Annotated in this window: 33 protein-coding genes; 27 read left to right on the top strand and 6 right to left on the bottom strand. The window is 66.8% G+C overall.

The window, feature by feature from the left end; translation table 11 throughout:
- The 14 genes from ACYDAT_RS09015 to ACYDAT_RS08950 all read left to right on the top strand — a co-directional run.
- Nucleotides 1-548: RES family NAD+ phosphorylase (locus tag ACYDAT_RS09015; RefSeq protein WP_461449700.1), on the top strand; the 548-nt coding region annotated here is incomplete at its 5' end.
- Nucleotides 545-1,000, top strand: coding sequence for a hypothetical protein (locus tag ACYDAT_RS09010; RefSeq protein ID WP_461449698.1), 456 nt, complete (start codon nucleotides 545-547; stop codon nucleotides 998-1,000). The genes ACYDAT_RS09015 and ACYDAT_RS09010, both read left to right, overlap by 4 nt.
- A gap of 184 nt (nucleotides 1,001-1,184) precedes the next feature.
- Entirely contained in the window at nucleotides 1,185-1,679 is a 495-nt protein-coding gene (locus tag ACYDAT_RS09005; protein ID WP_461449696.1) for a hypothetical protein, read from the top strand.
- 1 nt (nucleotide 1,680) lies between these two features.
- Nucleotides 1,681-1,944 (top strand): hypothetical protein, encoded by a 264-nt coding sequence (locus tag ACYDAT_RS09000; RefSeq protein ID WP_461449694.1) that lies wholly within the window; start codon nucleotides 1,681-1,683, stop codon nucleotides 1,942-1,944.
- 44 nt (nucleotides 1,945-1,988) lie between these two features.
- The gene (locus ACYDAT_RS08995; protein WP_461449692.1) at nucleotides 1,989-2,123 is read left to right on the top strand and encodes a hypothetical protein; all 135 of its coding nucleotides are present in this window, start codon (nucleotides 1,989-1,991) and stop codon (nucleotides 2,121-2,123) included.
- A 37-nt stretch (nucleotides 2,124-2,160) separates the two neighbouring features.
- A complete protein-coding gene (locus ACYDAT_RS08990) occupies nucleotides 2,161-3,081 on the top strand; it encodes a LysM peptidoglycan-binding domain-containing protein (RefSeq protein ID WP_461449690.1) in 921 nt (306 codons plus the stop codon).
- Between the two features lie 138 nt (nucleotides 3,082-3,219).
- Nucleotides 3,220-4,146: an ABC transporter ATP-binding protein gene (locus tag ACYDAT_RS08985; protein WP_461449688.1), complete on the top strand. Its 927-nt coding sequence runs from the start codon at nucleotides 3,220-3,222 to the stop codon at nucleotides 4,144-4,146.
- A complete protein-coding gene (locus tag ACYDAT_RS08980; protein WP_461449686.1) occupies nucleotides 4,146-4,907 on the top strand; it encodes an ABC transporter permease in 762 nt (253 codons plus the stop codon). The genes ACYDAT_RS08985 and ACYDAT_RS08980 overlap by 1 nt, the downstream gene beginning before the upstream one ends.
- A 52-nt stretch (nucleotides 4,908-4,959) precedes the next feature.
- On the top strand, nucleotides 4,960-6,489 hold the full coding sequence (locus ACYDAT_RS08975; protein WP_461449684.1) for a histidine kinase: 1,530 nt from the start codon (nucleotides 4,960-4,962) through the stop codon (nucleotides 6,487-6,489).
- On the top strand, nucleotides 6,486-7,088 hold the full coding sequence (locus ACYDAT_RS08970) for a response regulator transcription factor (RefSeq protein WP_461449682.1): 603 nt from the start codon (nucleotides 6,486-6,488) through the stop codon (nucleotides 7,086-7,088). Before ACYDAT_RS08975 ends, ACYDAT_RS08970 begins: the two co-directional genes overlap by 4 nt.
- Nucleotides 7,089-7,564: 476 nt before the next feature.
- Complete coding sequence (locus ACYDAT_RS08965; protein ID WP_461439506.1) at nucleotides 7,565-8,818, top strand: efflux RND transporter periplasmic adaptor subunit; 1,254 nt, start codon at nucleotides 7,565-7,567, stop codon at nucleotides 8,816-8,818.
- A 4-nt stretch (nucleotides 8,819-8,822) separates the two neighbouring features.
- The gene (locus ACYDAT_RS08960; protein WP_461449680.1) at nucleotides 8,823-9,542 is read left to right on the top strand and encodes an ABC transporter ATP-binding protein; all 720 of its coding nucleotides are present in this window, start codon (nucleotides 8,823-8,825) and stop codon (nucleotides 9,540-9,542) included.
- A gap of 11 nt (nucleotides 9,543-9,553) precedes the next feature.
- Nucleotides 9,554-10,714 (top strand): ABC transporter permease, encoded by a 1,161-nt coding sequence (locus tag ACYDAT_RS08955; RefSeq protein ID WP_461439508.1) that lies wholly within the window; start codon nucleotides 9,554-9,556, stop codon nucleotides 10,712-10,714.
- A 10-nt stretch (nucleotides 10,715-10,724) separates the two neighbouring features.
- Nucleotides 10,725-12,029 carry an ABC transporter permease gene (locus tag ACYDAT_RS08950; RefSeq protein WP_461449678.1) on the top strand — a complete coding sequence of 435 codons (1,305 nt, stop codon included), beginning with the start codon at nucleotides 10,725-10,727 and terminating at the stop codon, nucleotides 12,027-12,029.
- 30 nt (nucleotides 12,030-12,059) lie between these two features.
- Here ACYDAT_RS08950 and ACYDAT_RS08945 read toward each other — a convergent pair whose 3' ends face one another.
- The 5 genes from ACYDAT_RS08945 to ACYDAT_RS08925 all read right to left on the bottom strand — a co-directional run bounded on the left by ACYDAT_RS08945 (nucleotide 12,060) and on the right by ACYDAT_RS08925 (nucleotide 17,697).
- A complete protein-coding gene (locus ACYDAT_RS08945) occupies nucleotides 12,060-12,677 on the bottom strand; it encodes a glutathione S-transferase family protein (RefSeq protein ID WP_461449676.1) in 618 nt (205 codons plus the stop codon).
- Between the two features lie 63 nt (nucleotides 12,678-12,740).
- On the bottom strand, nucleotides 12,741-13,190 hold the full coding sequence (locus ACYDAT_RS08940; protein ID WP_461440881.1) for a protein tyrosine phosphatase family protein: 450 nt from the start codon (nucleotides 13,188-13,190) through the stop codon (nucleotides 12,741-12,743).
- Nucleotides 13,191-13,207: 17 nt separating this feature from the next.
- Nucleotides 13,208-14,401, bottom strand: coding sequence for an ATP-binding protein (locus ACYDAT_RS08935; RefSeq protein WP_461439512.1), 1,194 nt, complete (start codon nucleotides 14,399-14,401; stop codon nucleotides 13,208-13,210).
- 99 nt (nucleotides 14,402-14,500) lie between these two features.
- Complete coding sequence (locus tag ACYDAT_RS08930; protein ID WP_461449674.1) at nucleotides 14,501-17,092, bottom strand: glycosyltransferase; 2,592 nt, start codon at nucleotides 17,090-17,092, stop codon at nucleotides 14,501-14,503.
- 137 nt (nucleotides 17,093-17,229) lie between these two features.
- Nucleotides 17,230-17,697 (bottom strand): Dps family protein, encoded by a 468-nt coding sequence (locus ACYDAT_RS08925; protein ID WP_461439514.1) that lies wholly within the window; start codon nucleotides 17,695-17,697, stop codon nucleotides 17,230-17,232.
- A gap of 115 nt (nucleotides 17,698-17,812) precedes the next feature.
- Between ACYDAT_RS08925 and hrpA the strand changes: the two genes are divergently transcribed.
- On the top strand, nucleotides 17,813-21,826 hold the full coding sequence (gene hrpA / locus ACYDAT_RS08920) for an ATP-dependent RNA helicase HrpA (protein WP_461449672.1): 4,014 nt from the start codon (nucleotides 17,813-17,815) through the stop codon (nucleotides 21,824-21,826).
- Between the two features lie 1,298 nt (nucleotides 21,827-23,124).
- On the opposite strand, the gene ACYDAT_RS08915 is transcribed toward hrpA, so the two are convergent.
- On the bottom strand, nucleotides 23,125-23,619 hold the full coding sequence (locus tag ACYDAT_RS08915; RefSeq protein ID WP_461439056.1) for a hypothetical protein: 495 nt from the start codon (nucleotides 23,617-23,619) through the stop codon (nucleotides 23,125-23,127).
- 67 nt (nucleotides 23,620-23,686) lie between these two features.
- On the opposite strand from ACYDAT_RS08915, the gene ACYDAT_RS08910 reads away from it, so the two are divergent.
- The 12 genes from ACYDAT_RS08910 (at nucleotide 23,687) to ACYDAT_RS08855 (ending at nucleotide 42,529) form a co-directional block, all read left to right on the top strand.
- Complete coding sequence (locus ACYDAT_RS08910) at nucleotides 23,687-25,813, top strand: RelA/SpoT family protein (protein ID WP_461449670.1); 2,127 nt, start codon at nucleotides 23,687-23,689, stop codon at nucleotides 25,811-25,813.
- Nucleotides 25,814-25,885: 72 nt separating this feature from the next.
- Nucleotides 25,886-27,571, top strand: coding sequence for a hypothetical protein (locus tag ACYDAT_RS08905; RefSeq protein ID WP_461439058.1), 1,686 nt, complete (start codon nucleotides 25,886-25,888; stop codon nucleotides 27,569-27,571).
- Nucleotides 27,572-27,658: 87 nt separating this feature from the next.
- A complete protein-coding gene (locus ACYDAT_RS08900) occupies nucleotides 27,659-28,495 on the top strand; it encodes an NAD-dependent epimerase/dehydratase family protein (RefSeq protein WP_461449668.1) in 837 nt (278 codons plus the stop codon).
- Between the two features lie 75 nt (nucleotides 28,496-28,570).
- Entirely contained in the window at nucleotides 28,571-30,865 is a 2,295-nt protein-coding gene (gene mrcB / locus ACYDAT_RS08895; RefSeq protein ID WP_461449666.1) for a penicillin-binding protein 1B, read from the top strand.
- Nucleotides 30,805-31,371 carry a tetratricopeptide repeat protein gene (locus tag ACYDAT_RS08890; RefSeq protein WP_461440876.1) on the top strand — a complete coding sequence of 189 codons (567 nt, stop codon included), beginning with the start codon at nucleotides 30,805-30,807 and terminating at the stop codon, nucleotides 31,369-31,371. The genes mrcB and ACYDAT_RS08890 overlap by 61 nt, the downstream gene beginning before the upstream one ends.
- A 355-nt stretch (nucleotides 31,372-31,726) precedes the next feature.
- Complete coding sequence (locus ACYDAT_RS08885) at nucleotides 31,727-32,836, top strand: LacI family DNA-binding transcriptional regulator (protein ID WP_461440875.1); 1,110 nt, start codon at nucleotides 31,727-31,729, stop codon at nucleotides 32,834-32,836.
- A gap of 89 nt (nucleotides 32,837-32,925) precedes the next feature.
- The gene (locus ACYDAT_RS08880; RefSeq protein ID WP_461449664.1) at nucleotides 32,926-35,952 is read left to right on the top strand and encodes a TonB-dependent receptor; all 3,027 of its coding nucleotides are present in this window, start codon (nucleotides 32,926-32,928) and stop codon (nucleotides 35,950-35,952) included.
- Between the two features lie 116 nt (nucleotides 35,953-36,068).
- Complete coding sequence (locus ACYDAT_RS08875; RefSeq protein WP_461449662.1) at nucleotides 36,069-37,598, top strand: tryptophan halogenase family protein; 1,530 nt, start codon at nucleotides 36,069-36,071, stop codon at nucleotides 37,596-37,598.
- A 450-nt stretch (nucleotides 37,599-38,048) separates the two neighbouring features.
- Nucleotides 38,049-39,521, top strand: coding sequence for a glucoamylase family protein (locus tag ACYDAT_RS08870; RefSeq protein ID WP_461449660.1), 1,473 nt, complete (start codon nucleotides 38,049-38,051; stop codon nucleotides 39,519-39,521).
- A 7-nt stretch (nucleotides 39,522-39,528) separates the two neighbouring features.
- The gene (locus ACYDAT_RS08865; protein WP_461439066.1) at nucleotides 39,529-40,827 is read left to right on the top strand and encodes a sugar ABC transporter substrate-binding protein; all 1,299 of its coding nucleotides are present in this window, start codon (nucleotides 39,529-39,531) and stop codon (nucleotides 40,825-40,827) included.
- Nucleotides 40,824-41,708, top strand: a complete 885-nt coding sequence (locus ACYDAT_RS08860) for a carbohydrate ABC transporter permease (RefSeq protein WP_461439067.1) — start codon at nucleotides 40,824-40,826, stop codon at nucleotides 41,706-41,708. The genes ACYDAT_RS08865 and ACYDAT_RS08860 overlap by 4 nt, the downstream gene beginning before the upstream one ends.
- Nucleotides 41,705-42,529: a carbohydrate ABC transporter permease gene (locus ACYDAT_RS08855; RefSeq protein WP_461439068.1), complete on the top strand. Its 825-nt coding sequence runs from the start codon at nucleotides 41,705-41,707 to the stop codon at nucleotides 42,527-42,529. Before ACYDAT_RS08860 ends, ACYDAT_RS08855 begins: the two co-directional genes overlap by 4 nt.
- Nucleotides 42,530-42,681 lie beyond the last annotated feature (152 nt).

The raw sequence follows: 42,681 nt of genomic DNA, 5'->3' as shown, positions 1-42,681 counted from the left end.
AGTCGTTCGCGACCGCGCTGGGTATCGCGGCGCCGATCGAAAGTGCGGGCAGCTCGCTGTTTGAGGTTCCAAACGCGGGAGCCGCTGATGCAGCGGCTTCTTCCGGCAATTCATTGGCGCCGAATGTCTATCACGTCACTGCGAATCCCTATGCCGCATCAAGCATTCTCGATAACGGTATTGATCCAGCTTTCTTGAACCCCAATGCCCGTTTTGGCTCGGCCTTCTATGTGGCAGAACAACCGAATACGGCGCTGGCCGAACTCGCCAATTACAACGCTGAGCCGTTTATGGCCATCAACTTCTCTACGAACAGTGGGGCAGCAAATGTGTTGGACTTGACCAATCCAGACATTGCTTCAGCATGGGGATACCAAGGCGGTCCGATCACACCCGCCACACAATCGATAGGTAGTCAGGCCAGTGCACAGGGTTACAACGTCATCCAGTATTACTCGGTTCGTGCTCCTGGCGCGGTCAACTACGCAGTCTTGAACAACTACAACGACATTCTGACCCCTGTTGCGATATCGCCGGCGAAGCCATGAGACTCCAAATTTTTGAATATCAGTGTGAAGCGTCAGGTCATAGTTTTCGCGCACCCGAACTCCCGATCGATGTGTACGGAGAATTTCTTCTTCGTAACGAGACTGATGCCGCGATGGTGTACTTGAATGCGATTGCCGATCCTACTTACAAAGAAGTGGATATGCTTTTGCAGCGTCATCCCAGTTTGGCTGGTGTGCCACCTAATAGACGTGCGGATATCTTGCGGCGGATCTACGGTGCAGTTGCATGTGATCTTGATTCTGAGGGAAGGCCATTTCGTATTGGGCAGCATCCAAAATGCCCGGTGTGTTCATCGGCTAACGTGAGGTCGTGGCAGGAGGTTCAGCCTGTGGAATTTGTCGACCTTGATATCCCCGCTGCTACGCACTCGATTTGGACGGCGCTTACTGAAGATCAAAAGGCAGATCGAGTTAATAGCGCCTTGTCATAGGGTCGACATCCGGATAAGGGGACGGAAATTAAATTGCCGCGCAGCCCACAGCCCCCCCCCAATAAGGGCCCCCCAATAAGGGGACGGAGGGAATTAAATCATTTGCCGAGCCTGTACGGAGGCATGAGATTCACGTTAAAGGTCGTTTAATTGCCTCCGTCCCCTTAATCGACCTTAATCGAACTTGCTGCTACAGTCGTTCGCGACCACGCTGGGTATCGCGGCGCCGATCGAAAGCGCGGGTAGCTCGCTGTTTGAGGTTCCAAGCACGACAGTCGATGCGGCGGCGTCAGATGTTCACCCTGACATCCTTGCTGCTCAGCAGGATCAGATTAATTCTGGTTACAATCCAGATAACTGGACCATGACGACGCTTCCGAAGGGAAGCCTTGTATATGGAGGCCTGCTAGGACAGTCCGCTTACTACACTACGGAGCAGACACTCTTGGATGGAAACTTTGATAGTGCGACCGTGTTTGACAGTCTTCAGGTGGCTCCGAATCATGAATTCGGTTACCGGCCGGAAATGGGCGTCTATCAAGTACCAGAAGACACACAGGTACCAACAGGGCAGGCTCTAGCAAACCCGAATATTGGTTCGGGTGGAGCACAGCAATTCTTCTTCGGCAATTACGGGCAGCAATTGCAACTTATCAATCGGATCGCGTTGGGGCACTGAAATGAATATTCAATCAGTTTCTATTGCGAGTGCTGTTCAAATTGCGATTGAAGAAGGGAATGCCGTAGAGGAAATTTCCACAGGGTGGACAAAGGTGAATCAGGTGGTCCACATGACGGATAGAATGTCTCCTGTCGTGCGGCAGAAGATTGAGCGTGAAGTGCCGACACTTCGCTATTGGGAATCGGTTGCAACGCCGCAGAATCCAGCGACTGAAGGCTTCATATCTGACCAGGATAAAGTTGGGCTTTCCTTTCCTAGATAGCAGTGCTTGCAGCGGCAACGGAAGGCCCGCTTGGTGACGCGTTTATGAACAAGGCGCGCGTGGTCGAGCTGAAGCGACTGCTGGAGGTCAAGGGTGCCAAGGTGACGTTGATGGATTGCAAAGTTACTGGTCGATCCTTTCCAAAGTACGCTTGCGCCAATGGTAAGCCGCCGCCGTGAGGCGGTGATCGATACGGATAAGGGGACGGAAATTAAATTGCCGCGCAGCCCACAGCCTGTTTCCACCATCCCGCGGCGTCGGCGGCGATCCGCCGGCGCACTGCGCGCACGTGCCTTCTTCGGCCAGCTCAGCCTGGCCAGTGCGACGACGAATCAGAGCTACGATGCCGAGGGCAACCTGACCGGCTACAGCTACACGGTGCCGGGCCAGTTCACGGCCACCTACACGGTCAGCTACCTCAAGCGCGATGGCTATCTGGAGCAGGCCACCGCGGGCAGCAGTTCGACCACGGGTTACACCCCGGCGACCGACACCTCGCTGTACGACACGCTGGGCCAGCGCATTGCGGTGCAGCAGACCGAGCAGTTGTCCAGCGGGACGGTGTCCGCGACCACGCGCGTGTACAGCTATGACGGCGACGGCCAGATCCTCGGCCGCACCGACGGCACGGTCAGCGGCACGGGCAGCAGCGCCACCTTCACCGCGCTGGCCGGAGCGACCACGGCCAACCCGGATGCGCTGGCGCCACAGCACTACGTGTATGCCGAGGGCCACAGCATCGCCACCCTGGGTGCGAACGGCACGATCCAGCTCAGCGACGGGCTGAGCGCGCCGGCCGCCACGGCCAGCAGCAACGAATACACCGTGCAGGCCGGGGACACGCTGCAGAGCATCGCGCAGACCGTCTACGGCAACGCCACGCTGTGGTACGTGATCGCCGATGCCAACGCGCTCAGCGTGGACAGCAGCGGCAACGCGATCAACCTCATCGCCGGCACCACGCTGAAGCTGCCGGCGGTGAGCAACGAGCAGAACAGCAGCCAGACGTTCGATCCGTACAACCCGCTCAAACTGATCGGCTCCACCACGCCGGCGCTGGCCTACATCCCGCCGCCGCCGCAGCAGCACTGCAACGACCTGACCACCCTGATCGTGGTCGCGGCGACGATGATCTGAAGCCGCTCCCCGAAAACCGAGATCGACACACGCGGCCTGCGCGGTCCTGGGTGACGGCTGTCAATGACGATCGCTGACGCGCGCGACTGTCGGCGCGTGCGCGGCGCCGCGAGACTGGCATCGACACTGGAGCCTGGCATGACACCCATCGAACCCGCGCCCACCGCTGCCGCATCCGCCGGGCTTCCGCTGGCCGCGTTGCGCAACGTGCACAAGGCCTATGGCGCGCAGCGCGCGCTGGATGGGGTCGATCTGACCTTGGCGCACGGCCAGTTGCTGGCCCTGCTTGGTCCCAACGGCGCCGGCAAGACCACGGCGATCGCGCTGCTGCTGGGTTTGATCCGCGCCGATGCCGGCATGGTCGAACTGTTCGGCGCCGATCCGCAAACCCTCGCGCCGCGGCGGCGCATCGGGGTGATGCTGCAAAGCGGCGCCTTGCCGGAAACGCTGCGCGTCGGCGAGTTGCTGCGCATGACCGCGAACTACTACCCGCGGCCGCGCGCGCTGGCCGAATGCGCCGAGCTGGCTGGCGTTGGCGATGTGCTGCAGCGTCCCTACGGCAAGCTGTCGGGTGGTCAGCAGCGCCGCGTGCAGTTCGCGCTGGCCTTGTGCGGACGCCCCGAATTGCTGTTTCTCGACGAGCCCACGGTGGGCATGGACAGCGCCGCGCGCGAGCGCCTGTGGACCACCATGCGCACGCTGGTCGGCGAAGGTTGCGCGATCCTGCTGACCACGCATTATCTGGAAGAAGCCGAGGTGCTGGCCGATCGCGTCGTGGTGCTGGCGCGGGGGCGCGTGCTGGCCGAGGGCAGTGTCGAGGCGATGCGTGCACGCAGCGAGCGCACGCGCATTTGCTGCCGCAGCGCGCTCAGCGCTGAAGCCTTGCGCACCTGGCCGGGTGTGCAGGAGTGCCGCCTCGATGCGGGCCTGCTGACGCTGACCGTGCAGCAACCCGAGCTGGTGTTGCGCCGCCTGCTGGCCGAGGACGCCACCCTCAGCGCGCTGGAAGTGCGCCGCGCCGGTCTCAGCGAGGCTTTCACCGAACTCACCCGCGAGGCCGCCTGATGAACGCCGTTCAAGCCATGCCACCGCCACGCCTCGCGCGCATCTACGCCCTGGATGCGTGGTTCGAGTTCCTGCGCGTGCTGCGCATGCCCGGCGCGGCGCTGCCGATGCTGGTGTTCCCGGCGATGTTCTACCTGCTGTTCGGCGTGGTCTTCGCCGGCAAGAACCCGCAGCAGGCGGTGTACGTGCTGGGCAGCATGGCCGCGTTCGGGGTGATGTCGCCGGGGCTGTTCGGCTTCGGCATCGGCGTGGCGGTGGATCGCGAGCGCGGCCTGCTGATGCTGAAGCGCGCGCTGCCGGCGCCGCCGGGTGCGTATCTCGCCGCCAAGATGGCGATGGCGCTGCTGTTCGCGTTGCTGATCTTCGTGATCCTGGCCGCGCTGGCGGTTACGGTCGGCGGCGTGCGCCTGGCGCCGCTGCAATGGCTGGGTCTGCTCGGCGCGATGCTGCTGGGCGTGCTGCCGTTTTGCGCCATCGGTCTGCTGATCGGCAGCCGCGCCAGCGCGCAGGCGGCGCCGGCGATCGCCAATCTCATCTACCTGCCGATGTCGTTCCTGTCCGGGCTGTGGGTGCCGCTGGCGGCGATGCCGCATGTGCTGCAGCAACTGGCGCCGCTGTGGCCGGCCTGGTATCTGGGCCAGCTCAGCCTGCGCGCGGTGGGCATGGCGCACGCGCCGCTGGGGCCGCCGATCGCGGCGTTGCTGCTGTTCACGGCGGTGTTTTTTGCGCTGGCGGTGCGGCGTTTGCGGCGCGCCGGGTGAGCGTCCGCGGCGCCGCGCTTATGATGACCGTGGTTTGACCGAGGAGAGTGCCATGCGCCTGGGCTTCGACATTGCGCCTGATTCTTGCCTCAACTACGCGCGCGGTTCCGGCGATCCGCGCAAGGCTTGGCGCTGGGCTGCGATCAACCTGACCTGGAGTTTCTGGATCATCGCCGCGCCGGCGTTGTCGAGCCTGTCGTGGCGTGTCTGGCTGGCGCCGACGCTGCTGTCATACGTGGTGTTCCTGTGGTTGTACTTTCGCGCCTATGCGGTATCAGTCAGGCATCTGATTGGCTATGTGCTGGCCATTGGCGCGCTGGGTTTTCTGCTGTCGCCGCTGAGCTGGGGCGGCATGACCTACGTGATCTATGCCTGCGTGTTCGCCGCGTTCGCGTTCCGCAGTCCGCGCACCAGCCTGCTGGCCATGCTGGTCATCCTGGCTGCCTACGTGGCCGAAACCGTTTGGCTGGGCTGGTCGTGGTCGAACATCCTCAGCGTGGTGCTGTGGGCGCTGGCGGTCGGCGGCATGAACCTGATGTACCGCGCCAAGGGCCGGGCGGATGCGCAATTGCGCCTGAGTCATGACGAGGTGCGCCGCCTCGCCGCCAGCGCCGAACGCGAGCGCATCGGTCGCGACCTGCATGATCTGCTCGGCCACACGCTGTCGCTGGTGGCGCTGAAGAGCGAGCTGGCGGCACGCCTGGTCGAGCGCGATGCCGCGGCGGCGGGGCGCGAGATGCGCGAGGTCGAGCGCGTGGCGCGCGCAGCGCTGGCCGAGGTACGCACCGCGGTCAGCGGCCTGCGTGCGCCCAGGCTGATGGCCGAGTTGGCCGCCGCGCGCTTGTTGCTGGAGACCGCCGGCGTGCACGTGGACAACCGCATCGGCGCCACCAATCTGCCCGAGGCGCAGGATGCCGCGCTAGCGCTGGTGTTGCGCGAGGCCGGCACCAATATCCTGCGCCACGCCGATGCACACGCGGTGGTGATCCATCTGGAGCAGGAGCGCACACGCGTGCGCCTATGCATTGAGGACGACGGTTGCGGTGGCGTGTTGCGTGAAGGCAACGGTCTGAACGGGATGCGCGAGCGCCTGCACGCGCTGGGCGGAGCGCTGCGCATCGAAGCGCCGGGTGAGCGCGGCACGCGCCTGTGTGCCGAGCTGCCGTTGTCGCCGGTCGCGTACCCCATCCATGCTGTCATCCCGGGCAGCGCGCAATCTTTCAAGGGCGTCATCGCGGACGGCGCGCAGCGCCGATCCGGGATCCAGCGCGGAGCTGCGCAAGTCTGTCTGGATCCCCGCCTGCGCGGGGATGACGACAAAGAAAGTCTGCGCGGGGATGGCGATATGGAAGGTCGGCGCGGGGATGGCAACAAGCTGGGCATGCGCGGGGATGGCGATATGGAAGGTCGGCGCGGGGATGGCAACAAGCTGGGCATGCGCGGGGATGGCGATATGGAAGGTCGGCGCGGGGATGGCGACAAGCTGGGCATGCGCGGGGATGGCGACAAAGAAAGCCTGCGCGGGGGTGACTTCATTGACCTCGACACCGCGACCGGTGCGCTACCGGACAGCGCCCCATGATCCGCGTGCTGCTGGCCGAGGATCAGGCCATGGTACGCGGCGCGCTGGCGGCGCTGCTGGCGCTGGAATCCGACATCGAGGTGCTGGGCAGCGCCGCCGACGGCGAAGCCGCGTGGCGCGAGCTGCAGCGCCTCAAGCCCGACGCGCTGGTGACCGACATCGAAATGCCCGGTTTGACCGGGCTGGAACTGGCGCAGCGCGTGCAGCGTTACGCGCTGCCGATCAAGGTGGTGATCGTGACCACCTTCGCTCGCGCGGGTTTTTTGCGCCGCGCGCTGGATGCCGGCGTGGCGGGCTATCTGCTCAAGGACGCACCCGCCGAGAAGCTCGCCGAGGCGCTGCGCATTGTGCAGCGCGGCGGTCGCGCGATCGACCCGCAACTGGCGCTGGAAGCGTGGACCGATGCCGATCCGCTCAATGACCGCGAGCGCCAGGTGCTGCGCCTCGCCGGCGAGGGCGTGGCCGCCACCGAGATCGCGCAGCGCCTGAATCTGACTCACGGCACCGTGCGCAATTACCTGTCGGAGATCATCGGCAAGCTCGGCGTGAGCAATCGCATCGAAGCCTACCGGCTGGCGCGGCAGAAGGGCTGGCTGTGAGGTGGAGCTGGTAGCGGGGAATCGGTAGCGGGTAGCGGGTAGCGGGTAGCGGGGAGCAGGGAGCGGGGAGCGGGGAGTAGGGGGCGATCGCGCCCTGCTTTCGTTGTCATCCTTATCTCTTGGTTTTTTGCCAAGGTAAGCGTCGAGAGCCGGCGTGGGCGATCGTGTCATCCTGAGCGCAGCGAAGGATCTCGCGCGTGGATGCGCGCGGCACGATGGCAATTGCCCGGATGCTTCGCTGCGCTCGGCATGACAGCGCAGGGAATCGCACGACCAGCCTTTCTCCACTTCCCACTCTCCCCTCCCTACTCTCGGCTACCGGCCCCATCTCCCCGACTCACCGGTGACGCACACTGCTGACAGCTGTCAATCGCGATGGTTGACCGCGGCGCCTTTCCAATACGGTGCGATCACGTCAAGCTGCGCACCGTCATTGCCGCCCCCTCCATCGCGCGTTCGTCATGAGCCAGGCCCCGATGAGCCAAGCCCCAATGAACCAAGCCCCGCAGGATTTGTTGCAGCAGTTGCGCATCGAGCGCAGTGATCGCGATCTGCCGGCGCCGCGGCGGCGCTGGCCGTGGATCGTGGGCGCGCTGGTCGTGCTGCTGGCGCTGCTTGCCGGCGCGTTGATCTGGCACGCCACGCGCGCGCCGCTGGTGCGGGTGGCCATGGTGCAGGCGCCGGCCAGCGCGGCGGGCTCGGGATCGGTGCTGCAGGCCACCGGCTACGTCACCGCGCGGCGCGCGGCCACGGTGTCGGCGCAGATCACCGGGCGCTTGACCGAGGTGCACGTGGAGGAGGGCGAGCGCGTGCAGGCCGGGCAACTGCTGGCGCGGCTCGATGACGGCCAGGCCAAGGCGCAACTGGCGCTGGCGCGCGCCAACGAGGCCGCCGCGCGCGCGGCGCTGGGCCAATACCAGGCCAACGCCACGCTGGCACGGATCACGCTGCGCCGCGAGCGCACGCTGGTGGACCAGGGTCTGGCGCCCAGGCAATCGCTGGATCAGGCCGTGGCCAGCGCCGCGTCGGCCGAGGCCACGCTGGCCAATGCGCGCGACCAGATCGCGGTGGCCGTGGCGCAGCGCCAGGCGGCACAGGTCAACTACGACTACACCTTCGTGCGCGCGCCGTTCGCCGGCGTGATCACCGACAAAGCCGCGCAGGTGGGCGAGATCGTCTCGCCGCTGTCGGCCGGCGGCGGCTTCACCCGCACCGGCGTGGCCACCATCGTCGACATGAACTCGCTGGAGGTCGACGTCGACGTTAACGAGTCGTACATCCACCGCGTGCATGCCGGCCAGCCCGCCGAGGCGGTGCTGGACGCCTATCCCGACTGGCGCATCCCGGCGCGCGTGATCGCCATCGTGCCCACCGCCGACAAGGCCAAGGCCACGGTCAAGGTGCGCGTGGCGTTGCTGCAAAAGAGCCCGCGCATCCTGCCCGACATGGGCGTGCGGGTGAATTTTCTGGAGCGCGCGGCGACGTCCAGCGCGGCGCCCAAGGGCGTGCTGATCCCCGCCGCCGCGCTGATCGACGTCGCCGCCGGCAAAGCCGTGTGGCGTGTGCGCGAAGGCCGCCTTGCGCGTGTGCCGGTGCAGGTGCTGGCGAGCTTCGGCGATCTGCGTCAGGTCACGGGCACGCTGGTGGCGGGCGAGCACGTGGTGATCAAGCCCGGCGCGCATCTGCGCGCCGGCATGACGGTACGCGTCGCCAATCCGGCGCAGGAGTGAAACGATGAACGCAACGCAGACGACCAGCGAGAACCTGATCGAGATCCGCGACCTGGGCAAGACCTACCGCCGCGGCAAGCAGCAGATCCCGGTGCTGCAGGGCGTGAATCTGGATGTGGCCGCGGGCGATTTCTTCGCGCTGATGGGCCCCTCGGGTTCGGGCAAGACCACACTGCTGAACCTGATCGGCGGGCTGGATACGCCCAGCGCCGGCAGCATCGTCATCGGCGGCCAGCGCGTCGACCGACTGGGCGGCGCCGCGCTGGCGCGCTGGCGCGCGGCGCACGTCGGCTTCGTGTTCCAGTTCTACAACCTGCTGCCGATGCTCAGCGCGCAAAAAAACGTGGAGCTGCCACTGCTGCTGACCAAATTGTCGGCCAGCGAGCGGCGCAAGCGCGCGGCCATCGCATTGCAGTTGGTGGGCCTGGCCGATCGCGCCAGCCACAAGCCGAGTGAACTCTCCGGCGGCCAGCAGCAGCGCGTGGCCATCGCCCGCGCCTTCGTCACCGATCCGACCCTGCTGGTGTGCGACGAGCCTACCGGCGATCTCGATCGCGCCTCGGCCGAGGAGGTGCTGGGCCTGCTGCAGCAGCTCAACCGCGCGCACGGCAAGACCATCGTCATGGTCACCCACGATCCGCGCGCGGCGGAGCACGCCAGCCACATGGTGCACCTCGACAAGGGTGAACTGGTCGGCGCCGCACGCGTGGCGCAGCCGGCCTGAGGAGTGGCGCGATGAAATATTTCTCGCTGGTATGGGCAGCGCTGTGGCGGCGCAAGGCGCGCACGCTGTTCACGCTGTTCTCGGTGCTGACCGCGTTTCTGCTGTTCGGCATGCTCGATGCGGTGCGCACGGTGTTCAATGCCGGGGATCAACTATCTTCGGGGCGCATGATCGTCAGCTCCAAGCTGTCGATCACGCAGCCGTTGCCGATCGCGCTGCTCAATTCCATCCAGCGCGTACCCGGCGTCAAGCAGGTGGGCTGGGCCAACTGGTTCGGCGGCTACTACCAGCACCCGACGCCGTTTTTCCCCAACTTCGCGGTCAGCAGCAACTATCTGGGCCTGTTCCGAAATCGCTATGTGCTGCCACCAGCGCAGGCCAAGGCCTTTGCCGACACACGCGATGGCGCGGTGGTGGGCGCGGCGCTGGCCAAACAGTTCGGCTGGAAACTGGGCCAGCGCGTACCGCTGATCGCCGGCATCTTTCCGCGCAACGATGGCAGCAATGACTGGAATTTCCAGATCGTCGGCATTTTCACCACCAAGAATCCCAAGCTGAAGGCGGTCGAACAGCAGTTCCTGTTCCACTGGAAATACTTCGACGAGGGCAACGCCTACATGAAGAACATGGTCGGCTGGTACGTGGTGAACCTGGCCAACCCGGCGGACTCTGATCGCGTGGCGCAGGCCATCGATGCGCTCAGCCGCAACTCCGACCACGAGACCAAGACGCAGACCGAGCAGGCCTTCCAGGCCTCATTCGCCAAGCAAATCGGCGACATCGGCCTGATCGCCGGCGGCATCATGGCGGCGGTGTTTTTCACCCTGCTGCTGCTGACCGGCAACACCATGGCGCAGGCGGTGCGCGAGCGCATTCCCGAGCTGGCGGTGCTGAAGACGCTGGGCTTCCAGGATCGCACCGTGCTGGCGCTGGTGCTGGCCGAGTCGGTGCTGCTGATCGTGCTCGGCGGCGTGCTGGGCATGGGCCTGGCGATGCTGCTGACGCCGATGGTCAGCGCCGCGAGCGGCGGCACGTTGCCGCTGCCGCCGCTGGGTCTGCATAGCTGGCTGTTGGCGCTGGGTCTGATGCTGCTCATCGGACTGCTGGTCGGTGCGCTGCCGGCGCTGCGCGGCATGCGTTTGCAAATCGTCGATGCGTTGGCTGGCCGCTGAGGAGATCACCATGCGCTTTCTGATCAATGCCGCGACGCTGCTGGTCCTGCTGCTCGGCCTGTATTTGTGGATCAGGTCGCCGTGGTGGCTGCTGCTGATCCTGGTCGTGCTGGCTGGCGTGGCGATGCTGCTGACGCGGCGCGGGCGCCAGGCGCTGGCGGTGGCGCGCATGGGCGTGAGCACCTTGCCGCAGCGCCTCGGCGCCAGCTCGGTGATCCTGGTCGGCATCGCCGGCGTGGTCGGCGTGCTGGTGGCGCTGCTGGCCATGAGCGGCGGGCTGGCGCAGACGCTGCGCGCCACCGGCAGCAACGACACCGCCATCGTGCTGCGCGCCGGTTCCACCGGCGAACTCGCTTCGGGACTCACGCGCGGCGAGGTGACACTGGTCGCGCAGGCGCCCGGCATCGCGCGCGACGCCCAGGGCGTGCCGCTGGCCTCGCCCGAGCTGATCGTCGTGGCCAACCTGCCCAAGCGCGGCAGCAGCAGCGACGCCAACGTCGAGTTGCGTGGCGTCGGCCCGCTGGCGCGCGCGGCGCACGGCAAGGTCAAGCTGGTGCAGGGACGCTGGTTCAAACCCGGCCTGCGCGAGCTGGTGGTCGGCGCCGGCGCCGAGCGCGAGTTCTCCGGCGTGAAGCTGGGCGATACCGTGCGCCTCGGTAGCCAGCCGTGGCAAGTGGTCGGCGTGTTCAAGGCCGGCGACGCGCACGATTCCGAGCTGTGGGCCGATGCCGATACCGTGTCCAGCGCCTACCGTCGCGGGGGTTTTTCTTCGGTGATCGTGCGTCTGGCCAAGCCCGCCGATTTCGCCATGCTCAAGGCCGCGCTGCTGTCCAACCCGCAACTGCACGTGATGGTACAGACCACGCGCGCCTACTACGCCGCGCAGTCCGAGGGCGTGACCAAGGTGATCCGCATCGTCGGCATCAGCGTCGGCGTGATCATGGCGCTGGGCGCGATCTTCGGCGCGCTCAACACCATGTACGCGGCGATCAGCGCGCGGGCGCGCGAGATCGCCACCTTGCGCGCGCTGGGTTTCGGCGGTCTGCCGGTGGTGCTCGCGGTGCTGCTGGAAACCCTGTTGCTGGCGCTGCTCGGCGGCGTGCTCGGCGGTGTCATCGCCTGGCTGCTGTTCAATGGCTACACCGTGTCCACCCTGGGCGCGGATTTCAGCCAGGTGGTGTTCCAGTTCCAGGTCACCCCGGCGCTGCTGGTGCAGGGCCTGAAGTGGGCGCTGGCGATCGGCTTCATCGGCGGCATCTTCCCCGCGCTGCGCGCCGCGCGCGTGCCGGTGAGCGTGGCGTTGCGCGAGTTGTAGTCGCGCAGGAACATGGCTCGAGCGTTCTGGCTATGCCATCGCGCCATCGAGTTGCTCGGCGCGGCGCTTGGCGGGCCGCGCTTCCAACGCGGCCCAGTAGCGCGCGAAGGCGGGGCGTTTGTCGATCATGCCGAACTGCATGCCGAAGCCGAGCTGCGAGCCGACGTACACATCGGCGGCGCTGAAGCGCCCGTCCACCAGATAGTCGCGCGCGCCGATGGCGGCCTCGAGTACGTCGAGCACCTTCTCGAACGAGCCGTAACCGACCATGGCCGCGCGCTCCTCGGGCACGGTCACGCCCAGCGCGCGGTTGGTCCACGCGGCCTCCAGCGGACCGGCGGCGAAGAACAGCCAGCGGTAGTAGGCGCCGCGTGCCGCGCTGTGCGGCGGCGGCGCCAGTCCGGCCTGCGGGAAGGCGTCGGCGAGGTAGGCGCAGATGGCGGCGCATTCGGTGACCACGGTGCCGCCGTGACGGATGGCCGGCACCTTGCCCATCGGGTTGATCGCCAGATACGGCGCGGCCTTCATGCTGGTGGCGTATTCAAGAACTTCAGTGCTGTGGGGCGCGCCGGTTTCCTCCAGCATCCAGCGCACGATGCGGCCGCGCGATTTGGGGTTGGTGTAGAAGCTCAGTTCGGGCGTGGTCATGGCGCTGCGCTCCGCGTGGATGGCGTGGGCATGGTACGCCGGCGCCGTTGCGCACGGCGGGCTTCAGCCGTGCGGCGGGCCGAGCGCATCGGCGATGAAGCGCGACCACAGCGCATCGGGCTGCCAGATCTCCCGCTGCGGCGCGAACGCCGCGCTGAGGGGCACGCCCCGGCACAGATGCAGCCATAGCCCGAGGAATACCGACACGCGCTTGATGGCCGCGCAGTGCACCCAGATCCTCTTGCCGCGGTTCGCATCCATGACGGCGAAGAAGGTGCGCAAGTCCTGTGGCGTCGGTGCATCGAATGCCAGCGGGATGTGCACGTAGTCCATGCCCAGCGCGCGCACCGTGCCGGCCGCGTCGGCCCGCGCATAGTCGGCGTCACGCAGCGCGAGATTGATGACGAGCCGGTAGCCGGCGGCGGCGATGGCGGCCAGTTCGTCCGCATCGGGCTGGCCCGAGGTGGCGAGATCGGGCGCGAGCTGGCGCATGTTGCAGATGCCGGAGAGCATGGCGAGTCGCGGGAGCTTCAATCCCGCAGCCAGTCCTCGCCGGGCATGATGCGTTTCATGAATGCGTCGAACATGGGCACCGTGAATGCCGTATCGCCGTGGTTCGGGCTCCAGATCATGCCCTTGGCGATGAGCTGATTGCGCAGCGGTCCCAACGCGGTGACTTTGCGCTGGAGCATGCTCGCGATGTCCCCGGAGCGGTGCGGGCCCGGCCCCAACTCGGCCATGGCGCGCAGATAGCGCTTCTGCACCGGGGTCAGTCGATCGAAGCGCACGCGGAAAAAGCTCTCGTCGAGCGCGGCGATGGTCTCGGCTGAGGCGCGATCCACATCGTCCACGGTGATCGGCGAGCGTTGCGCGACGTCCCATGCGTGCTTGCCCCACTCTTGCAGAAAATAGGGATAGCACTGGGTTTCGCGAATGATGCGGTCGATCGCTGCCGGCGCGTAGGCGACACCCTGCTTGCGCGCGGGCACCTCGATGGCTTGACGCGCGGCATCTGCATCCAGCGGGCCTATCTCCGGGAAGTCGAACAGGCGTTCCGCATAGGATTTTGCGCGGCCCATCTTGCCCGGCAGTTGCGGCAGGCCAGCGCCTACCAGCATCACCGGTAGCTGCAGTTGGGTGCAGCGGTGCAGCGCGGTGATCAGCGCAGCCAGTTGCTCTTGTTCGACGTATTGCAGCTCGTCAATGAACAGCAGCAGAGCTGTGTCAGCCGCTTGTGCCGCTTGTCCTGCCAGTTCCAGCAGGGCCTGCAAGTCGTGCTCCAGATCGCCGTTGTCGGCCAGGCCGGGCACGGGATCGAAATCGATGCCGACCTCGATGTCCGCGTATTTGACCTTGAGTGACCGCGCGAAGCCCGCCAAACCCTGCAGTGCACGGCGCCCCAACGCCTTGGCCTTTTCACTGAGCGACAGCCGCAGCAAGGCTTGGCGCAACTGCGGCGCCAGGATGGCCGGCAGCGAGCGGCCCTCCGGTGCCTCGATGCGCAGCGTCTGCATCCCGGTGGCTTCGGCATCTTCACGCATACGCTCCAGCAGCACGGTTTTGCCGACGCCGCGCAGCCCCACCATCAGCACGCTTTTGGCGGCACGGCCGGCGCGGACGCGCGCGGTTGCGATGCGCACCTTTTCCAGCAGCGCATCGCGCCCGGCCAGTTCCGGCGGCGGCGTACCCGCACCAGGCGCATAAGGGTTGGAAACCGGGTCCATGGTCGGACTTTATACCGAAGTTATCAGTATTACAAAAAAACAATAAACTCAAAAATATTGATCAAATCGCTGGTACAAATGGCCATGCACATGCTGGGTTTAGCCCACGCGCCCACTCTCGCGGTGCGCCAGCCAGGCGCCGGTCAGCGCGGCGAGGTAGGGGATGGACTGCGCGACCAGGATGGCCACCCACAGCTTGCCTTCCTCGTACTTGCTGCCGAACAGCAGCACCATGCCGACGATGGCGGTGGCCAGGCCGATCACCATGAACAGCTCCTCGCGCACCGAGGCGAAGGCGCTGGGCCGGTCGCGCAGTCGGCGCCGCTTGGCGGTGCGCACGAACTCGCCCTTCTGCTTGACCAGACCCCACCAGATGCCGCGCGCGATGGCGTGGCTGAGGCCCATGCTGGCGATGGCCGCCATCAGCGTGTCGCGCCACGAGCACGGCACGCGCTTGCGGTACAGCCAGATACCCAACACCGCCTTGGCCACGAAGAAACTCAGCACCGGAATCAGGAACAGCTTCAACGGCAGGTTGAAATACTGCGGAAACAGCAGCATCAGCGCGGTCCAGATCAGCGCCATCAGGGTGAACACCAGATGCAGCGCATCGGCGAACCAACTGAACCAGCCAGTGAGAAAGTGGAAGCGCTGCCCCGGCGTCAGCGGCCCCGGTTGCGTCATCCAGCCCCAGCGTGCCTTGAGAATCTGCATGGCACCGAACGCCCAGCGGTAGCGCTGCGATTTGTACGCGGTGAAATCGGCCGGGGTCAGGCCCTGGCCCATCAATTCGTCCACATAGACCAGATCATAGCCGGCGTGCATCAGGCGCAGGCCCAGCTCGGCATCCTCGCAAATGGTCCACTCCGACCAACCGCCATCGCGCTCCAGCGCGCTGCGCCGGACCATGGTCATGGTGCCGTGCTGGATGATAGCGTTGCGTTCGTTGCGGTGGTGCATGCCGATGCGGAAGAAGCCGTCGAACTCCCACGCGGTCATGCGCCGGAACGCGTTGTGTTCGAAATCGCGGTGCGCCTGCGGGCACTGCACCACGGCCACCTTGGGATTCTCGAAGTAACCGCACAGGCGCGACAGCCAGTCCGGGCGCACCACGTAATCGGCATCGACCACGGCCACGACCTCGGCGCGCGCGTCGGTTTGCTGCAGACCGTAATTCAGCGCGCCGGCCTTGAAGCCCGGCCACGGCGCCAGATGAAAAAAGCGGAAACGCTCGCCCAGCTCCACGCAGTGCGCCTCGACCGGTTTCCACACCGCCTCGTCCCTGGTGTTGTTGTCGATCACCAGCACTTCGAAGTGCGCGTAATCGAGCGCGGCCAGCGAATCGAGCGTGGCGATCACCATCTCCGGTGGCTCGTTGTAGCAGGCGAGGTGGATCGACACGAACGGCTGACGCTCGGGCGGCAGAGCGTCCAGCAGCGGGAAATGTCGCTGCCAGCGTCGGTGCCACAACACCTCGACGAATTCGAAGCCGTTGATCAGCAGCACCGCCAGAATCGCCAACTGCGCCGGGAACAGGATCGCCAGCATGGCCCAGTCGATGGGGTTGAGATAAAACGCGAACGGCACCGTCACCGACCAGGCGATCAGCCCCGCGGCGAGCTGCATGAGCGCCAGAAAGAACAGTCGCCCGCGCATGCGGAAGCGCTCGAAATAGCGCGCGAACAGCAGCATCGGCAGCAGCGCCAGCAGGGATGCCGCCAGTGCCTTCCATGGCCAGTGCGGGTCTTCGAGGATCGGTCCGGTGAGCGGAAACTTCAGCTTGCGATCGGCGCCGAACATGCCCCAGTAGGCACCCACGCGGCCCTCGCCGAGGTTCTCCTTCCACGGCTGGTCGATGGCTTCCATGACGTAGTAATCGATATGACGTGCCTTGGCCACGTTGAACCACTGGCGCAGAAACAACGCCTCGTTGGCCAGGCTGGGTTCGGCGTATTTGTAGCGATTGCCGTTGCTCGGCCAGCCCACTTCGCCGACCACGATGGGCTTGCCGGGAAACATGCGCTTGAGCTGCTCGTAGTGCATCAGCACGTCGCCAACCGCGTCCTTGCGTGGCACACCCTCCCAATAGGGCAGCAGGTGCACGGTGATGAAATCGACGTGGTCGGCCAGCTCCGGGTGGGTTTCCCAGATGTGCCATGGTTCGGCGGTGGACACCGGCTGGCGGATCGCCGCGCGCGCGCGATCGAGGTATCTCATCAGCTCGGTCGGTGCCATGTCGCGGCGCAGCAGCACCTCGTTGCCGACGATCACGCGCGTGATGGTGTGCGGGTAGCGGTGCGCCTGCTCGATCAGCGCCTGCAGTTCCTTCTCGTTGTGGCGCTTGTCCGAATCCAGCCACGCGCCGGCCATCACGTGCATGCCGTAATTGCGCGCCAGGCGCGGAATCTCCGGTGTCTGCAGAGAGGCGTAGGTGCGGATGCGGTGCGTGTAATGCGACAGCATGGCCAGATCGGCGCTGATCTCCGCCGGCGTCGGATAGTCGCCGGTCAGCGGGCTCTGGAAGCGACGGTAGGCGCTGTAGGCGAAGCCATGGATCGGCCCGGTCCAGCCCGGCGCGTCGACCGGGCGGTTGGCCCAGGCCCACAGGCCGAAGTTGGCGGTGGCCACCAGCAGAGCCAGCAGCAGCGCGCGCAACCAGGAGCGGCCGGGAGATGCGGGGGTGGTGGACAAGCGCCAGGCTCACGCGCCGCAACCAGCGCGGCTCAAGCGTGCGAGCTTAACGGAGTGGCCGGCGCCGGCCAATGCAGCCGGCGTCGGGGTTTCATGGCGGGCTCAGGCGCCGAATGGCCAGCGGTTCGCGCGCCGGCTCATTTCAGCAGCGAGCGCAGCATCCACGCGGTCTTCTCGTGATACTGCAGGCGCTGCGTGGCCAGATCGGCGGTGGGCTGATCGTCGGCCTTGTCGGCCAGCTTGAAGGTGGCGCGGCCGATGCGCACGCAGGCCTCGTGGCCATCGACCAGTTGCTGCACCATCGCCTTCCAGTCGGGCACGCCGGTTTCTTCCTTGATCGTGCTGAGCTTGCCGAACTGGCTGTAGGAGCCCGGCGCGTACACATCCAGCGCGCGGATGCGCTCGGCGATCAGGTCGGCCGCGGTCCACAGCTCGTTGTACTGCGTCTCGAACATCAGATGCAGGGTGTTGAACATCGGCCCGGTGACGTTCCAGTGGAAGCCGTGGGTCTTCAGGTACAGCGAATACGTATCCGCGAGCAGCACCGACAGATTCTTGGCGATGGCCTCGCGTTCTTTCTTGCTGATGCCGATTTCGATGGCCATGGTTCGCTCCTGTGTTGAAGGGTCTGCGCATGGATCGCAGTGCGGGGGGAAATACCGCCTCGATTATCATGCGCCACCGAAAACACATGGCGCCAGCGCGCGCCAGCTCAAGGGCATGACATCGATCAGCGAACTGCGCCAGGCGCTGGATGCGGTACTGACGCGCGAGCGCGCGCGCCTGGCGGCGCGACTGCGCGCTCTTGGCGCGACGCCCGATGCGGCCGCATTGGTGGCGCTGACGCGCGACATCCAGGCCTCGGCGCAACGCCGCGCCGCGCGCGCGGCCAGTGTGCCAGCAACGATGATCGATGAGGCGCTGCCGATCGCGCGCCACGCCGACGACATCATCGCCGCCATTTGCACGCATCAGGTGCTGATTCTTGCTGGCGAAACCGGCTCGGGCAAGACCACGCAATTGCCCAAGCTGTGCCTGGCCGCCGGGCGCGGCGTGGCCGGCATGATCGGTTGCACGCAGCCGCGGCGTTTGGCCGCGCGCGCGGTGGCGCGGCGCGTGGCCGAGGAACTGGGTACCGAGGTTGGCGCGCTGGTCGGTTTTCAGGTGCGCTTCAACGAGCAGGTCGGCGAGCGCGCCTTGGTCAAGTTCATGACCGACGGCATTCTGCTGGCGGAGACGCGGGGTGATCGCGCGCTGTCGGCCTACGACACGCTGGTGCTGGACGAGGCGCACGAGCGCAGTCTCAACATCGATTTCCTGCTCGGCTATCTCAAGCGCCTGCTGCAGCGGCGTGCCGATCTCAAGCTGATCATCACCTCGGCCACGCTGGACACGGCGCGTTTCGCGCAGCATTTCGGTGACGCGCCGGTGGTCAGCGTGGAAGGGCGCGGTCACCCGGTGGAACTGCGCTGGCGTCCGCCGCAGGGTCGCGGCGAGGCCGATCTGCCGGCGCAAGTGGCCGCCGCGCTGGATGAGATAACCAGCAGCGATGGTCGCGGCGACGTGCTGGTGTTTTTGCCCGGCGAGCGCGAGATCCGCGAGGTGCATCTGGCGCTGGAACGACGCCGTTATCGCCACACCGAGGTGTTGCCGCTGTATGCGCGCCTGTCGGCCAGCGAGCAGGATCGCGTGTTTCATCCCGGCGCGGCGCGGCGCGTGGTGCTGGCCACCAATGTCGCGGAAACCTCGCTGACCGTGCCGCGCATCCGCTACGTGATCGACAGCGGCAGCGCGCGCGTCAAGCGTTACAGCGCGCGCAGCCAGATCGAGCGCCTGTACATCGAGCCCATCGCGCAATCCGCCGCCGAGCAGCGCAAGGGCCGCTGCGGGCGCGTCGGTCCAGGCGTGTGCGTGCGCCTGTATGCCGAGGAGGATTTTTCCGCGCGACCGCGCTACGGCGATCCCGAGCTCAAGCGCAGCGCGCTGAGCGGCGTGATCTTGCGCATGCTCAGTCTGGGCCTGGGCGAGGTCGAGTCGTTTCCGTTCATCGATGCGCCCGAGCCGCGCGCCTGGGCCGAGGGCTGGCGGCGCCTGGCCGAGATCGGCGCGGTGGACGACGCGCGCAAGCTCACGCGCATCGGGCGCGACATCGCCGCGCTGCCGCTGGATGCCGGTCTGGCGCGCATGCTGGTCGAAGGTCAGCGGCTCGATGTAGCCGAGCCGCTGCGCGTGCTGGTGGCCTTCCTCAGCATCCAGGATCCGCGCGAGCGCCCGGCCGATGCGCGCGCCGCCGCCGATGCCGCGCATGCCACGTTCATCGACAAGCGCTCCGATTTTCTCGGCGTGCTGAATCTGTGGGCGGCCTACCAGCAGGCGCACGAGGACTTCACCCAATCGAAATTGCGCGATTGGTGCGAGCGCCATTTCCTGAGCTTTCTGCGCATGCGCGAGTGGCGCGAATTGCATCGGCAGTTGCGCGTGCTGGAAGAAACGCGGGACTCGGGACTGGGGGCTCGGGACTCGAAAAGCCGGGACTCGGGACTGGGGATTCTGGACTCGGAAAGTCCAGCGGTGACGCATGTGGATGCCTTGTCGCGACAACCTGCTCGCGTTGAAGCGACATCTGCAATGGCGGCACGTCGCCCCATCCCCGAGTTCCGAGTCCCCAGTCCCGAGTCCCGCAAGGAAGAGGCCCTCCACTGCGCCCTGCTGGCCGGCCTGCCCACGCAAGTGGCGCACAAGGACGAAAAGGGCGGTTATCGCGGCACGCGCGAGCGGCGCTGGCAGATTTTCCCCGGCTCGGCGCTGGCCAAGGCGCCGCCGCCGTGGCTGTTCTCCGCGCAGGTGCTGGATCTCAACGGGCGCGTGTACGGCATGATGAATGCGCGCCTCGAGCCGGCGTGGATCGAGCGTCAGGCCGCGCATTTGCTCAAGCGCGCGTGGTTCGATCCGCGCTGGTCGCGCGCGCGTGGCGCGGTGCTGGCCTTCGAGCAGGTCAGCCTGTTCGGATTGAATCTGGCCGAACGCCGCGCGGTGCAGTTTCAGCGCCAGGATCCGGCGCAGGCGCACGCGATTTTTCTCGAACAGGCGCTGGCCGAGTGCGCGCTGGATGCGCGCGCGGACTTTCTTGCCGCCAATCGCCGCGTGCTGGCCGAGGCCGAGCGCATCGAAGCGCGGCAGCGTCGCGCGGGTTTGCTCAAATCCGCCACCGAGCGCGCGCAATTCTTCGCCGGCAAGCTGCCCGAATCCATCGCCAGCGCGGCGGCGCTGGGCGCCTGGTACAAGCAGGCCAGCGCGGCGCAGCGCGCGGCGCTGCACTGGTCGCTGGACGATCTGCTCGAAGCCGATGCCGGCGCTGCGGGCGCGTATCCAGCCGCGCTGGATTTGGCCGGGCAGCACCTGCCGCTGGAATATCGCTACACGCCGGGCAGCGACGATGACGGCATCACCCTGCGCGTGCCGCTGGCGCTGCTGAACGCCTTGCCCGAGGTGCGCCTGCAGTGGTTGGTGCCGGGTCTGCTGGCGGAGAAAATAGCCGAGATGATTCGCGGCCTGCCCAGATCGCTGCGGCGCAATTTCGTACCGGCGCCGGATTTCGCGCGCGCGTTCTGCGCCGCCGAGGCGCCGCGCGACGAGGCTTTGGGCCGCGCGCTGGCGGCGTATCTGCGTCGCGTCAGCGGCGTGGCGATCGGCGCCGAGGATTTCGCCGGCATCGAGCTGCCGCCGCATCTGCGCCTGCGCGTGCTGGTGCGCGACGGCGACGGCGCCACGCTGGATGCCGGGCGCGACCTGGCCACGCTGCGCGCGCGCTGGTCGGGCGCCGCGCGCAACGCCTTCGCGCAGCACAGCGCCGCCGAAGTGCAGCGCGAGGACGTGGCCGGCTTCGACTTCGAGGAGATTCCGCTGCGCGTGCATGGCGCCGGCGGGCTGGATGCGTTTCCGGCGCTGGTCGATCAAGGCGGCAGCGTGGCGCTGCGCGTGTTCGAGCGCAGCGACGAGGCCGCCGCCGCGCATCGTCACGGCGTGATGCGCTTGCTGCGTCTGGCGCTGGCCACCGAGATCAAGCGTGCCGCGCGCCAGTTGCCGCTGGCGCAGGGCGTGGCGCTGCGCTGGGCGCCGCTGGGCGATGCGCAGACGCTGCGCGCCGAGGTGGTCGAGGGCGCGCTGGACGCGCTGCTGCAACAGGCCGATGTTGAGGTGCGCACGCGTGGCGCGTTCAGCGCGTTGCGCGACGCGCTGGCGCGCGAATTGTTTGGTGCGGCGATGATGCGCTTGCAAAGCGTCGAAGCCGCGGTCAGCGCGCAGGCCGAGCTGCGCCCATGGCTGGAGCCGCCGCTGCCGGGTTTCGCGCGCGCCAGCTATGACGACTTGCACGAGCAGCTCGATCTGCTGCTGGCGCCGGACTTCTTGCGTACGCTCGAACACGCGCATCTGGCCGAGCTGCCGCGTTATCTCAAGGCCATGTGCTTGCGCGCCAAGCGCCTGCGCCAGGATCCGGCGCGCGACCAGCGCCGCATGTTCGAAGTGCTGCCGTTCTGGCGCAGGCTGCTGGCACTGCGCGCGCAAGGTTGCGATGGCGCCGCGTGGCACGCCTTGCGCTGGCTGCTGGAGGAATGGCGCGTATCGCTGTTCGCGCAGGAGCTGGGCACCGCGCAGCCGGTGTCACTGAAGCGCATCCAGCGCGCGCTGGCGGACGCGGAAGCGGAGCCGGCCGCGGGTGCTGGTGGCCGGTAGCCGCAACCATCACGCGTCTTGCTCCGTTGCTGAGCATCGCGAAGGATCTGGTCTCGATACAGGCGTGGTGGCGTCCGTCTGCCACAGCGTTCGCTCTTCCCTTCTCCCGCCGGACAGTTTCCCCTTACCCTCCGGGCGGGATTCCCTCTCCCCTCGGGAGAGGAGCCTGTCCTGAGCTTGCCGTGGGATCGATCCCTCTCCCCTCGGGAGAGGGTGGCGCGCAGCGCCGGGTGAGGGTTCGCACTTGCTTGGCATGCGTTGTGCGTGAACGACCGCTCTTGCGTTGGGCTTGGCAAGGTTCCCCTGTTCCGTGCGGCTGCCGCGGCGCGGGTTCCTTTCTTTGATCGGCAAAGAAAGGAACCAAAGAAAGCCGACCCCGACAGCAGCGCCCGCTGCGCGGGTCCGCGTGCGTCCGCGGGGCGCGCCGATGGCCATCCTTGGCCTGCGGCGCGTGAGGGCGATCTCGGCCTGTGCATCCTGCACTGGCCGAATCGTCCGGCCCGCAACATCGTGTTGCGGGCGTTCGGCAGCTGGCGCTGCCTCACCCCACGCGCTCACACTTCGTGCCTTTCCCGCGCAGTCCCGCCGCTGCCGAAGGGGGTTGAAGATCAGGAGCACGCGCGCTGCGCGCGCGTCGTTGTCTTTGATCTGGGTAGCGTTGGCCAGCGCCGAGCAGCGCAGTCGGGCGCCAGGGAAAGGCGCGCCTGTTCGAGCCCATGGATGGGCGAGTTCGCGCTGGGCGCGGCGCATGCGACGCGCGCCCGCGCCCGAATGGCGCGGGCCGGGCTTGGCCACGAAGCAGGATGCGCAAGCGGCCAAGGCGCACGGCGAGCAGCGCAGGGCGAGACGCCGCGCTTGCGACCTGGCTACTGGCAGGTCGCGCGGCGTCGAGCGCCCGAGGCAGGAGCCGAGGGCCGCGTGACTTGCACAGCGCAGAATGCGCGACGCTAGTCACCCCGCGCAGCGGGGCGCAGGCTGCCGCGTGAACGGCTTTGGTTACTTTCCCCAAGAGGAAAGTAACCCGCGCGGCGGCAGCCGCACGGAACAGGGGAAACTTGCGAGACACGGCGCAAGAGCGGTCATTCAAGCACCACGCACGGCCAAGCAAGAGCGCACCCTCACCCGGCGCTGCGCGCCACCCTCTCCCGGCGGGAGAGGGAAAACAGGGGAATCTTGCCAAGCGCCGCGCAAGAACAATCGTTCACGCGCAGCGCGCGGCGGCGGCCGCACGGAACAGGGGAATCTTGTCAAACGCTGCGAACGCGCGCCGAAGACGCCGACGCGTTGCGTGCGTCAGCTCAATGCACGCGCTCGACGCGCACGCTGTTCGAGCAGCCCTGGATATACATCAGCCAACTGCCCAGCAGCATCGGTTTGATGGTGACCTTGGGGTCCTGCGTGGTCTGGCAGCCCCAACTGCTGGACTCGGATACTTGCCAAGTCTGGCCGTTGGCCAGCGAGAATTGCGTGTGGCTGTCCCAGCCCGAGAAGCGGCCGGGCAGCGTGGACTCGACGGTGACGCGCGGCTGATCAATCGGCGTGCGGTAGCCGAACTGGTTGGCCGGGCCGACCACCACCGGCGCGGTGATGCTGGCCGGGCCGGCGCCGGCGATACCGACGTGGCTGCGCAGCCAGGCATTGAGAAAGTGCAACTGCCCGGGACTGAGTTTGTCCAGGCCGGCCTTGTTGAAATCCGCCGCGGACATGCGTTCCTGCAGCGAGGAAAACTGCTGGGCGTGGACGGTGCCGGCGAAGGCCAGGGCCAGAAGCAGGGGCAGGGCGCGCGTTTTCATGGCGCGCATGCTAACAGGATGCCGCAGTCTTGCCGCCACCCTTGCATGTGCGCGCTAAGCTGCGGGCATGCGCACCGAGGCCATCATTTCATCGGAATCGCGCTGGTGCGGCGCGACCGCGCCGGCGCCGCTGGCGGCTGTGTGCGTGGCATGGCAGACGCGCGGTGGCGTGCCGGCGCAAGCCATCGAGATGCTGGAAATCCTGGCGCCTCTGGATGCCGATCCCGAAACCCTCGCCGCCGCGCTGTGGTACGACCTCGCGCGGCGCGCGCCGGCGGCATGGCAGGACGCAGCGGCGCATCAGTCCGAGGTAATGCGGCGTCTGGTCGATGGCCAGCAGGCAGCCGAGAAGGTGTTTTCCTTGCACGCCGATGCGCCGGTGCATGAACACACCGAAGGCCTGCGGCGCCTGTTGCTGGCGATGGTGCGCGATCTGCGTGTGGTGTTCATTCTGCTGGCGCGACAACTGGCCGAGCTGCGCGCGGCCGCGCGCCTGCCCGAGCCGGCACGGCTGGCGCTGGCGCGCCAGACCGCCGACCTGCACGCCCCGCTGGCCAATCGTCTGGGCATCTGGCAGGTCAAGTGGGAGCTGGAGGATCTGGCGTTCCGCTATCGCGAGCCGGACACCTACAAGCGCATCGCCAACCTGCTGGACGAGCGCCGCGATGATCGCGAGCAGTGGATCGCAGGCGCGCGCGCGCAGCTCGAAGCGGCGCTGCGCGAAGCGGGCGTGCGCGCCGAGGTCGCCGGGCGCCCCAAGCACATCTATTCCATCTGGAAAAAAATGCAGCGCAAGGAGGTCGGGTTCTCCGATCTCTACGACATTCGCGCGCTGCGCGTGATGGTGGCCGACGTGTCGGCCTGCTACACCACGCTGGGCGTGGTGCATCAGTTGTGGGCGCCGATCCCGAGCGAGTTCGACGATTACATCGCGCGGCCCAAGACCAACGGGTATCGCTCGCTGCATACCGCGGTGATCGGTCCGTACGGGCGCAATCTTGAAGTGCAGATTCGCACCGCCGAAATGCACCGCGCCGCCGAACTGGGCGTGGCCGCGCACTGGCGTTACAAGGAGGGCGGCGGCGGCGACGCGGCCTTCGAGGCGCGCATCGCGTGGATGCGCCGCCTGCTGGAAACACGCGGCGAGGACGACGGCGCGCTGGTCGAGGCGTTCCGCACCGATCTGCTCGAAGACCGCATCTACGTGCTCACCCCCAAGGGCGAGGTGATGGACTTGCCGTACGGTGCCAGCGTGCTGGATTTCGCCTATCACGTGCACACCGAGGTTGGGCATCGCTGCCGCGGCGCCAAGGTCAACGGCCGCATCGTGCCGTTGACGCACCAGCCCGGCAGCGGTGATCGCATCGAGATCCTCACCGGCAAGCAGGCGCAGCCCAGTCGCGATTGGCTGTCGCCGCAGCACGGCTATCTGCACACCGGGCGCGCGCGCGAGAAAGTGCGCGCGTGGTTTCGGCGCGTCGAGCACGTGGCCAATCTCGAAGCCGGACGCGCCGTGCTGGAACGCGAGCTGCGCCGGCTGGCGCTGCCGGCGATGAATCTCGACGCGCTGCCGCTGCGGTTGGCGCTGAAGTCCCAGGACGAATTGTTCGAAGCGCTGGCGCTGGGCGAGGTTGGCCCTGGCCAACTGGCGCGTGCGTTGCACGAGCTGCACGCGCCGCCGCTCGCGCCGACGGTGCCCGCCGCGCCGACCGGCGTCGCCGCGCGCGCGCGCGACGCGCCGGGTGCGCTCACCATCGAGGGCGTTGGCAATCTGCTGCTGCAACTGGCGCGCTGCTGCCAGCCACTGCCGGGCGATGCGGTGCTGGGCTACGTCACGCGCGGGCGCGGCGTGTCGGTGCATCGCGCCGATTGCGCGGCGCTGGAGCGGCTGCGCGCGCGCGCGCCGGAGCGCATCATCCAGGTGGCCTGGGGGCAGGCGCCGGCCGCGGCCTATCAGACTGACATCGCGGTACTGGCTTACGAACGCAAGGATTTGCTCAAGGACGTCACCGGCACCATCACCCAGTCCGGCGTCAGCATTCTGACGTCCAGCTCACAGCACATGGCCGACAGCGGCGAGCTGCACATGCGCTATAGCCTGCGCGTGCGCGACTTCGCCCAGCTCGGCCAATTGCTGGCGCGACTCGCAGCCTTGCCCAACGTGCGCGAGGCGCGGCGACTGGCCGCCGGCTGAATTCATACGGACGCCGCGCGGGCGGCGGCGCGACGCGGTGCTAGATTGCGCGCACTCTCCGCGCTGATCGCCATGCCCACACGTGAAGTCCGTCCCGCCGCACCCACCCGCATCGAGCCGCGCCTCGGCCCGCTGGATGCGCCCAAGCGCGCGCCGCCGCTGTTGCCGGATGGCCTGCCGCATTTCCGCGCCGAGCCGCGCCAGCCCGGTGCCGCCGCCACGCGTCCACCGCACCCGCCGCAGCGCGCGCGCAGCACGGCGTGGTTGCGTTGGCTGCTGCTGGCGATTCTGCTGCTGCTGGGCCTGGTCGTCATCGCGCAGCATCGCGACTGGTTCGCGCATCTGCTGCCCAGCCCGCAGCTTGATCATGTGCTCGATCAGGGCGACCGCGCGTTGGCGCAAGGTCATCTGGGCGACGCGCATCCGCCCGGCGCGCGACAGTTCTACGAGCAGGCGGCGCGGATCAGCGGCGACAACGGTCGTGCGCAAGCAGGGTTGCAGGCCGTGGGACAGGCCGAGCTGATGCGCGCCAAGACCGCGCTGGCCGAGCATGAGTTGGGTGCCGCGGAAGTCGCCTTGAAGCAGGCTTACGCGCTGCTTGGCGGCGGCACCGAGTTGACCACGTTGCAGCAGCAACTGGCGCAACAGCGCGCGCGCGGCGTGCAGCTCGCGGATCTGGTTGCGCAGGCGCAGCAGGCCTACGCGGCGGGGCACCTGACTGGCGCCGACAGCGCCGCGGGCTGGTATTTGCAGGTGCTGCAGGCCGACCCCGGCAACGCCGTGGCGCGGCATGGGCTGGATCAGGTCGGCGCGGCGCTGGCCAGGCAGGCGCGTCAGGCGCTGGCCAGCGGTGACATCAACAGCGCGCGTCAGCAGGTGCAGCAGATCGCCACGCTGATGCCGTCCCAAGCCGATTTGCCCGCGCTGCAGGCCGAACTGGCCAGCAGCGCGCGCGCCGCGCAGCAGGCCGTGACGCAAAAACTGGCCGCGGCCGCCAGCCTGATCGCCGCGGGGCATATCACCACGCCGGCTGGCGCCAGCGCGCTCGATCTTTACCAGCAGGTGCTGCAAGCCGATCCTGGCAACAGCGTGGCACAGGCCGGGCTGGCGCATGTCGCCACCGCGCTGATGGTGCAGGCACACGCGCAGGCCGATGCCGGCGATTTCAGCGCCGCGCGCCAGTTGCTCGATCAGGCCGCCACGCTCACCCCGCATTCGGTCGAGCTGGCCGCGGCGCGCGCGCGTCTGGCGCATGCGCAGGCACAGGCGTCCACGCAGCCCGTGAAGTCCACGCAGCCCGTACCGGCGGCGGTGTCGCCGGCGCAACGCCAGCAGGCGCTGGCGCTGGTGCAGCGCGCGCAAACGGCGGCCGCGCGCGGAGATTTTCTGCTGCCGCCGGGCGCCAGCGCGTTCGATCTGTATCGGCAGGCCTTGAATCTCGATGGCACAAGCCGTGCAGCGCGCGCAGGCCTGCGCGCGCTGCCACAACTGGCGGCCGACGCCACCACGCAAGCGCTGCGCGCCGGCCAGCTCGATCGCGCCGGCGAGATGCTGCGAAACTACGCGCAACTCGCGCCGGGTTCCGCGGACGTGGCGCGCTTGCAGCACGCCCTGGGTACGGCCTGGCTGGATCTGGCCAATCGCGATCTGGCGCGTGGCAATCATGCCGCCGCGCGCAGCGCGCTGGCGCAGGCACAGCGCTGGGCGCCGGATGACGCGCGCGTGCAGGCACTGGCGCAGGGCCTCGGTGGCGGCTGATCCGCGCGTGCGTGGAACCGCTCATTTTCGTCATCCCCGCGCAGGCGGGGATCCAGCGGCTGATCGGCGCGTGCGCGGAGCCCGCGCATGATGGCGCTGGTGCTGGGCGCCAGCAGCCAGGTCGGGTACTACTTGCTGCCGCTGCTGCAAGCCGAGGGCATCGAGGTGCTGGCCTTGAGTCGCCGGTTCGCGCGCGACGCGCCGCCAGCCGATGTGCGCTGGCTGCAAGGTGCCTTGCCCGCGCCGCTGCCGCCGTTGCCGCCGCTGCGCTACGTGTTCAGCGCCGGGCCGCTGGACGCGCTGGCGGCGTGGCTGCCCACGGCACCGCTGACACTCGACGCCCGCGTGCTGGCGACCAGCTCGATGAGCGCGGTCAGCAAGCAGGATTCTCCGGTCGCGGCCGAGCGCGCATTGTCCGCGCGCCTGCGCGCCGCCGAGCAGGCCTTGGCGCAGGCTTGCGCGCAGCGTGGTGCCGGTTGCACGGTGCTGCGCCCGACCTTGATCTACGGTGTCGGGCGCGATCGCAGCCTGACCCCGCTGGCGCGACGCGCGCAGCGCACGCGCGTGTTCGCGCTGCCGCAGGGACGCGGACTGCGCCAGCCGGTGCACGCCGAGGATGTGGCGCGCGCGCTGCTGGCCGCGGCGTTGCGCGCGCAACCGCTGGATGCGCTGCTGGAATTCGGCGGCGGCGAGCGTCTGCGCGCTGGCGAGATGTTCGCGCGCGTACGCGCCAGCCTGCCGTTCGCCACGCTCGGCGTGCCGCTGCCGCGCGCGCTGTTGGCGCTGGCCGCGCTGCATCCGGCGCTGCGCGGGCCGATCGCGCGGCTCGATCAGGATCTGATCGCCGACAACGCACGCGCGGTAGCCGCGCTGGGCGTGACCCCGCGCGCATTTCGCCCCGATGCGCGGTGCTGGGGGCTTTGAGCATGCGCGCCGGGATGCGAGGATGCGGTCTTGCGCGTCGCTGCTGCCGCGCGCGATCCAAGGTGAGTTGCACGCATGAGTGTTCGTGAACGCCTGCGCCCGTGGTGGGCGCTGCTGCGCTGGCCGTTCTGGCTGGGTCTCGGCCTGTTGATCGGTTTCGGCGGCCCGTACACCTGGGTGCTGAATCAGCGCGTGGCACAGCGTTTCGGTGATCTGGAGTTCTCGCAGCCCACGCGCGTGTACGCGCGGCCGCTGGCGCTGGCCGCGGGTACGCCGATGAACGCGGCGACATTGCGCCAGGAATTGCGCTTCGCCGATTACACGCCGAGCCCCGATGCGCGCGTGCCCGGCACCTGGAACGAAACCGGCGACAGCTTCGTGATCGCCTCGCGCGGTTATGCCGACCCAACCGGTGGCGAGTTGCCGCGACGCGTGCACGTGACGCTGGCGGATGGCCGGGTGCAGGGCCTGTTCGACACGACCGCGCGGCGCCCGCTGGCGGCATGGCATCTCGATCCGGCGCGCATCGCCACGCTCTACGGCGCGCATCAGGAAGAGCGCGAGGTGGTGCACTTGCCGCAATTGCCGCCGCTGCTGGTCAGCGGCCTGCAAGCGGTGGAGGATCGCGATTTCAACAGCCATATCGGCATCGATTTCAGCGGCATCGCGCGCGCGCTGCTGGCCGACGTGCGCTCCGGCAGCATGGCGCAGGGTGGTTCCACGCTGACCCAGCAACTGGTGCGCAATCTGTTTCTGGATCGCAGCCGCACGCTGGTGCGCAAGCTCAACGAGGCGCTGATCTCGGTGCTGATCACCGCGCACTACAGCCGCGGGCGCATTCTCGATGCGTACATGAACGAGGTGTACCTCGGTCAACAGGGCGGCCAGGCGATCCACGGGTTTGCCGCGGGCAGCCGTTACTGGTTCGGGCGCCCGCTGGCGGCGCTGCGTCCGCAGGAGATCGCGCTGCTGGTCGGGCTGGTGCGCGGACCCAGTTATTACGACCCGCGCCGCTACCCGGAGCGCGCGCTGCAGCGGCGCAACCTCGTGCTGCACGAGTTCCACGCGACCGGGCTGATCACGCGCCCGATGCTGGCCTATGCGCTGGCCGCGCCGCTGGGGGTGACGCCGGTGCCGCGGCTGCCGCGCGATCGCTTCCCGGCGTTCATGGATCTGGTGCGGCGCCAGTTGCGGCAGGATTTCAGCGCGCAGCGTCTGCGCGCGGGCGCGCTGGCGGTGTACACCACGCTCGATCCCGCCGCGCAGCTCGATGCCGAGGATGCGCTGGATGAAACCCTGGCCAGCTTCGGTCCGCGCGGCGCGGCGCTGCAGGGCGCGGTGGTGGTGACCGATGCGCGCACCGGCGCGGTGCGCGCGCTGGTGGGCGGACGCGATGCCGGCGTGCCGGGCTTCAATCGCGCGCTGGATGCGCGCCGCCAGATCGGTTCCACGATCAAGCCATTCGCGTATCTGGTGGCGCTGGCGCAGCCGCGGCAGTGGTCGCTGGCCAGTCCGCTGGATGACGCACCGATCACCGTGCCGCTGTCCGGCGGCCGCAACTGGACGCCGCAAAACGATGATCACATCAGCCACGGCCAGGTGCTGCTGGTCGATGCGCTGGCGCACTCCTACAACCAGGCCACGGTGCATCTGGGCATGCGCTTGGGGCTGGCGCGCATCCACCGTTTTCTGGATTCGTTCGGATTGTCGGTGCCGATCAATGCCGATCCCTCGCTGCTGCTGGGCGCGCAGGATTTGTCGCCCTACGAGCTGGCCGAGCTGTACCAGTTCCTCGCCAGCGACGGCCGTGCCGAGCCGCTGCGCGCGGTGCGCGGCGTGCTCGATGCCAACGGCAAACTGCTCAAGCGCTACGACAGCGCCACGGTCAAGCCCGAATATCAGAGCGCGGTGCGCCTGCTGACCTGGGCGCTGCAGCAGGTGCCGCGCGAGGGCACGGCGCACGCGCTGGGCGCCTCGCCGCTGGGCGCGCTCAACGCCGCTGGAAAAACCGGCACCAGCGAGAACCAGCGCGACGCCTGGTTCGCCGGCTATACCGGCAGCGATCTGGCCGTGGTCTGGGTCGGTCGCGACGACGACAAGCCGACCCCGCTGTGGGGTTCCACCGGCGCGTTGCCGGTGTGGATGCGCCTGTTCCAGCGGCTGCCCACGCGGCCCCTGCCAGCGGCGCCGATGGCCGGCCTGAGCATGGCCTGGATCAATCCAGCGACCGGTCACCGCACCTCCGCCGTATGCAGCGGCGCGCGACAATTGCCGTTCATCGACGGCTACGCACCGACCGAGGAAGACTCATGTCTGTTCGACCAATTCAAGCACTGGCTGGATGGCCCGGCCCCCGCCGGCGGCGACTGATCGCGCTGCTGGCTGCGACGCTGCTGCTGGGCGCCTGCGCGACATCGAAGCCGCCGCGTGCGGCGCAGTCCTTCGCGCCCGTGTCCAATCCATCCGCGCTGCTGGCGGCGGTGCGCCAGGCCGGCGCGCACGACAACTCGGTGCTGCAGGTGCATCCGTTGCGCTCGGCCGGAGTCAGCGCGCTGGTCGCGCAGGCGCACGCCGCCGCGACGCAAGCTGACTACGCGGGCGCTGCGCGCTTGCTGGATCGCGCCCTGGAATTCGAGCCGCACGCGCCGGACCTGCTGCAGGCGCGCGCCGAGATGGCGCTGGCGCAGGGCGACTGGACGCTGGCGCAGCAACTGGCGCAGCAGGCGTTGCGGCGCGGCCCGCGGTTCGGCGCCCTGTGCGCGCGCGGCTGGCAGACGCTGGCCGAGGTCGCGCGCGTGCAGCGCGACGCCGCGACGCAGGCGCAGGCCGAGCAGCGCGTCGCGGCCTGCCGCAGAAGCGATCCGCCGCCCGAATAGCGGCCGGGCACCGGACGCAAGGCGGCTGGCTTCTAAAACGCCGCGAAAACACAGACGTTCGAACGCGCCGTGTGACTGCGCGAGTGCGAGCCTGCATCTGGCGTTGCCGCGAATCCGGCAACGGTTACATGATGCATTGCGACATTTTTGTTAAAAATCCTCGGCCAATTTTCTAGCTCGAATCAAGCTTGAATATAGCTCTACGCAAGTCTTTGTTAAGAAAGATATTTTATTGCATAGCAGCATAAAACAAGGCTTTTGCAAAGTCTTCTGGAAACGTTTACATTCCGTTCCGAATCGTTGCTTCCCAGCAAATCGGTAAGCGCTTTCCAATACATCGGTAAGGTGGTGCGGCGTGGCAATCACGATCAGAGACGTGGCGCGAGAGGCCGAGGTTTCGGTGGCCACCGTGTCGCGCGCGCTCAACGGCCGCGACAATGTCGCCGCCGAGGTGCGCGCGCATGTGCAAGCGGTTGCCACGCGCCTGCGTTACGTGCCGCACAGCGCGGCGCGCAGCCTGATCACGCGGCGCACGCAAACCATCGGCGCGTTGCTGCCGGACATGCATGGTGAATTTTTTTCCGAGTTGATCCGCGGCATCGACAAGGCCGCGCGCGCGCAGGGCTATCACCTGCTGCTGTCCAGCTCGCACGGCGATGCCGATGAAACCGCCGCCGCGCTGCAGGCCATGCTGGGTCGTGTGGATGGTCTGCTGATCATGTCGCCGCATGCCGATCCGGGTTTCATCGAGCAGCACTTGCCCGAGGACTTGCCCGCGATCCTGCTCAACCCCGTGCGCGGGCACACGCGCCTGTCGGCGCTGGCGGTGGACAACCGCGCTGGCGCCTATGCCATGACCCAGCATCTGGTGCATCGCGGATACCGCGAGATCGTCCTCATCACGGGACCCAAGGGCAACCTTGATTCCGAGGAGCGTCAGCAGGGCTGCCTCGACGCGTTGCACGATCTGCTGCCTGACGTCGTGCCGCAGATCGTCTCCGGCGATTTCAGCGAGGAATCCGGCTATCGCGCCGGCAGCCTGATCGCAAGGCAAAACATGCGTCCGCAGGCGATTTTCGCGGCCAATGATTCCATGGCCATCGGTTGCCTGTTCGCGCTCACCGAGGCCGGGCTGCGCGTGCCCGATGACATCGCGCTGGCCGGCTTTGACGACATTCCCACCGCGCGCTTCACGCAGCCGCCGTTGACCACGGTGCGCGTACGCATCACCGATCTCGGCGGGCGTGCGCTCGATCAACTGCTCGCGGCCATCGCCAACGGTGGCGTGGCGCAACCGCGCAGCGTGCAGATGCTGGCGCCCGAGCTGGTGCTGCGCGCGTCCTGCGGCATGCACAGCCACGCCGCCGCGGCACCCGCAAACAACCCGGACACCGTTTCCAAGAAGCGCGCGCAGGCCGGGCCTGACGCACGCCGCAAGCCGCAGCCTGCACCCAAGCACCGTTAGTCCCGCATCGCATCGCACCGTTCACGAACCAGCACGCAGTGTCGTCCCGAAACTGCGCAACTCACATACCTGACCAAGGTAGGGGAACCATGAAAACGCCTCAGAGCTTCAAAAAGAAACTGCTCGCCAGCCTGATCGCCACCGCACTGGTCGGCGTCACGGCCACGCTGCCGGTCACCGTGCTGGCCGCCAGCGCCGATGCCACCCTGCGCGGCAACACCGCGCCCCACACCCAAGTCGTCATCCGTGAGATCGCCACCGGACTCACGCGCAAGACCGAGTCCAACGGTCATGGCGTGTACGTGCTGCTCGGCCTGCCGCCCGGCACCTACACGGTGCATGCCGGCCACGGGCCCGAACAGAAGGTGAAGCTCAATGTGGCCTCGACCGTCACCCTGAATCTGCAGACGGCCAGCGAGAGCAAAGCCACCGAGCTGGCCGCGGTCAAGGTGACCGCCCAAACCATCAACATCCAGGACATGAGCACCTCGCAGGTCGGCAGCTACGTGTCGCTGCACCAGATCCAGAACATGCCCGCCGCTTCGCGCAACTTCCTGCAGTTTGCCGATACGGTGCCCGGCATGGTGTTCAGCCGTGCCGCCAATGGCGATACCGAGCTGCAGGCCGGCGGCCAGGCCGACAGCGCCATCAACGTGTACATCGACGGCGTCAGCCAGAAGAACATGGTCCTGCCGGGCGGCATGGTCGGCCAGAACGCCAGCCAGGGCAATCCGTTCCCGCAACTGGCGATCGGCGAATACCGCGTGATCACCAACAACCAGGAAGCCGAGTACGGCATGCTTTCCAGTGCCGCCATCGTGGCATCCACCAAGTCCGGCACCAACAAATTCAAGGGCGATGCCTTCTACAGTTTCAACAGCACTGGCATGCGTGCCGCCACGCCAGCCGAGAACGCGGCCGGCAAGAAGACGCCTTCGACCGACAAGGACTTTGGCTTCGACTTCGGCGGCCCGATCATCAAGAACAAGGCGCACTTCTACATCGCCTACGAAGGCAAGAAGTTCAACACCCCGACCGTGGTGATACCCTTCGCGCCGCAGGTCTACGTGAACCAGTTGCCGGCCAGCGTCCTGTCGCAGGTTGGCCCGGCCAGCCTGCCGTTTCTCGAGAACAACTGGTTCGCCAAGATCGACTACGAGCCGACCGATAGCGACCGCTTCGTGCTGGAAACCCACATCCGCAACGAGACCAGCATCAGCGGTGTGGGTGGCGTCAACACGGCATCTGCCGGTCTGAACACGATCAACTTCCAGAAGACCGCCGACCTGGCCTGGGAGCACAACGGCTACGACTGGTTCAACCGCCTCGAGGCCACCTGGCAGGACGCGGCCTATCAGCCGACGCCGATCCTGCTCGGCATCGGCAATGCCTATACGGCCGCGATCAACAGCAACTACCCGCTCAACCCCAACCAGATCATCCTGCAGACCGGCAATTCGCCGCTGGCGCAGCAGTACAAGGGCCAGCGTGGTATCGGCATCTTCGACCACTTCACCTATGACGGGCTGCAGTGGTACGGCAGCCACGTGATCAAGGCGGGCTTCAACCTGCAGCGGGTCACGCTCACCGCGCAGGACGCCGGCGACAGCAATGCGCTGTTGTATTACAAGGTCTCGCCGACCACGGGTACCGAGAGCATTCCCTATCAGGCGCAGTTCGGCGCTCCGGTGCCCGGCCTCAGCCCGGTATCGGTGAGCAACAACACCCTGTTCGATGCGTTCCTGCAGGATACCTGGACGTTCAACAAGCACTGGACTTTCAACGTCGGCGTACGCGCCGATTACGACCGCACCCCGGCGTACCTCAACTACGTGACTCCTGCGCCAGTGATCGCGGCGCTCAACACCCAAGCTCCTGGTGCGGCAACAGGGATTACGTATGCGCAGCAGCTGGCCCAGGGCGGCATCAATATCAACAACTACGTCAGCAACGGCAGCAATCGCAGCGCCAAGTTGCATTTCTCGCCGCGCTTGGGCTTTGCCTACGACATCGACGGCAACCAGAAGCACGTGATCTTCGGCGGCGTCGGCCGCACCTACAACCACAACCTGTACGACCTGCTGCAGGTCGAGCAGACCAAGTACGTGCTGTCGCAGCCGACGGTCTACTTCGGTACGCCGTCGCAGCCGTGCCTGTCCGGCCAGAGCCCCTGTTACGCCTGGAATCCGTCGTATCTGAGCATTCCAGCGTTGCAGGCGCTGGTGGCGGGATCATTCGCCGGCAAGGAGGTGGACATGATGCCCAACAACCTCAAGACACCGTATTCCGACCAGTTTTCCATCGGCATGCGCAACCAGATCGGCGAGTGGGATACCAGTGTCGCGGTGACGCGCGTACTCAGCTACGACGGCCTGACTGGCTTCCTGGGCAACCGTGCACCCGGTGGCGCCTTCTGGGTGCACGAACCATGGGGTGGTGTTGGCCAGCCATGGACCTATCCCTTGCCGGGCTTTGGCAACCTGATCCTCTGGGGCAACAGTTTGAGGACCAGCACCACGCAGTTGCTGCTGTCGGCGCAGAAGCCCTACACCGAGGAGTCCGGTTGGGGCCTGACCGTGGCCTACACTTATACCCACGCCAGATGGAACATGGATAACCAGGCGCTCAACAACAACTACTCGTTCGACGCGGAGTACCCCTACCAGTATCCGTTCATCGGCGAGCCGGTGGCCAAATCGCGCATCGTGGTCGCCGGTACCCTGAAGGGGCCGTGGGATATCGCCATGGGGGCGCGGCTGACGCTGGCCACGCCGATCCCTGGCGTCAACCTGGCTTGCTACGGTGATCCCAATTCGCCCAGCGGTTGTATTCCGGTGGCGGCCACGCCGCAAGGCTCGCAGTTCCTCGTCGGCGGCCGCATCTGGGGCTACCGCGACTTCTCGGTGCAGTTCACCAAGAACTTCAAGCTGTGGGGCCTCAACGCCTATGCGCGCGCTGACATCATCAATCTGTTCAACTGGCACAACTACTCGAGCTACATCGAGAATTACGGCAGCAACGGGGTGCTCAACAAATACCCGGTCCAGTACAACCCGCTGGGTGAGATCTCGGGTTACCCACGTTATGTGAAGCTCACCGTGGGCGTGCAGTTCTGAGTCGACGCATGCGCGCCGGCGGGCAATCCGCCGGCGCGCTTCGACTGCGCTAGGCTTGATTGTCCGCGTTGGGTCAGCACGCTGCAGTTGTGCAAACTTCCCCGAGAGTTGCTCCGATGCCCACGCCACAATCCGTGAAAAACATCGTCATCGTCGGCGGCGGCACTGCCGGCTGGATGGCGGCGGCGGCCTGCGCCAAGGTGCTGGGGCCGAGCTATGCGGTGCACCTGGTCGAGTCCGAGGAGATCGGCACCATCGCCGTGGGCGAGGCCACGGTGCCGCACCTGAAGCAGTTCAACAATCTGCTCGAGATCGACGAGGTCGAGTTCGTCAAGAACGTCAAGGGTACGTTCAAACTGGGCATCCAGTTCAACGACTGGGGCCGGCTGGGTGACAGTTACATCCACGGTTTCGGCCAGCTCGGTCCCGATGTCGGCCCACTGCCGTTCCACCAGTTCTGGATCAAGGCGCGGCACAAAGGCTGGGCCGCGCCGCTGGGCGATTACTCGATCAACACGGCGGCGGCGCCACGCGGCAAGTTCATGCCCTCGGCCAGCGACGCGCCGGCCAATTCCCCGCTGTCGGATATCCGCTACGCCTATCACTTTGACGCCAGCCTGTATGCGCGCTACCTGCGTGGCTATGCCGAGGCGCGTGGCGTGCGCCGCACCGAGGGCAAGGTCAGGCACGTGCAGCTGCGCGGCGAGGACGGTTACGTCGAGTCGGTGACGCTGGAGAACGGCACCGTCATCGGCGGGGATCTGTTCATCGACTGCTCCGGCTTCCGTGGCCTGCTGATCGAGCAGGCGCTGCACATCGGCTACATCGATTATTCGCAGTGGTTGCGTTGCGACCGCGCCGTGGCGGTCGGTTGCGAGAAAGTCGGCCCGCCCACGCCCTACACGCGGGTGACCGCGCGCACGGCCGGCTGGCAGTGGCGCATCCCGCTGCAGCATCGCACCGGCAACGGCCACGTTTACAGCAGCGCCCTGATCAGCGACGACGAGGCCACGGCCACGCTGTTGGCCAACCTGGATGGCAAGCCGCTGGGCGAGCCGCGCTTGCTGCGCTTCACGCCCGGCATGCGCAAGAAGTTCTGGAGCAAGAACGTGGTGGCGCTGGGGCTGGCCAGCGGCTTCCTGGAGCCGCTGGAGTCGACCAGCATCTTCCTGATCCAGTCGGGCATCGCGCGCCTGGTCAGCCTGCTGCCGTGGAATGATTTCAGCGAGGTGGTGATCGACGAGTACAACGCCCAGCTCACTTTCGAGATGGAGCGCATCCGCGACTTCCTGATCCTGCATTACCACGCCACGCAGCGCGATGACGCGCCGTTGTGGCGCGAGTGCGCCCGTATGTCGGTGCCCGCGGGTCTGGCGCACAAGATGCGCCTGTTCGCCGATAGCGGGCGGTCCTTCCGCGAGAGTGAGGAACTCTTCGCGGAACCCAGCTGGGTGGAGGTGATGATCGGGCAGAACATCCTGCCGCGCGCCTACCACCCGCTGGTCGAGCAGATGCCCGACGATCAGCTCAAGCAGTTCATGCAGGGCGTGGCGCAGGTGATCGAAAGCTGCGTCGGCGTGATGCCGCTGCATCAGACCTTCATCGACCGGCGCTGCGCGGCGCCCGCGCTGCATCCGAGTTCCTGATTCGAATGTGTGCGTGATTCCGCGCACCGGCCAGCCAGCCGGCGCGCGGTTTTTTTCTACCTGATTTGCGTCGAAGTTCAGCAGTTAAAAGCCCCTCTCCCGCCGGGAGACGACCAACGCGACCGAAGGAAGTCCAGCGGAGAAGTCCCTGAGGGACGACCAACGCGACCGAAGGAAGTCCAGCGGAGAAGGTCCCAAGGGAGGGGTTGGGGTGAGGGTACGAGACGGAGCAATCATCACCATGAATTCGTCAACGTCGCGCTCCGCCGCGAACCCTCATCCGGCGCTGCGCGCCACCATGTCCCGGCCCTCACGCACAGCGCTCGGGCGTTCGGCAGCGCATGATCTGCCCGCGGCAGATCATGGGCGCGCTGACTCACCCCGGCGGGGGAAGGGAAAGGCGGCTGAACTTCAGCACGAATCAGGTTTTTCCATGAAGCCGAGGCGGCCATGTTGAAACGAAGTGCCATTCTGTGCGCGGCCCTGCTGGCCACGCTGCCCGGTGCGCTGCTGGCGGCGCCGATCACGACGGCCCCTCCGCGCGCGCCGTTCGTGTCGACGCTGCCGGTGGAGCACACGCTGCCGCCATTTTTCAATCAGCTCGAAAAGCGCACCTTCGAATTTTTCTGGGATACCACCAATCCGGACAACGGCCTGGCGCCCGATCACTATCCGGGGCCGTCGTTTTCCAGCATCGCGGCGGTGGGATTCGCGCTCACCGCGTACCCGATCGGCGTGGAGCGCGGCTGGGTCACGCGCCAGCAGGCCGCGCAGCGCGTGCTGACCACGCTGAAGTTTTTCGAGGACGCGCCGCAGGGCAAGGCCGCGGCCGGCGACACCGGTTACAAGGGTTTCTACTATCACTTTCTGGACATGCGCAGCGGGCGGCGCTGGCAGGGCGTGGAGTTGTCCACCATCGACACCGCGCTGCTGATGGCCGGCGTGCTGTTCGATCAGAGTTACTTTGATCGCGACACGCCCATCGAGAAGCAGATTCGCGGGCTCGCCAATACGCTTTATCGGCGCGTGGACTGGCCCTGGATGCAGGCCGTGAATCCGCCGCTGATCAGCATGGGCTGGACTCCGCGGTCCGGTTTCCTCAAATACAACTACGAGGGTTATGACGAGGCGATGATTCTTTACATCGAAGCCTTGGGCTCACCCACGCACGCGGTGCAACCCGATGCATGGAATGCATGGACGGCCACGTATCCGAAGTTCTGGGGTGACTACTACGGTCGCGAGCAGCTCAGTTTCGCGCCGTTGTTTGGCTCGCAGTATTCGGAGTCGTGGATCGATTTTCGCGGCATCCAGGATGCCTTCATGCGCGGCAAGGGCATCGACTATTTCATCAACAGCCGCCGCGAGGCCGAATCGCAGCGCGATTACGCCATCGCCAATCCCGGCCACTGGACCGGCTACGGCAAGAACTTGTGGGGACTCACCGCCTGCGACGGTCCGGGCAACATCACCTACACCGACGCCCAGGGCGTGACGCGCACGTTCGCGGGCTATGCCGCGCGCGGCGCCGGCATCAAGCACACCTTCGACGATGGCACCATCGCGCCGACCGCGGCGCTGGGCTCGATCGCGTTCGCGCCCCGGATCGTGATCCCGATGGTGGAAGCGATGCAGGCCAAGTACGGCAAGTACATTTATGGCCGCTACGGCTATGTCGATGCCTTCAACCCCAGCTTCCACGATCGCAACGCGGTGTTGAACAGCGGAACCGTGGTGCCGGGCGTGGGCTGGGTGGACTCCGAGCGCCTCGGCATCGATCAAGGCCCGATCCTGCTGATGCTGGAAAACTACCGCTCCGGTTTCGTCTGGCGCGTGATGCGCAAGAATCCGAATATCCGCCGCGGCCTGCAGCGCGCCGGTTTCAGCGGCGGTTGGCTGGACGGCAAACCGGCGACGCAGTGAGCAGCGCATGCCAGCCATGAAGCGCGCGCTGCATCTGCTGTGGCTGCTGCCCGTGCTGTTGGCGGCGACACTGGCCGGCTGCGCGCGCATGCCGCAGGACTCGCGTATCGTCCTGCGCTTCTGGGCGATGGGCGAGGAAGGCCAGGCCGCCGCGCAACTGGTCAAGGGTTTCGAGAAACTGCACCCGAATATCCGCGTCAGAGTGCAGCAACTGCCGTGGACCGCGGCGCACGCCAAGCTGCTCACGGCTTACGCCGGCGACACCACACCCGACGTCGCGCAAATGGGCAACACCTGGATTCCGGAAATGGCCGCGTTGCGCGCCATCGTGCCGCTGGAGCCGTTCATCGCCGGTTCGCACATCGTCACGCCGTCCGATTACTTCCCCGGCATCTGGAGCAGCAACGTGGTCGCAGGCCACGTCTACGGCGTGCCTTGGTACGTGGACACGCGGCTGATCTTCTACCGCAAGGACATCCTCGCTGCGGCCGGCTTCAACCATGCACCCACCAGTTGGGCCGGCTGGACGCGCATGATGGCTGTCATCAAGGCGCGCGCCAAACCCGGTGACTGGGCCACGCTGCTGCCGCTCAACGAGTTCGAGCAACTGGTGTCGTTCTCGCTGGAGCAGCCGGGTTCTTTCCTCAAGGATCACGACCAGTACGGCAATTTCCAAGCGCCGCAGTTCGAGGCCGCGCTGCGGTTCTATTTGAGCTTCTTCCGCGACGGTTACGCGCCACGCGTCGACAACACGCAGATCGCCAGCGTGCCCATCGAGTTCGCGCGCGGGCACTATGCCTTCTACATCTCGGGCCCGTGGATGATCCGCGAGTTCGAGACGCGCATGCCGGCTTCCGTGCAAAAAGAATGGGCCACCGCGCCGCTGCCCGGCCCCACCGGTGCGGCCAGCAACTCGGGTATCGCCGGTGGCGCCAGCCTGGTGATTTTTCGCAACTCGAAGCACAAAGCGGCGGCGTGGAAGCTCATCGAGTACCTCTCGCAGCCCGCCGTGCAGGATGAGTTCCACCAGCTTACCGGCGATCTGCCGCCGCGGCGCAGCACCTTCGCGCGGCCGGACATCGCCCGCGATCCCTACGCCGCGGCGTTCTTCACCCAACTCGAACACGCGCGCGCGGTGCCGCGCATCGCCGAGTACGAGCAGATCGTGCGCGAGATGCAGACCATCGCCGCGCGCGCGGCCTGGGGCCGGCTCGACGTGGCGCAAACCACCGCGCTGCTGGACCGCAAGACCGATGCCATCCTCGCCAAGCGCCGCTGGATGATCGCGCACGGGAGGCTGCCGTGAAGTCGGACCAACGCATCGCCGGCTGGGTGTTCGTGGCCCCGGCGTTGGTCGTGATTGCGCTGTTTTTCCTGCTGCCTGTGCTGCTGGCGCTGGGGCTCAGCTTCACCGACTTCGACATCTACGCGCTGGCCAGCCTGAAGAACGTGCAGTTCGTGGGTATCGATAATTACCTCACCGTGCTGCGCATGGGTCTGTTCTGGCAGGCGCTGGGCAACACGTTGTATTTCGTGGTGGTTGGCGTGCCGCTGTCGATCGGCGTGGCCCTGGGCGCCGCGCTGCTGGTGCATTCGCGGCTGGCGCGCTGGAAGGGGTTTTTCCGCACCGCCCTGTTCACGCCAGTGGTCACCAACCTGATCGCCGTGGCGGTGATCTGGAAATACCTCTTCCAGCAGCGCTACGGCTTCGTCAACTACATGCTGGGTTGGTTTGGCGTGCACCCCATCGACTGGCTCGGCAATCCGCACATGGCCATGCCCACGATCATCTTGTTTGCCCTGTGGAAGAACTTCGGCTACGCCATGATCATCGTGCTGGCCGGACTGCAGGCCATCCCCGATGAGCTGTACGAAGCGGCGCGCCTGGATGGCGCCAGTGCCTGGCGGCAAGTGCGTTACATCACCCTGCCCATGCTCGGGCCGACGCTGATGACCGTGGGCCTGTTGACCATGGTGGGTTACTTCCAATTGTTTGCCGAGCCCTACGTGATGACCGAGGGTGGGCCGCTGCAGAGCACGCTGTCGGTGCTGTACCTGATGTACAACCAGGGCTTCGATTGGTGGAACCTGGGGCTGGCCTCGGCCATCGCCTTCGTGCTGTTCGTGTTCACGCTGGCTGCCACTGGCGTGCTGGTGCACGTGGGTCGCCGCAAGGGGTGGGTATGAGGGCGTCGCGCGCTGCCGTGTGGGGGGTCAACGGGCTACTCACGTTGCTCGCGCTGATCGCCCTGTTTCCGCTGTTCTGGATGCTGTCGGTGTCGTTGATGCCGCTGGGTTCGGCCAGCACATTTCCACCACCGCTGCTGCCGCTGCATCCGACCCTGTCCAACTACCGCGCGCTGTTCGTGGGCGCGGATCTCGGTCGTTATCTGCTCAACAGCTTCATCGTCTCCGGCGGCATCACCCTCGGCTCGCTGGTGTGCAACCTGCTGGCCGGCTACGGTTTCGCCAAGCTGCGCTTTCACGGCCGCGATCGCACCTTCGGCCTGCTGCTGGCGGCGCTGGTGATTCCCTCGCAGGTGGCGATGATGCCGCTGTTCCTGCTGGCGCGCGAGCTGCACATCGTCAACAGCTACGCCGGCGTGATCCTGCCTTCGCTGGCCAGCATCTTCGGCATTTATCTGGTGCGCCAGTACGCGCGCGCCATTCCCGACGAGATGCTCGAAGCCGCGCGCATCGACGGCGCCAGCGAGCTGACCACGTTCCTGCGCGTGGTGTTGCCGCTGCTGAAACCCATCATCCTCACCCTGACCATCCTCACCTTTCTCACCGCGTGGAACGATTTCATGTGGCCGCTGATCGTGCTCACCGGCAACAACCACTACACCTTGCCGATCGCGCTGGCGTCGCTGGCGCGCGAGCACAACCAGGACGTGGAGATGCTGATGGCCGGCTCGATGGTCACCGTGCTGCCGGTGCTGGTGCTGTTCCTGCTGCTGCAGCGTTACTACATCCAGGGCCTGCTGCTGGGCAGCGTGAAGCGGTGATGGGCATGTGTTGATGCGTGCGGGCGCATGGCGAATGCGGGATCGAGGGGTACCACCCTCTGTCCCGTCATCCCCGCGCGGATACGGATCGAGGAGTGCCACCCTCTGTCCCGTCATCCCCGCGCGGATCCGGATCGAGGAGTGCCACCCTC

Source organism: Metallibacterium sp., from assembly GCF_054637675.1.
Note: the sequence above shows the minus strand (reverse complement) of the source record. Positions and strands in the feature narration are given on the sequence as shown.

Coding starts and splice junctions, on each gene's coding strand:
- ACYDAT_RS08855 (WP_461439068.1), top strand. CDS start 41,705: ATGAGGGCGTCGCGCGCTGCCGTGTGGGGGGTCAACGGGCTACTCACG.
- ACYDAT_RS08880 (WP_461449664.1), top strand. CDS start 32,926: ATGAAAACGCCTCAGAGCTTCAAAAAGAAACTGCTCGCCAGCCTGATC.
- ACYDAT_RS08940 (WP_461440881.1), bottom strand. CDS start 13,190: ATGCTCTCCGGCATCTGCAACATGCGCCAGCTCGCGCCCGATCTCGCC.
- ACYDAT_RS08905 (WP_461439058.1), top strand. CDS start 25,886: ATGCCCACACGTGAAGTCCGTCCCGCCGCACCCACCCGCATCGAGCCG.
- ACYDAT_RS08950 (WP_461449678.1), top strand. CDS start 10,725: ATGCGCTTTCTGATCAATGCCGCGACGCTGCTGGTCCTGCTGCTCGGC.
- ACYDAT_RS08945 (WP_461449676.1), bottom strand. CDS start 12,677: ATGACCACGCCCGAACTGAGCTTCTACACCAACCCCAAATCGCGCGGC.
- ACYDAT_RS08935 (WP_461439512.1), bottom strand. CDS start 14,401: ATGGACCCGGTTTCCAACCCTTATGCGCCTGGTGCGGGTACGCCGCCG.
- ACYDAT_RS09000 (WP_461449694.1), top strand. CDS start 1,681: ATGAATATTCAATCAGTTTCTATTGCGAGTGCTGTTCAAATTGCGATT.
- ACYDAT_RS09010 (WP_461449698.1), top strand. CDS start 545: ATGAGACTCCAAATTTTTGAATATCAGTGTGAAGCGTCAGGTCATAGT.
- ACYDAT_RS08875 (WP_461449662.1), top strand. CDS start 36,069: ATGCCCACGCCACAATCCGTGAAAAACATCGTCATCGTCGGCGGCGGC.
- ACYDAT_RS08870 (WP_461449660.1), top strand. CDS start 38,049: ATGTTGAAACGAAGTGCCATTCTGTGCGCGGCCCTGCTGGCCACGCTG.
- ACYDAT_RS08915 (WP_461439056.1), bottom strand. CDS start 23,619: ATGAAAACGCGCGCCCTGCCCCTGCTTCTGGCCCTGGCCTTCGCCGGC.
- ACYDAT_RS08965 (WP_461439506.1), top strand. CDS start 7,565: ATGAGCCAAGCCCCAATGAACCAAGCCCCGCAGGATTTGTTGCAGCAG.
- ACYDAT_RS08975 (WP_461449684.1), top strand. CDS start 4,960: ATGCGCCTGGGCTTCGACATTGCGCCTGATTCTTGCCTCAACTACGCG.
- ACYDAT_RS08900 (WP_461449668.1), top strand. CDS start 27,659: ATGATGGCGCTGGTGCTGGGCGCCAGCAGCCAGGTCGGGTACTACTTG.
- ACYDAT_RS08910 (WP_461449670.1), top strand. CDS start 23,687: ATGCGCACCGAGGCCATCATTTCATCGGAATCGCGCTGGTGCGGCGCG.
- ACYDAT_RS08970 (WP_461449682.1), top strand. CDS start 6,486: ATGATCCGCGTGCTGCTGGCCGAGGATCAGGCCATGGTACGCGGCGCG.
- ACYDAT_RS08925 (WP_461439514.1), bottom strand. CDS start 17,697: ATGGCCATCGAAATCGGCATCAGCAAGAAAGAACGCGAGGCCATCGCC.
- ACYDAT_RS08995 (WP_461449692.1), top strand. CDS start 1,989: ATGAACAAGGCGCGCGTGGTCGAGCTGAAGCGACTGCTGGAGGTCAAG.
- ACYDAT_RS08985 (WP_461449688.1), top strand. CDS start 3,220: ATGACACCCATCGAACCCGCGCCCACCGCTGCCGCATCCGCCGGGCTT.
- ACYDAT_RS08960 (WP_461449680.1), top strand. CDS start 8,823: ATGAACGCAACGCAGACGACCAGCGAGAACCTGATCGAGATCCGCGAC.
- hrpA (WP_461449672.1), top strand. CDS start 17,813: ATGACATCGATCAGCGAACTGCGCCAGGCGCTGGATGCGGTACTGACG.
- mrcB (WP_461449666.1), top strand. CDS start 28,571: ATGAGTGTTCGTGAACGCCTGCGCCCGTGGTGGGCGCTGCTGCGCTGG.
- ACYDAT_RS08865 (WP_461439066.1), top strand. CDS start 39,529: ATGCCAGCCATGAAGCGCGCGCTGCATCTGCTGTGGCTGCTGCCCGTG.
- ACYDAT_RS08890 (WP_461440876.1), top strand. CDS start 30,805: ATGTCTGTTCGACCAATTCAAGCACTGGCTGGATGGCCCGGCCCCCGC.
- ACYDAT_RS08980 (WP_461449686.1), top strand. CDS start 4,146: ATGAACGCCGTTCAAGCCATGCCACCGCCACGCCTCGCGCGCATCTAC.
- ACYDAT_RS08955 (WP_461439508.1), top strand. CDS start 9,554: ATGAAATATTTCTCGCTGGTATGGGCAGCGCTGTGGCGGCGCAAGGCG.